At 59.3% G+C, this 56,956-nt stretch carries 51 protein-coding genes, 5 tRNA genes and 1 pseudogene (1 of these 57 running past the window's edge); 22 read left to right on the top strand and 35 right to left on the bottom strand.

The genetic code is table 11. The features are described 5' to 3' along the window. The 6 genes from K5R88_RS00530 to truA all read right to left on the bottom strand — a co-directional run. Positions 1-128, bottom strand: the start of a protein-coding gene (locus K5R88_RS00530) for a CvpA family protein (protein ID WP_008028275.1). It extends 433 nt beyond the left edge of the window; the window shows 128 of its 561 coding nt (coding positions 1-128); the start codon lies at positions 126-128; its stop codon lies off the left edge, out of view. A 99-nt stretch (positions 129-227) separates the two neighbouring features. Further along, positions 228-893: an SPOR domain-containing protein gene (locus K5R88_RS00525; protein WP_008037624.1), complete on the bottom strand. Its 666-nt coding sequence runs from the start codon at positions 891-893 to the stop codon at positions 228-230. Then, entirely contained in the window at positions 877-2,184 is a 1,308-nt protein-coding gene (gene folC, locus K5R88_RS00520; RefSeq protein WP_226298922.1) for a bifunctional tetrahydrofolate synthase/dihydrofolate synthase, read from the bottom strand. Before folC ends, K5R88_RS00525 begins: the two co-directional genes overlap by 17 nt. Next, complete coding sequence (gene accD, locus K5R88_RS00515) at positions 2,181-3,101, bottom strand: acetyl-CoA carboxylase, carboxyltransferase subunit beta (RefSeq protein WP_008028281.1); 921 nt, start codon at positions 3,099-3,101, stop codon at positions 2,181-2,183. The genes folC and accD overlap by 4 nt, the downstream gene beginning before the upstream one ends. Before the next feature lie 209 nt (positions 3,102-3,310). Further along, on the bottom strand, positions 3,311-3,934 hold the full coding sequence (locus tag K5R88_RS00510) for a phosphoribosylanthranilate isomerase (protein ID WP_192226362.1): 624 nt from the start codon (positions 3,932-3,934) through the stop codon (positions 3,311-3,313). Between the two features lie 63 nt (positions 3,935-3,997). After that, positions 3,998-4,822 carry a tRNA pseudouridine(38-40) synthase TruA gene (truA, locus tag K5R88_RS00505; RefSeq protein WP_032828713.1) on the bottom strand — a complete coding sequence of 275 codons (825 nt, stop codon included), beginning with the start codon at positions 4,820-4,822 and terminating at the stop codon, positions 3,998-4,000. A 191-nt stretch (positions 4,823-5,013) separates the two neighbouring features. Between truA and K5R88_RS00500 the strand changes: the two genes are divergently transcribed. After that, entirely contained in the window at positions 5,014-5,673 is a 660-nt protein-coding gene (locus tag K5R88_RS00500) for a M24 family metallopeptidase (protein ID WP_226300298.1), read from the top strand. Positions 5,674-5,835: 162 nt separating this feature from the next. On the opposite strand, the gene K5R88_RS00495 is transcribed toward K5R88_RS00500, so the two are convergent. From K5R88_RS00495 to leuC, 7 genes are all read right to left on the bottom strand, one after another. Next, positions 5,836-8,469 (bottom strand): FimV/HubP family polar landmark protein, encoded by a 2,634-nt coding sequence (locus K5R88_RS00495; protein ID WP_226298921.1) that lies wholly within the window; start codon positions 8,467-8,469, stop codon positions 5,836-5,838. 208 nt (positions 8,470-8,677) lie between these two features. After that, positions 8,678-9,688, bottom strand: a complete 1,011-nt coding sequence (locus K5R88_RS00490; RefSeq protein ID WP_192226356.1) for an aspartate-semialdehyde dehydrogenase — start codon at positions 9,686-9,688, stop codon at positions 8,678-8,680. Positions 9,689-9,933: 245 nt separating this feature from the next. Next, on the bottom strand, positions 9,934-11,046 hold the full coding sequence (gene asd / locus K5R88_RS00485) for an aspartate-semialdehyde dehydrogenase (RefSeq protein WP_008037636.1): 1,113 nt from the start codon (positions 11,044-11,046) through the stop codon (positions 9,934-9,936). A 68-nt stretch (positions 11,047-11,114) separates the two neighbouring features. Then, positions 11,115-12,197 (bottom strand): 3-isopropylmalate dehydrogenase, encoded by a 1,083-nt coding sequence (gene leuB / locus K5R88_RS00480; RefSeq protein WP_192226354.1) that lies wholly within the window; start codon positions 12,195-12,197, stop codon positions 11,115-11,117. A 79-nt stretch (positions 12,198-12,276) separates the two neighbouring features. Further along, complete coding sequence (locus tag K5R88_RS00475) at positions 12,277-13,044, bottom strand: class I SAM-dependent methyltransferase (protein ID WP_192226352.1); 768 nt, start codon at positions 13,042-13,044, stop codon at positions 12,277-12,279. A 137-nt stretch (positions 13,045-13,181) separates the two neighbouring features. Next, complete coding sequence (gene leuD, locus K5R88_RS00470; protein ID WP_008028298.1) at positions 13,182-13,826, bottom strand: 3-isopropylmalate dehydratase small subunit; 645 nt, start codon at positions 13,824-13,826, stop codon at positions 13,182-13,184. Between the two features lie 10 nt (positions 13,827-13,836). Then, positions 13,837-15,255: a 3-isopropylmalate dehydratase large subunit gene (leuC, locus tag K5R88_RS00465; RefSeq protein WP_008028300.1), complete on the bottom strand. Its 1,419-nt coding sequence runs from the start codon at positions 15,253-15,255 to the stop codon at positions 13,837-13,839. A gap of 146 nt (positions 15,256-15,401) precedes the next feature. Between leuC and K5R88_RS00460 the strand changes: the two genes are divergently transcribed. Continuing rightward, positions 15,402-16,292, top strand: a complete 891-nt coding sequence (locus K5R88_RS00460) for a LysR family transcriptional regulator (protein ID WP_008028303.1) — start codon at positions 15,402-15,404, stop codon at positions 16,290-16,292. Between the two features lie 66 nt (positions 16,293-16,358). Beyond that, positions 16,359-19,637 carry a PAS domain S-box protein gene (locus K5R88_RS00455; protein ID WP_008028304.1) on the top strand — a complete coding sequence of 1,093 codons (3,279 nt, stop codon included), beginning with the start codon at positions 16,359-16,361 and terminating at the stop codon, positions 19,635-19,637. Between the two features lie 165 nt (positions 19,638-19,802). On the opposite strand, the gene K5R88_RS00450 is transcribed toward K5R88_RS00455, so the two are convergent. Next, entirely contained in the window at positions 19,803-20,249 is a 447-nt protein-coding gene (locus K5R88_RS00450) for an Hsp20 family protein (RefSeq protein ID WP_008028306.1), read from the bottom strand. A gap of 120 nt (positions 20,250-20,369) precedes the next feature. Continuing rightward, positions 20,370-21,329 carry a tRNA dihydrouridine synthase gene (locus K5R88_RS00445; RefSeq protein WP_192226348.1) on the bottom strand — a complete coding sequence of 320 codons (960 nt, stop codon included), beginning with the start codon at positions 21,327-21,329 and terminating at the stop codon, positions 20,370-20,372. On the opposite strand from K5R88_RS00445, the gene K5R88_RS00440 reads away from it, so the two are divergent. Beyond that, the gene (locus K5R88_RS00440; RefSeq protein WP_226298920.1) at positions 21,328-21,528 is read left to right on the top strand and encodes a hypothetical protein; all 201 of its coding nucleotides are present in this window, start codon (positions 21,328-21,330) and stop codon (positions 21,526-21,528) included. The two genes, K5R88_RS00445 and K5R88_RS00440, sit on opposite strands and share 2 nt — an antisense overlap. On the opposite strand, the gene K5R88_RS00435 is transcribed toward K5R88_RS00440, so the two are convergent. From K5R88_RS00435 to gltX, 8 genes are all read right to left on the bottom strand, one after another. Then, complete coding sequence (locus K5R88_RS00435; RefSeq protein ID WP_008037643.1) at positions 21,525-21,962, bottom strand: acyl-CoA thioesterase; 438 nt, start codon at positions 21,960-21,962, stop codon at positions 21,525-21,527. The two genes, K5R88_RS00440 and K5R88_RS00435, sit on opposite strands and share 4 nt — an antisense overlap. A 48-nt stretch (positions 21,963-22,010) precedes the next feature. Beyond that, on the bottom strand, positions 22,011-22,844 hold the full coding sequence (locus K5R88_RS00430; protein WP_008037646.1) for an alpha/beta fold hydrolase: 834 nt from the start codon (positions 22,842-22,844) through the stop codon (positions 22,011-22,013). A 31-nt stretch (positions 22,845-22,875) separates the two neighbouring features. Then, a complete protein-coding gene (locus K5R88_RS00425) occupies positions 22,876-23,415 on the bottom strand; it encodes a TetR/AcrR family transcriptional regulator (protein ID WP_008037648.1) in 540 nt (179 codons plus the stop codon). A gap of 183 nt (positions 23,416-23,598) precedes the next feature. Continuing rightward, positions 23,599-23,674, bottom strand: a tRNA-Glu gene (locus K5R88_RS00420). Between the two features lie 80 nt (positions 23,675-23,754). Then, positions 23,755-23,830 (bottom strand) — tRNA-Ala (locus K5R88_RS00415). Between the two features lie 53 nt (positions 23,831-23,883). Further along, positions 23,884-23,959 (bottom strand) — tRNA-Glu (locus K5R88_RS00410). Between the two features lie 79 nt (positions 23,960-24,038). Further along, positions 24,039-24,114 (bottom strand) — tRNA-Ala (locus tag K5R88_RS00405). A gap of 240 nt (positions 24,115-24,354) precedes the next feature. After that, complete coding sequence (gltX, locus tag K5R88_RS00400; RefSeq protein WP_008037650.1) at positions 24,355-25,836, bottom strand: glutamate--tRNA ligase; 1,482 nt, start codon at positions 25,834-25,836, stop codon at positions 24,355-24,357. A 220-nt stretch (positions 25,837-26,056) separates the two neighbouring features. Here gltX and K5R88_RS00395 point away from each other — a divergent pair. Beyond that, a pseudogene (locus K5R88_RS00395) lies at positions 26,057-27,105 on the top strand (HlyD family secretion protein). Positions 27,106-27,154: 49 nt separating this feature from the next. Next, on the top strand, positions 27,155-28,645 hold the full coding sequence (locus tag K5R88_RS00390; RefSeq protein WP_192226583.1) for an MDR family MFS transporter: 1,491 nt from the start codon (positions 27,155-27,157) through the stop codon (positions 28,643-28,645). 172 nt (positions 28,646-28,817) lie between these two features. On the opposite strand, the gene uvrB is transcribed toward K5R88_RS00390, so the two are convergent. Beyond that, on the bottom strand, positions 28,818-30,833 hold the full coding sequence (gene uvrB / locus K5R88_RS00385) for an excinuclease ABC subunit UvrB (protein WP_008028321.1): 2,016 nt from the start codon (positions 30,831-30,833) through the stop codon (positions 28,818-28,820). A 338-nt stretch (positions 30,834-31,171) separates the two neighbouring features. Here uvrB and K5R88_RS00380 point away from each other — a divergent pair, with 338 nt between their 5' ends. Both K5R88_RS00380 and K5R88_RS00375 read left to right on the top strand, forming a co-directional pair. Further along, a complete protein-coding gene (locus tag K5R88_RS00380; protein ID WP_008028323.1) occupies positions 31,172-32,368 on the top strand; it encodes an amino acid aminotransferase in 1,197 nt (398 codons plus the stop codon). A 236-nt stretch (positions 32,369-32,604) separates the two neighbouring features. Next, positions 32,605-32,814 (top strand): hypothetical protein, encoded by a 210-nt coding sequence (locus K5R88_RS00375; protein ID WP_008028325.1) that lies wholly within the window; start codon positions 32,605-32,607, stop codon positions 32,812-32,814. Here the strand turns inward: K5R88_RS00375 and K5R88_RS00370 are convergent. Continuing rightward, complete coding sequence (locus K5R88_RS00370; RefSeq protein ID WP_008007186.1) at positions 32,811-33,041, bottom strand: hypothetical protein; 231 nt, start codon at positions 33,039-33,041, stop codon at positions 32,811-32,813. The genes K5R88_RS00375 and K5R88_RS00370 overlap by 4 nt on opposite strands. Positions 33,042-33,268: 227 nt before the next feature. Between K5R88_RS00370 and K5R88_RS00365 the strand changes: the two genes are divergently transcribed. Next, positions 33,269-33,344 (top strand) — tRNA-Asn (locus K5R88_RS00365). A 212-nt stretch (positions 33,345-33,556) separates the two neighbouring features. On the opposite strand, the gene K5R88_RS00360 is transcribed toward K5R88_RS00365, so the two are convergent. Further along, positions 33,557-35,074: a nucleobase:cation symporter-2 family protein gene (locus K5R88_RS00360; RefSeq protein ID WP_008028327.1), complete on the bottom strand. Its 1,518-nt coding sequence runs from the start codon at positions 35,072-35,074 to the stop codon at positions 33,557-33,559. A 256-nt stretch (positions 35,075-35,330) separates the two neighbouring features. Here K5R88_RS00360 and K5R88_RS00355 point away from each other — a divergent pair, with 256 nt between their 5' ends. Together K5R88_RS00355 and K5R88_RS00350 are read left to right on the top strand one after the other, a co-directional pair. Next, positions 35,331-35,612: a BrnT family toxin gene (locus K5R88_RS00355; protein WP_008037659.1), complete on the top strand. Its 282-nt coding sequence runs from the start codon at positions 35,331-35,333 to the stop codon at positions 35,610-35,612. Positions 35,613-35,615: 3 nt separating this feature from the next. Beyond that, on the top strand, positions 35,616-35,948 hold the full coding sequence (locus K5R88_RS00350) for a BrnA antitoxin family protein (RefSeq protein WP_192416865.1): 333 nt from the start codon (positions 35,616-35,618) through the stop codon (positions 35,946-35,948). Between the two features lies 1 nt (position 35,949). Here K5R88_RS00350 and K5R88_RS00345 read toward each other — a convergent pair whose 3' ends face one another. Continuing rightward, complete coding sequence (locus tag K5R88_RS00345; protein WP_223481506.1) at positions 35,950-36,777, bottom strand: arylamine N-acetyltransferase family protein; 828 nt, start codon at positions 36,775-36,777, stop codon at positions 35,950-35,952. A gap of 133 nt (positions 36,778-36,910) precedes the next feature. Between K5R88_RS00345 and K5R88_RS00340 the strand changes: the two genes are divergently transcribed. Beyond that, positions 36,911-37,498, top strand: coding sequence for a GNAT family N-acetyltransferase (locus tag K5R88_RS00340; RefSeq protein ID WP_226298919.1), 588 nt, complete (start codon positions 36,911-36,913; stop codon positions 37,496-37,498). Positions 37,499-37,528: 30 nt separating this feature from the next. On the opposite strand, the gene K5R88_RS00335 is transcribed toward K5R88_RS00340, so the two are convergent. From K5R88_RS00335 to K5R88_RS00325, 3 genes are all read right to left on the bottom strand, one after another. Then, entirely contained in the window at positions 37,529-39,100 is a 1,572-nt protein-coding gene (locus tag K5R88_RS00335) for a sensor domain-containing diguanylate cyclase (protein ID WP_226298918.1), read from the bottom strand. 64 nt (positions 39,101-39,164) lie between these two features. Continuing rightward, on the bottom strand, positions 39,165-39,956 hold the full coding sequence (locus tag K5R88_RS00330; RefSeq protein WP_008028340.1) for an aldolase: 792 nt from the start codon (positions 39,954-39,956) through the stop codon (positions 39,165-39,167). A 16-nt stretch (positions 39,957-39,972) separates the two neighbouring features. Then, positions 39,973-40,677 carry a haloacid dehalogenase type II gene (locus K5R88_RS00325; protein WP_226298917.1) on the bottom strand — a complete coding sequence of 235 codons (705 nt, stop codon included), beginning with the start codon at positions 40,675-40,677 and terminating at the stop codon, positions 39,973-39,975. A 107-nt stretch (positions 40,678-40,784) separates the two neighbouring features. Here K5R88_RS00325 and K5R88_RS00320 point away from each other — a divergent pair, with 107 nt between their 5' ends. Beyond that, on the top strand, positions 40,785-41,627 hold the full coding sequence (locus K5R88_RS00320; protein WP_226298916.1) for a LysR substrate-binding domain-containing protein: 843 nt from the start codon (positions 40,785-40,787) through the stop codon (positions 41,625-41,627). Positions 41,628-41,732: 105 nt separating this feature from the next. Here K5R88_RS00320 and K5R88_RS00315 read toward each other — a convergent pair whose 3' ends face one another. After that, a complete protein-coding gene (locus K5R88_RS00315) occupies positions 41,733-42,524 on the bottom strand; it encodes a lipopolysaccharide biosynthesis protein (RefSeq protein ID WP_223452233.1) in 792 nt (263 codons plus the stop codon). Between the two features lie 194 nt (positions 42,525-42,718). Continuing rightward, entirely contained in the window at positions 42,719-44,464 is a 1,746-nt protein-coding gene (locus tag K5R88_RS00310; RefSeq protein ID WP_226298915.1) for a L,D-transpeptidase family protein, read from the bottom strand. Positions 44,465-44,545: 81 nt separating this feature from the next. On the opposite strand from K5R88_RS00310, the gene K5R88_RS00305 reads away from it, so the two are divergent. From K5R88_RS00305 to K5R88_RS00280, 6 genes are all read left to right on the top strand, one after another. Continuing rightward, complete coding sequence (locus K5R88_RS00305; protein ID WP_223452228.1) at positions 44,546-45,250, top strand: murein L,D-transpeptidase catalytic domain family protein; 705 nt, start codon at positions 44,546-44,548, stop codon at positions 45,248-45,250. A gap of 115 nt (positions 45,251-45,365) precedes the next feature. Further along, positions 45,366-47,057, top strand: coding sequence for a copper resistance system multicopper oxidase (locus K5R88_RS00300; protein WP_226298914.1), 1,692 nt, complete (start codon positions 45,366-45,368; stop codon positions 47,055-47,057). A 10-nt stretch (positions 47,058-47,067) separates the two neighbouring features. Beyond that, the gene (locus K5R88_RS00295) at positions 47,068-47,979 is read left to right on the top strand and encodes a copper resistance protein B (RefSeq protein WP_226298913.1); all 912 of its coding nucleotides are present in this window, start codon (positions 47,068-47,070) and stop codon (positions 47,977-47,979) included. Between the two features lie 54 nt (positions 47,980-48,033). Next, entirely contained in the window at positions 48,034-48,405 is a 372-nt protein-coding gene (gene copC, locus K5R88_RS00290; RefSeq protein WP_008037673.1) for a copper homeostasis periplasmic binding protein CopC, read from the top strand. A gap of 3 nt (positions 48,406-48,408) precedes the next feature. Then, the gene (gene copD, locus K5R88_RS00285) at positions 48,409-49,344 is read left to right on the top strand and encodes a copper homeostasis membrane protein CopD (RefSeq protein WP_226298912.1); all 936 of its coding nucleotides are present in this window, start codon (positions 48,409-48,411) and stop codon (positions 49,342-49,344) included. A gap of 92 nt (positions 49,345-49,436) precedes the next feature. After that, positions 49,437-50,222, top strand: coding sequence for a transporter substrate-binding domain-containing protein (locus K5R88_RS00280; protein WP_226298911.1), 786 nt, complete (start codon positions 49,437-49,439; stop codon positions 50,220-50,222). Positions 50,223-50,282: 60 nt separating this feature from the next. Here the strand turns inward: K5R88_RS00280 and K5R88_RS00275 are convergent, their stop codons facing one another. Beyond that, a complete protein-coding gene (locus K5R88_RS00275) occupies positions 50,283-50,501 on the bottom strand; it encodes a hypothetical protein (RefSeq protein ID WP_008037677.1) in 219 nt (72 codons plus the stop codon). A 248-nt stretch (positions 50,502-50,749) separates the two neighbouring features. Between K5R88_RS00275 and K5R88_RS00270 the strand changes: the two genes are divergently transcribed. Next, positions 50,750-51,850, top strand: a complete 1,101-nt coding sequence (locus tag K5R88_RS00270) for an acyltransferase family protein (protein WP_008037681.1) — start codon at positions 50,750-50,752, stop codon at positions 51,848-51,850. A gap of 118 nt (positions 51,851-51,968) precedes the next feature. Here K5R88_RS00270 and K5R88_RS00265 read toward each other — a convergent pair whose 3' ends face one another. Beyond that, on the bottom strand, positions 51,969-52,280 hold the full coding sequence (locus K5R88_RS00265) for a hypothetical protein (RefSeq protein WP_226298910.1): 312 nt from the start codon (positions 52,278-52,280) through the stop codon (positions 51,969-51,971). Between the two features lie 131 nt (positions 52,281-52,411). Continuing rightward, a complete protein-coding gene (locus K5R88_RS00260) occupies positions 52,412-54,451 on the bottom strand; it encodes an acyltransferase family protein (RefSeq protein WP_226298909.1) in 2,040 nt (679 codons plus the stop codon). Between the two features lie 248 nt (positions 54,452-54,699). Between K5R88_RS00260 and dusA the strand changes: the two genes are divergently transcribed. Both dusA and tal read left to right on the top strand, forming a co-directional pair. Further along, positions 54,700-55,710, top strand: a complete 1,011-nt coding sequence (gene dusA / locus K5R88_RS00255) for a tRNA dihydrouridine(20/20a) synthase DusA (protein WP_226298908.1) — start codon at positions 54,700-54,702, stop codon at positions 55,708-55,710. A 178-nt stretch (positions 55,711-55,888) separates the two neighbouring features. Continuing rightward, positions 55,889-56,815, top strand: coding sequence for a transaldolase (gene tal, locus K5R88_RS00250; protein ID WP_008028427.1), 927 nt, complete (start codon positions 55,889-55,891; stop codon positions 56,813-56,815). The last annotated feature ends 141 nt before the right edge of the window (positions 56,816-56,956 follow it).

Below are 56,956 nucleotides of genomic sequence, written 5' to 3'. Positions count from 1 at the left end.
GCGACGACTCCTGCGATGATCCAGGTCACCAGCGATAATGCTTCTTTGACGAAGCCGCGGCTCAGACTGATCAATGCGGAGATGGCGACGATTGCAACGATCGCCCAGTCAACCCAGGTAAATGGCACAGTGCAGCCTACAGACGGATAAGGCGGCGCATTTTAGCAGAGCCCATGCTTATCGGTAAGCTGCGATTGTCAGTGCATTTCAAATCGGGTCGATAGTTTTCAACCGCGCTCAGGCTGGAAGCGCACCACAAAACCCTTGAGGTTCTGCTGGCGGTTCAATAAGTCGCGCAGACGATCGGCTTCCGCACGCTCGATCAGCGGCCCTACGAACACCCGATTCTTGCCGTCAGCCGTGCGAATGTAGGCGTTGTAGCCTTGGCTGCGCAGGGTTTTCTGCAGGTTTTCTGCGCTGGCACGGCTCGACAGGCTGGCCAGTTGCACCGACCAGCTGACCGACAGGCCATTGGCGTCGACGCGGCTTTGAGTGGTGTCCGGTTTACCCGGTGCGGCGGTAATCGGCTGGCTCGGCGCAGTCGTTGGCTTGTTGACCGGAGCCGGTGCCGGAGGCGGCGTTACCGGTTTTGCGGCAGGCGCAGGTGCGACGGGCGCAGTCGGCGCGATCGGCATTACGGGTTCTTCCTGCTGCGCGATGTCGTCATCACTCGGCACAGGCTCCTGCGGCAAGACTTGCGGCTCAGGCACCGCCACCGGCTCAACCTGCACCTGCGGCACCGAAGGCGCTTGCGGGGCGGCTGGCGCTTCGACCGTCACCTGACGCTGCTCATCCTGACGGGAAAACAGCATCGGCAGGAAAATCACCGCCAGCGCCACCAGCACCAGGGCGCCGACCATGCGCTGTTTGTAAGCCTTATCCAGCAATGCCATTTGCCGCTTCCTCCGTGGAGCGCCGGGCCAGCCATTCAAGGGCCTCGGCAACACAATAAAATGATCCGAACAACAGAATTTCGTCGTCGCTCGTCGCCAGCGCGCACTGCCCTTCCAGGGCGGCGGCCACGCTGTCATAGGACGCGACTGAAGCACCAAGGTTGTGCAACACCCCGTGCAAATCGGCGACCGGTCGCGCCCGCGACGAATCCAGCGGCGCAACAGCCCAGTGCTGGACACTAGCATTCAATTCGCCGACAACACCATCCAGATCCTTGTCCGCCAGCAATCCAAACACCGCCAGACGCTTGCCGGCCGGCGGTCGGCTCGCCAAACGACGGGCCAGGTATTCGGCGGCGTGAGGGTTATGCCCCACATCCAGCAACAGGTTCAGACGCTTGCCCTGCCAGTCGAACTGGCGGCGGTCGAGACGACCAACCACCCGCGTGGCTTTCAGCGCATCAATAATCTGCGCATCGACCCAGGGCAAACCGAGCAACAGGTACGCCTGCAACGCCAGCGCGGCGTTTTCCATCGGCAGATCGAGCAACGGCAGATCATGCAACTCGACTACACGTCCTTGAGCGTCAAGACCGCGCCATTGCCAGTTGTGATCGGTGACACCGAGGTCAAAATCGCGTCCCCGCAGGAAAAACGGGCAAGCCAGCTCGCGCGCCTTGTCCAGCAGAGGTTGAGGAGGATTCAGGTCGCCACAGAGCGCAGGCGCGCCCTGGCGGAAGATACCGGCCTTTTCATAGGCCACTGACTCACGGGTGTCGCCCAGATAATCCGCGTGATCCACGCCGATGCTGGTCACCAGCGCCATGTCGGCATCCACCACGTTGACCGTGTCCAGTCGCCCGCCCAGACCGACTTCCAGCACCACGGCATCCAGCGCTGACCGTTGAAACAGCCAGAACGCCGCCAGGGTGCCCATTTCGAAGTAAGTCAGGGAGGTTTCGCCACGCCCTGCCTCTACCGCAGCAAAGGCTTCGCACAGCTCGGCATCCGTCGCTTCGACGCCGTTGACCTGCACCCGCTCGTTGTAACGCAGCAGGTGCGGAGAATTGTAGACACCAACCTTCAGACCCTGCGCCCGCAGCAATGAAGCCACGAATGCGCAGGTGGAACCCTTGCCGTTGGTGCCGGTGACCGTGATCACCCGAGGCGCCGGCTTGCCCAGCCCCATGCGGGACGCTACCTGTTGCGAGCGCTCAAGGCCCATGTCGATGGCCGAAGGGTGCAACTGCTCAAGGTAGGCGAGCCACTCGCCAAGGGTGCGTTGGGTCATATGTTTGCAGGCACCGGCGGAACGACGATCGGCTCGATTGGCGCGGCGACGAATTTCGGCGTCGGCTTGCCGGTCAGTTGCGCCAGCAGGTTACCCAGGCGCGGACGCAGTTCCTGACGGTGAATGATCATGTCGATCGCACCGTGCTCCAGCAGGAATTCGCTGCGCTGGAAGCCTTCCGGCAGTTTTTCGCGAACGGTTTGCTCGATCACGCGTGGACCGGCGAAGCCGATCAGGGCTTTCGGCTCGCCGACGATCACGTCGCCAAGCATCGCCAGGCTGGCGGAGACGCCGCCGTAGACCGGATCGGTCAGCACGGAGATGAACGGAATGCCTTCTTCACGCAGACGCGCCAGTACCGCAGAGGTCTTGGCCATTTGCATCAGGGAAATCAGGGCTTCCTGCATCCGCGCACCGCCGGAAGCGGCGAAGCAGATCATCGGGCATTTGTTTTCCAGGGCGTAGTTGGCGGCGCGTACGAAGCGCTCACCGACGATCGCACCCATGGAACCGCCCATGAAGGAGAATTCGAAGGCCGAAACCACCACCGGCATGCCCAGCAGGGTGCCGCTCATGGAGATCAGCGCGTCTTTTTCGCCGGTCTGCTTTTGCGCAGCGGTCAGGCGGTCCTTGTACTTCTTGCCGTCGCGAAACTTCAGACGGTCGACTGGCTCCAGGTCCGCACCCAGCTCGCTGCGGCCTTCGGCGTCGAGGAAAATGTCGATACGGGCGCGGGCGCCGATACGCATGTGGTGGTTGCACTTCGGGCAAACATCCAGGGTCTTTTCCAGCTCCGGACGATACAGCACAGCCTCGCAAGACGGGCATTTGTGCCACAGACCTTCAGGCACCGAGCTCTTCTTGACCTCGGAACGCATGATCGAAGGGATCAGTTTGTCTACTAACCAGTTGCTCATGCTTTCTTTCTCCAGTACCGGCGGCCCGAACGCTCTGGTTCGCAGCCCCGCGTATGCCCTTGAGCTAAATTCATGTGTGTGGCGATGATCGGTGGGTAGCCGGGTCAGTGAAGCGTGACCTGCGTACAACCCATCAATCCTCAGCCGTGCCTGCTTTGTGCAGCGCAGTGCATTTTGGGACGGCGGCAGTCTGCCAGCCGTCACATCAACTACTTGCTGCTGCGTACTGCGTTAATGAATGCCTGAATCTTTGCGTGATCCTTGATGCCCTTGCTCGCCTCTACTCCACCACTGACGTCCACGGCGTAAGGCCGAACCCGGGCAATCGCTTCTGCGACGTTGTCCGGCGTCAAACCGCCCGCCAGGATGATCGGCTTGCTCAAGCCTTGCGGTATCAGAGACCAGTCGAACGCTTCGCCGGTTCCGCCAGGTACACCTTCAACGTAGGCGTCGAGCAGAATACCGCTGGCACTTGGAAACGCATTGCATGCCGCCGCAATGTCGTCGCCCGCCTTGACCCGCAGCGCCTTGATGTACGGTCGATGCCAGCCTTCACAGTCGGCAGCGGTTTCGTCGCCATGGAACTGCAACAGGTCCAGCGGCACGGCGTCGAGCAACTCTCCCAACTCGCAACGGCTGGCGTTGACGAACAAACCCACAGTCGTCACGAACGGCGGCAGCGCCTTGATGATGTCGCGCGCTTGCTGGAACGTCACAGCCCGCGGGCTCTTGGCGTAAAACACAAACCCGATGGCATCAGCCCCGGCCTCGACCGCCGCCAACGCATCTTCTATGCGGGTAATCCCGCAAATCTTGCTGCGAACGGCTGACATGTCGATAAAACCTCAGGGTAAATCCGAGAAAGTCCCGGATGGTAACAAATGCGTTCGAGGGCGTCAGCCGTCAAGTTCGGTGAAACCGGTCAGGAAGTGTGGGCCAATGTAACGTTCAGGCAATTCGAACTCGTCGCGGTACTCGACCTGCACCAGATACAGGCCGAATGGATGCGCCGTTACCCCGCCGGAACGGCGAATGCGGCTCTCCAGCACTTCCTTCATCCACTCCACCGGACGCTCGCCGGCGCCGATGGTCATCAATACACCGGCAATGTTACGCACCATGTGGTGCAGGAAGGCGCTGGCGCGGATATCCAGCACGATCATCTTGCCGTGACGCGTGACGCGCAGGTGATGCAGCTCCTTGACCGGCGATTTGGCCTGGCACTGGCCGGCGCGAAAAGCGCTGAAGTCGTGGGTGCCGACCAGGTATTGCGCAGCCTCGGCCATGCGCTCGACGTCGAGCGGACGGTGATTCCAGGTAATTTCTTCGTTCAGGTGCGCCGGGCGGATCTGATCGTTGTAGATCACGTAGCGATAGCGCCGGGCGATGGCCTTGAACCGCGCATGGAAATGCGCCGGCATGACCTTGGCCCAACTGACGCTGACGTCGTGGGGCAAGTTGATGTTGGCGCCCATTACCCAGGCTTTCATCGACCGCTCGACCTGTGTGTCGAAATGCACCACCTGCCCGCACGCATGCACGCCGGCGTCCGTGCGCCCGGCGCACAGCAGCGACACGGGTGAGTCGGCAACTTTGGACAAGGCGTTTTCCAGGGTTTCCTGCACCGTGAGCACGCCGGAGGCCTGACGCTGCCAGCCGCGATAGCGAGAGCCTTTGTATTCAACGCCCAACGCGATGCGGAAAAAGCCGTCGGCCGCCATTTCGGCGGCCGGGTTATCTATATTTGCCAAGGAGTGACAGCCTGCTGATCTACGCAAAGGCGGGCATTATAAGGCCGCCGGACCGGGACGCCAGAGGCGTGTGTCGTTTGTGCCGTTGCAGTGTCCACACAGACTTCGCTATATAGATAAATACACAACGAAAAAAAACAGCACACCACCGAGACCTGATGATGAATGCACCTCTCAAAGAAGCCGTCGGCCTGGCGTACAGCCTGGAAGGCATGCTGCACGCCAAACGCAAAACGTGGGAAGCCATCGACGAAATGGCCCGACGCATCAAACCCGGCATGCGTGAGTCCGAGGCACTGGCCATGAGCCTCGACGTATTGAACGAACTCGGGATGGACCGCATCTGGCACCCGTCAAAAATCCGCTTTGGCGAAAACACCCTGAAAACCTTCAAGCAACGCTCCGAAGGCGATCCGGTACTGGCCGAGAACGACATTTTCTTTATCGACCTCGGCGTGGTCTGGGATCGCCATGAAGGCGACTCCGGCGCTACGTTCGTCGTCGGTGACGATCCCGAGATGAAGGCCTGCGCGACGGCCGCGAAGACCTTGTTCGATCAGGTTCACGAATACTGGCGTACACAGCAGGTGGCCGGTCCCGAGCTGTATCGCTATGCCGACGAACAGGCGACGGCGATGGGCTGGAAGCTGAACCTGGAAATCAAGGGGCATCGGGTCAGTGATTTCCCCCATGCGATTTATCGTGCCGGGGATCTGGGGAATTTCGAGGAATGTCCGAATGTGGGGTTATGGATTCTGGAAATCCAGATCGCCCACCCTACCCGGCCGTTTGGTGCGTTTTATGAGGATTTGCTGGTCTGAACCAAAAAGCTTCGCGGGCAAGCCTCGCTCCTACAGGTTCGGTGAGCCCCGTAGGAGCGAGGCTTGCCCGCGAAGACACCCCGACAAACTCCATCGCACTATTGTTAAAACAAAAACGGCAGCCTCAATGGGCTGCCGTTTTGTTTATGCCTTACCGATCACTCAAGCCAGACGCGAAAGCATTTCCTTGGCTTCGCTCTTCTGACCCGCATCACCTTCGCTGACCACCTCATTGAGGATGTCCCGCGCGCCATCGGCGTCGCCCATGTCGATGTAGGCCTGGGCCAAATCGAGCTTGGTGGCGACTTCGTCGGTGCCGGAGAGGAAATCGAATTCCGGTTCGTCAGCGGCGGAAGCCAATGCGTCTTCGGCAGTGAAGGTCGGCTCGCCAATGCTCTGCGAAAGACGATCCAGCTCGGCGTTGACGTCATCCAGCTCAGCGGCAAATGCATCCGGAGCATCCATTTCATCGGCCAGCGACAGATCGAAATCCGCCGGCAGCTCCAGATCATCCAGCGCGACCTCAGGAGCGGCGGCTGGCACTTCCACGGCAGGCAAGTCCTTGACGTCGTCATCCAGGCTCAACAGGAAATCGTCTTCATCGAGGATCCCTGGCGACGGATCGGCACCGAGGTCCATGTCCAGATCGAAGTCCGACAGGTCGTCGAGGTTTTCCTTGATTTCAGTCTGTTGCTGCAACACCGACTCAAAGCTCAGGTCGTCGTCCAGCGGGAATTCATCCAGTTCGGCCAAAGCCTCTGGTTCTGGCTCAGGCGTCGGCTCAGGCGCAGCCACCACAGGAACGACGTTTTCCAGATCATCCAGACTCAGATCAAACGCGCTGTCGAAGTCGTCATCGGCCAGTGCCGGCGCCGGCTCTTCGGACTCGTCCATCAACAGCTCTTTGACGTATTCGGCGTCCAGCTCGGCGGCAACGGCCGCAGCAGCCAGACCACCCGCCACGACGACCGCCATGGCCGGGAAGCGGCTTTTCAGCTCTTCGACACGGGCGAAGTTTTCGCCGTTGGCCACGAGCTGACGCTCCTGGGCCACGAACGCATCGCGGTCGCCCTGCTGGCCATAGACTTCCATCAGCTTCAGACGCAGGTCACTGCGCTGAGGCTCTTGCTTGATGCCATCTTCCAGCAACGCAGCCGCCTGATTCAGGCGACCGGCGGCCATGTGCGACTGCGCCTTGGCCAGCACGTCGTCATCACGATCAGCAGCAGGCGCGACCAGTGGCGCGGCGATCGGCGGCATGACCACCACTGGCTCAATGACCGGAGCCGGAGCGGGAGCCGGGGTTGGCGCGGGTGCAGGAGCTGGCGCGGTCGCGAGCTTCACGCTTGGCGGCGGCACTTCCAGACCTTCGAAGCTGCTTTCAGGCAAATCCAGATCAGCGGAGAAATCCTGCTCCTCGGACAAGGCACGGGCCATCCGCAGGTGTTTCTCGGCTTCCTGCTGGGCTTTGCGGCGACGGGCCAGCAACAGCAGCAACAGCAGCAGAACCACTGCCCCACCGCCGACCAGACCCAGCAGCACCGGATTGGTCAGCAGATCGTTGAATTTCTGATCGTCAGACGCGGCTGGCGCTGGCTCGACAGGCGTTTCAGTCGGAGCTGGCGCTGCCTCAGGAGCGGCCGCCACCGGGGCTGGCGTTACGGGTGCAGGGCTCGGCGTCAATTCGGCCGAGATCGCCGGGGCCGCCGCAACAGCAGCAGCCGGCGCACCCGCAGCACCTTCGGCCTGCATCTTGGCCAGTTGATTGTTCTTCAGCTCGATCAGGCGTTGCAGCTTGTCCAGCTGACTTTGCAGATCGGTCATGCGGCTTTTCAGTTCAGCATTGTCACGACGGGTCGTGTCGAGGCTTTCCTGGGCCAGGGCCAGTTTGTTGCTCAAGGCCTTCGCATCACCTGCAGCACCTTTGCCACCGGCCTTGCCGGACTCGGCAGACACCAGGCTCAGTTTGTCCTTGGCGGGCTGCACTGGAGCGCCTTCAGCGCGAGGGCGCTTGGTCGCGTCGAGTTGCTGCTGCCCTGCTCCAGGCTTCGCCACATAGCGACGCCCCTGACGCCACGCAGTGTTCTGCGCAGCGACTTCGGCAATGGCTTTGGGTTGCGGCACGCTGGCGACTTGCGTCTGATCCGGCAGGCGCAGCACCTGACCGGTTTTCAGCAAGTTGATGTTGCCGTTGATGAAGGCATCCGGGTTCAGCGCCTGGATGGCCAGCATGGTTTGCTGAACCGAGCCGCCATTGCGCGCCTTCGCAGCGATTTCCCAGAGGGTATCGCGCGGCGTGGTGGTGTATTGGGTCGGCTTGGTAGCGCCGGTCACCGGTGCAGCGACAGTCTGAGTCGGCGCCGGCTGCGCAGCCGCTTCAGCGGTTTGCGGCGAGAATTTGGACGGATCGAGCAGCACGCTGTAATCGCGCAGCAGGCGACCGTTGGGCCACATCACCTGAACCAGGAATTTCACCATCGGTTCGGACAGCGGCTTGCTGGAGGTCACGCGCAAGATGCTTTTGCCACTGGCGTTGAGCACCGGGGTGAAGCTCAGGTCATTGAGGAATGCCTGACGGTCGACACCGGCCTTGGCGAAATCTTCGGGCGACGCCAGGCTCGGCACCAATTCGGCGGCCGTGAGTTCCTTGACGTCGAGCAATTCGATTTCCGCCACCAGCGGCTGGTTCAGCGACGACTTCAGGGTCAATTCCCCGAGCCCGAGCGCATGCGCCATACCGGAGGACAGCGCCGAGGCGGCCGCTATTGCTAACACCAGTTTGCGAACTTGAACCATAGCCTCATCCTTTGTTTGAACATTCCTCGGCCAGCGAGAAGGTGTTGATAGTCGCTGCCGTAAGGCATTGCGCGCGGCGGCGAAGGGTCGTCGCGCGCGATCATTTCTTTCATGCCCCGGAAAGCCTCGCAGGGTGGCTTGCCTTCAGCAATCCGGTCGAGCATGACGCCCGACCAGAATCATTCTGCAAATTGTTGCCAAGTATCTTTTACAGCAGGTCTTTTATCAACAATTCAGCCACCTGCACAGCATTGAGCGCCGCGCCTTTGCGTACGTTATCTGACGTCAGCCACACATTAAGTTCCGACGGGTCGTCGATTCCAGCGCGAACCCGACCGACGTAGACCACATCCTGCCCTACCGCATCGCCGACCGGCGTCGGGTAATCGCCGGCTTCCACCAGCTCGATACCCGGAGCGTCTTCCAGCGCCGCGTTGACTTTTACCAGGTCCACAGCGCTTGCAGACTGCAGGGTCACGTTAAAGCTATCGCCAAAAAACACCGGGGCTTGAATGCAAGTGACGGAAATCTTTAATGAAGGCAAGGCCATGACCTGACGCAGCTCACGCACCAGACGCTTTTCCAGCAGCGTATGGCCGTTTTCATCCGGCTTGCCGACTTGCGCCAGCAGGTTGAAGGCCATCTGCCGATCGAAAAAACTCGGCTCCAGCGGACGCACATTGAGCAGCTCGGCGGTTTGCCGGGCCAGTTCCGTGACGGCTTCGCGGCCCTGGGCAGAAACGGCCAGGCTGGCGGTCACATTGACGCGCTGCAGATCGAGCAGACCGAGCAAGGGTGCGAGCACCACGGCCAAGGTGGTGGCCGACGGGCTCGGGCTGCTGACCTGGAATGGCTTTTTCAGACCGGCCAGAACCTGAGCATTGGCTTCCGGCACCACCTGCGGTGCCTGATCGGCAGGCAAGGCGCCCGACAGATCGATCAGCGAGCAACCGGCCGCCGTGGCGCGCGAGGCGAAACTCAAGGTCACCGCCGGACCTGCGGCGAAGAACACCAGCTGTACTTTGCTGAAGTCGAACTCATCGACTTCCCGCACCCGCACGTTCTTGCCGCGAAACGGCACCGAATGACCGGCGGATTCGCTGCTGGCCAGCAGGTGCAGGTTGCCGACCGGAAAGTCGCGTTCTTCGAGAATCTGCACGAGCGTTTCGCCGACAGTACCGGTGGCGCCGATCACGGCAATATCAAAGGACTGGCTCATGGGTGTACCTCTGGCGAAACGGGGGGAGCGGCACTTTACCGGGTGGAGGGTGTGCAGGCAATTTCTGCCGGGGATTTGCGGTGCCGGTACCGGCCACTTCGCGGGCAAGCCTCGCTCCTACAGGTGCGGCGCGACCCCATGTAGGAGCGAGGCTTGCCCGCGAAGAGGCCCTTTCTGGCGACACAACTTCCATAAAAAAACCCGCGCCCCTTTCAAGGCACGGGTTCTTTCATTGCTTCAATCGATCAACGCTCAAGCAGAATCCGCAGCATGCGACGCAGCGGCTCGGCCGCGCCCCACAGCAACTGGTCGCCAACGGTGAACGCGCCGACGAACTGCGAACCCATGTTCAGCTTGCGCAGACGGCCAACCGGAACATTCAGGGTGCCGGTGACCTTGGTCGGGCTCAGCTCCTGCATGCTGATGTCGCGGTTGTTCGGCACCAGTTTGACCCAAGGGTTGTGCTGGCTGATCAGCCCTTCGATATCGGCGATCGGCACGTCTTTGTTCAGCTTGATGGTCAGTGCCTGGCTGTGGCAGCGCATGGCGCCGACGCGCACGCAGATGCCATCGACCGGGATCGGGCTCTTGAAGCGACCGAGGATCTTGTTGGTCTCGGCCTGGGCCTTCCACTCTTCGCGGCTCTGACCGTTCGGCAGTTCCTTGTCGATCCACGGGATCAGGCTGCCGGCCAGCGGTACGCCGAAGTTCTCGGTCGGGTACGCGTCGCTGCGCATGGCTTCGGCCACACGGCGGTCGATGTCGAGGATGGCGCTGGCCGGGTCGGCCAGTTGATCGGCGACAGCGCCGTGGGTCACGCCCATTTGCTTGATCAGTTCACGCATGTGCTGCGCGCCGCCACCGGAGGCTGCCTGATAAGTCATGGCGCTCATCCACTCGACCAGGCCGGCTTCGAACAGACCGCCCAGGCCCATCAGCATCAGGCTGACGGTGCAGTTGCCGCCGATGTAGTTCTTGGTGCCCGCGTCGAGCTGCTGGTCGATGACCTTGCGGTTGACCGGGTCCAGCACGATGACCGCGTCATCCTGCATGCGCAGGCTGGAAGCGGCGTCGATCCAGTAACCCTGCCAGCCGGCTTCGCGCAGCTTCGGGAAGACTTCGCTGGTGTAGTCGCCACCCTGGCAGGTCAGAATCACGTCGAGGGTTTTCAGCTCTTCAATGCTGTAAGCGTCCTTGAGCGGAGCAATGTCCTTGCCCACGGACGGGCCTTGGCCACCGACATTGGAAGTGGTGAAAAACACCGGCTCGATAAGATCGAAATCCTGCTCTTCCAGCATCCGCTGCATGAGCACGGAACCGACCATACCGCGCCAACCGATCAGACCTACACGTTTCATCGCAACTACACCTTCTTGAAAAGTGGGCCGCTGCTTTCGAAGTGGAAAGTGGCAGCGGGCCCGAGAGATTACAGATTCCGCAGCGCGGCGACTACTGCGTCACCCATTTCCTGCGTACCGACTTTAGTGCAACCGGTCGACCAGATGTCGCCCGTCCGCAGGCCCTGATCCAGCACCAGGCTCACGGCTTTCTCGATGGCATCCGCTGCATCCGACTGGTTGAAGCTGTAACGCAACATCATCGAAACCGACAAAATGGTCGCCAGCGGGTTGGCGATGCCCTTGCCCGCGATGTCCGGAGCCGAACCGTGGCACGGCTCGTACATGCCTTTGTTATGGGTATCCAGCGATGCCGACGGCAGCATGCCGATGGAACCGGTGAGCATCGACGCCTGGTCGGACAGGATATCGCCGAACATGTTGTCGGTGACGATCACGTCGAACTGCTTCGGTGCGCGCACCAGTTGCATGGCCGCGTTGTCGACGTACATGTGGCTCAGTTCGACTTCCGGGTAATCCTTGGCCACTTCTTCGACGATTTCACGCCACAGCTGGCTGGAAGCCAACACGTTGGCCTTGTCCACCGAGCACAGCTTCTTGCCGCGCACCATGGCCATGTCGAAACCGACACGGGCGATGCGGCGGATTTCGCTTTCGCTGTACGGCAGCGTGTCGTAGGACTGACGCTCGCCGTTTTCCAGGGTGCGGGTGCCACGCGGCGCGCCGAAGTAGATGCCGCCGGTCAGCTCGCGAACGATCAGGATGTCCAGGCCGGAAACGATTTCGGCTTTCAGGCTGGAAGCTTCGGCCAGTTGCGGGTACAGGATCGCCGGACGCAGGTTGCCGAACAGGCCCAGTTGCGCACGAATCTTCAGCAGACCACGCTCAGGGCGGATGTCACGCTCGATGGTGTCCCATTTCGGGCCGCCCACGGCGCCCAGCAAAACAGCATCGGCGGCGCGAGCACGCTCCAGGGTTTCGTCAGCCAGAGGCACGCCGTGCTTGTCGATGGCGGCGCCACCAATCACGTCGTGGCTCAGTTCGAAGCCCAGGCTGTACTTGTCGTTGGCCAGTTCCAGCACCTTGACCGCTTCGGCCATGATTTCCGGGCCAATACCGTCACCTGGGAGAATCAGAATCTGCTTGCTCATGCTTTCCTCATGTCATCAGTCGGTGTGCCCTTGGGCACGCCCGGAAAAATTCTATCGCTCGGCGCTTATGTTTCCGAGCTTATCGTTCAGCCATCAGTACCAGTACATCGGTACTGAACGAACCATCGGCCTCAATCTCAAAATATTCGCGTACTTCGTTGCCCATCGACTGCTGCAACTCGAGGATCGCGGCGCGCATCACTTGTGGTGTGCGCATGCGCTCGACCCAACTGGTGTACTCCAGACGCAGGCGCTGACGCGTGGTGCTGCGAGTGTGCAACCCCGCCTCGCTGACCTGACGCAGCCACTCGCCGGCGGAATAATCGCGCACATGGCTGGTGTCGCGCAGCACTTCGACACTTTGCAGGTAAGTGTCGAACAACGGGCTGCCCGGTGACAACACGTCGATGAACGCCGCCACGCCGCCCGGCTTCAACACCCGCCGGACTTCACGCAGGGCCAGGCCGAGATCGCTCCAATGGTGCGCCGAATAACGGCTGAAGACGAAGTCGAATTCGCCATCGGCGAATGGCAACCGCTCAGCGGCACCCAGGACCGTAGACACGTTGCCCAACCCACGATCAGCGGCAGCACCGGCGACCACGTCGAGCATTTGCTGCGACAGATCGTAAGCCACCACTTCCTTGACCAGCGACGCCACGTGAAAACTCACGTGACCGGCGCCGCAACCGAGGTCCAGCACGCGGGCATCGCCCTGCCCGGCCAGCTCAGCCTGTAGCAGCGCAAATTCAGTGCCTTGAGCGTGGACGGCGCTGCTCAGGTAGGCCGAGGCCTGTTCGCCGAATTGCTTTTGGACTACCTGACTGTGCTGAGCGGTGCTGGTCATGTGGACTTCCTTTTTCGGGTGAGTCTTGGGGTGTTTTTTCGGGCCTCTTCGCGGGCAAGCCTCGCTCCTACAAGGACAGCGCAATACCTGTAGGAGCGAGGCTTGCCCGCGAAGGCGTCATCACGCCTTACGCAAAATCAAGCGTCGCGAAACAACCAAGGCTGGCTCGCACGGTGCTTGGCTTCAAACGATGCAATCGCCTCGTGATCCTGCAAAGTCAGCCCGATGTCATCGAGGCCGTTGACCAGGCAATGCTTGCGGAACTCGTCAAGCTCGAAGCTGTAGACCTTGCCGTCCGGCCGGGTCACGGTCTGGGCTTGCAGGTCGATCTTCAACTCGTAGCCAGGATTCGCCTCGACCTGCTGGAACAGCTCATCCACTTCAGCGTCGCTCAAGATGATCGGCAGCAAGCCGTTCTTGAAGCTGTTGTTGTAGAAAATGTCGGCATAGCTCGGCGCAATGATGCTGCGGAAACCGTACTCTTCCAGCGCCCACGGCGCGTGCTCACGACTGGAGCCGCAACCGAAGTTCTCGCGGGCCAACAATACGCTGGCGCCCTGGTAACGCTCGGCGTTGAGGACGAAATCCTTGTTCAGCGGACGCTTGGAGTTGTCCTGATAGGCATAACCCACGTCCAGGTAGCGCCATTCGTCAAACAGGTTCGGGCCAAAACCGGTGCGCTTGATCGACTTCAAGAACTGCTTCGGAATGATCTGGTCGGTGTCGACGTTGGCACGATCCAAAGGCGCGACCAAACCGGTGTGTTGGGTAAAAGCTCTCATGTGCGGTTCCTCAGATCAGTTCGCGAACGTCGATGAAACGACCGTTGACGGCAGCCGCCGCGGCCATGGCCGGGCTGACCAGGTGCGTACGGCCACCGGCACCCTGACGCCCTTCGAAGTTGCGGTTGGAGGTCGATGCGCAATGCTCGCCCGACTCCAAACGGTCCGGGTTCATCGCCAGGCACATCGAGCAACCTGGTTCACGCCACTCGAAACCGGCTTCGAGGAAAATCTTGTCCAGGCCTTCGGCTTCGGCTTGCGCCTTCACCAGGCCCGAGCCCGGCACCACGATGGCTTGCTTGATGGTCGAAGCCACTTTGCGGCCCTTGGCGATCACCGCCGCAGCGCGCAGGTCTTCGATCCGCGAGTTGGTGCAGGAGCCAATGAATACGCGGTCCAGCTGAATGTCGGTGATCGCCTGATTGGCGGTCAAACCCATGTACTTCAGGGCGCGCTCGATGGAACCGCGCTTGACCAGGTCCATTTCCTTCGCCGGGTCCGGCACATTCTGATCGACCGCCAACACCATCTCGGGCGAAGTGCCCCAGCTGACTTGAGGCTTGATCTGAGTGGCGTCCAGCTCGACGACGGTGTCGAACACCGCATCAGCATCGGAAACCAGGTCTTTCCAGGCTTCGACAGCGAGGTCCCATTCCGCGCCTTTCGGGGCAAACGGACGGCCTTTCACGTACGCCACGGTTTTTTCATCCGCCGCCACCAGACCTACGCGAGCGCCAGCCTCGATGGACATGTTGCAGATGGTCATGCGGCCTTCGATAGACAAGTCGCGAATGGCGCTGCCGGCGAACTCGATGGCGTGGCCATTACCGCCGGCGGTGCCGATCTTGCCGATGACCGCGAGCACGATGTCCTTGGCGGTCACGCCGAACGGCAGTTTGCCTTCGACCGACACCAGCATATTCTTCATTTTCTTGGCGACCAGGCACTGCGTGGCGAACACGTGCTCGACCTCGGAAGTGCCGATGCCATGGGCCAGGGCGCCAAACGCGCCGTGAGTCGAGGTGTGCGAGTCGCCGCAGACCACGGTCATGCCCGGCAAGGTTGCGCCCTGCTCCGGACCGATCACGTGAACGATGCCCTGGCGCACGTCATTCATTTTGAATTCGGTGATGCCATATTCATCGCAGTAGTCATCGAGGGTCTGAACCTGCAAACGCGAGACCTGGTCGGTAATCGCTTCGATGCCACCCTTGCGATCCGGAGTGGTCGGTACGTTGTGATCCGGCGTGGCAATGATCGAGTCGACGCGCCAAGGCTTGCGCCCGGCCAGGCGCAGGCCTTCGAAAGCTTGGGGCGAAGTCACTTCATGGATGATGTGGCGGTCGATATAGATCAGCGACGACCCATCGTCGCGCCGTTTCACTTCATGGGAATCCCAAAGCTTGTCGTAAAGCGTTTTGCCGGCCATCAGACGGTCCTCATCAGCGTATTTCTATGCCCTGGGTCTTGAGAGATTCAATAACCCTTTGGCTTGTGAGGTCGATCCTAGGGGGTTACATTAAATAACTCAAATTCATATTTTTTATGCTTTGGATAACCAACTGGAATACAACGATGGACCTGGCCAACCTTAATGCCTTTATTGCCATTGCCGAGACAGGAAGCTTCTCCGGTGCCGGCGAACGGCTGCACCTGACGCAACCGGCGATCAGCAAACGGATCGCCGGGCTGGAGCAGCAATTGAAGGTGCGACTGTTTGATCGACTGGGCCGCGAAGTCGGCCTGACCGAAGCCGGACGCGCCCTGCTGCCACGGGCTTATCAGATTCTGAACGTGCTGGACGACACCCGCCGCGCCCTGACTAACCTGACTGGCGAAGTGACCGGCCGCCTGACGCTGGCCACCAGTCACCACATCGGCCTGCACCGTTTGCCGCCCTTGTTAAGGGAATTCACCCGACGCTACCCACAAGTGGCGCTGGATATTCAGTTCCTTGATTCGGAAGTGGCCTACGAAGAAATCCTCCACGGTCGCGCCGAGCTGGCCGTCATCACCCTCGCACCCGAGCCTCATGCCCTGGTCAAGGCCACGCCGGTGTGGGACGACCCGCTGGATTTCGTGGCCGCGCCGGAGCATTCACTGATCAGCAATGGCGCGGTCAGCCTGGCGGACATCGCCCTGCATCCGGCGGTGTTTCCCGGCGGCAACACCTTTACTCACCATATCGTGCGGCGCCTGTTCGAAGCCCAAGGCTTGACGCCGAACATCGCCATGAGCACGAATTATCTGGAAACCATCAAGATGATGGTGTCGATCGGCCTGGCCTGGAGCGTGTTGCCGCGCACAATGCTTGACGATCAGGTTGCGCGAATACCTTTGCCCGGCATACAACTGACTCGCCAGCTAGGCTATATCTTGCACACCGAACGGACGCTGTCGAACGCAGCACGGGCTTTTATGGCCTTGCTGGATGCACAACTCGATCTGCCAGGGACTCAAGGCTAATTTGTGCTACTCCTATAGAGCCTCAAATACCTGCGCCTAACGCCCCATTCAGCCCAAGGCCTGCCAATGCCGAAATCTGTTGACCGTATTCCACCGATGCCACGTATTCAGGCGCTTGACCCGAAACGATCCGAGCAGAGCTGGGAGAGTGCGCCGCAGCTGCTGGCCGCCCTCAACGGCGCACGTTTGGGCGCCTGGTATTGGGACATCGAGCGCGGGCAGATCAGTTGGTCGCGGGGTACGCAGGCGCTGTTCGGCTTCGACCCCCGGCAACCGTTGCCGGCGGATCTGGAATACCTCGACCTGTTGCCCCCGGAGGATCGAGCGAAAACCCTCCGTGCCTTCCACGCGGTGATCGCCGGCGCGCCGCTGGAACAGGCGATGCATCACCGCATTCGCTGGCCCGACGGCAGCCTGCACTGGCTGGAGATCAACGGCAGCCTGCTGCCGGACAAACACGGGCGACCACGCATGATCGGGGTGATCCGCGAGATCACCCACCAGCGTCAGCGCGAACAGGCGCTGAGCAGCTCGGAAAAACGCTTCGCGACGCTGTTTCACCTGTGCCCGAACATGGTGCTGCTGACTCGCCAGGAAGACGGCCTGATCACCGAAGCCAACCAGTATTTCGAAAGCCTGTTCGGCTGGCCGGTGCAAAACGCGATTGGCCGCACCACGCTGGAACTGGGCCTTTGGGTGCACCCGGAGCAACGGGAGAAACTGGTCAAGGCGACCAAGGCCAAAGGTGAGCTGGTCAGCATGGAGGTGCAGTTCCGCGCCAGTAATGGACAGGTCCACGATGGCATTCTCAGTGCGCAAAAGGTCGAACTCGAGGGCCAGCCCTACCTGCTCAGCACCTTTCTCGACACCACCGAACGCAAGGCTGCCGAACTCGCCTTGAAAGACAGCCAGGAGCGCCTCGATCTGGCGCTGGACTCGGCGCAACTCGGCACCTGGGACTGGCACATTCCCAGCGGCATGTTGTATGGCTCGGCCCGCGCCGCGCAGTTGCACGGACTGGACCCCATACCGTTCCATGAATCCTTCGACGAGTTTTTCGAAGGCGTGCCCGGTGAGGAGCGCGACAGCATGCGCGATGCCTATCGCAGCCTGCGCGAAGGCCCGGCCGGCAACTATCAGTTGACCTACCGCGTGCAGCTGGAGGACGGCACTTCGCGTTACCTGGAAAGCCGCGCCCGCCTCTACCGCGATGAAAACGGCGCACCGCTACGCATGGCGGGGACCTTGCTGGACATTACCGATCAGGTCGAACGCGAACAGAAGCTGGTCGCCTCCGAAGAGAAATTTGCCACCCTGTTCCAGGTCAGTCCGGACCCGATCTGCGTTACCCGCCAGGACACCGGCCAGTTCATCGAGATCAACTCCAGTTTCACTCAGACCTTCGGCTGGAGCACCGCCGAGGTGATTGGTCGCAGCGCCGACGAAATCGGTCTGTGGGACGCCTCGGCGAAAAGCCTGCGCCGGATCGAACAAGTCATCCGCGAACAAGGCCTGAACAACGTCGCCATCATCGTCCAGCACAAGGACGGCCAGTCGCTGACCTGCGTGATTTCCAGCCGCCAGATCAGTGTCGGCGACCAGCCGTGCATCGTTACCACTTTGCGTGATATCACCCAGCAACAACGTTCGGAAGCGGCGCTCAAGGCCAGCGAGGAGAAGTTCGCCAAGGCCTTCCACTCCAGCCCCGACGCCATCACCATCACCGAACGCGACACCGGGCGCTATCTGGAGGTCAACGACGGTTTCTGCCGCCTGACCGGCTACCGCGCCGATGAAGTCGTCGGCCGCACGGTGTACCAGGTCGGCATCTGGGCCGAAGAAAAACAACGCTCGGCGCTGCTGGCCGAGCTGCAGATCAAGGGCCGCGTGCATCATCAGGAAATGCTTGGGCGCAACAAGCATGGCGACTTGCTGACCGTCGAAGTCTCGGTAGAACCGATCACCCTCAATGAAACCGCGTGCCTGCTGCTGACCGCGCGGGACGTCAGCCTGTTGAAAAACGCCGAAGCACAGATCCGCCACCTGGCCTACCACGACCCGCTGACCAACCTGCCCAACCGCGCGCTGTTGATGGATCGCCTGAGCCAGCAGATCGCCCTGCTCAAACGCCACAACCTGCGCGGCGCCCTGATGTTTCTGGACCTCGACCACTTCAAGCACATCAACGATTCGCTCGGCCATCCGGTGGGTGACACGGTGCTGAAGATCATCACTGCGCGCCTCGAAGCCAGCGTGCGCATGGAAGACACCGTGGCACGGTTGGGCGGTGACGAATTCGTGGTGCTGCTCAGCGGCCTGGAAGGTTCGCGCAATGAAGTCAGCGAGCAGGTCCGCGAACTGGCGGACACCTTGCGCGAACTGTTGTCGGAACCGATGTTCCTCGACGGCCAGCGCCTGCAAGTGACACCGAGTATCGGTATCGCGCTGATTCCCGATCATGGCTCGACCCCGACCGACCTGCTCAAACGCGCCGACATCGCACTGTATCGGGCCAAGGATTCGGGGCGCAACACCACCCAGATGTATCACAACACCATGCAGAAGGCCGCCAGTGAACGCCTGCGCATGGAAACCGACCTGCGCCTGGCCCTTTCCCGGGGCGAATTCGACGTGCATTACCAGCCGCAGGTGGACGCCCGCGACAATCGTATCGTCGGCGCCGAAGCGCTGGTGCGCTGGAACCATCCGGAATTGGGCGCGCAATCGCCGACTGAATTCATCAAGGTCCTGGAAGACAGCGGGCTGATTCTGGAAGTCGGCACCTGGATCGTCGACGAAGCCTGCGACGCCTTTAAACAGTTGATCGCCAAGGGTCTGATCGACCCGCTCGACTTCAGCCTGTGCGTGAACATCAGCCCACGACAATTCCGCCAGAACGACTTCGTCGAGCGCATCGAGCTCAGCCTCGCCACCCACGGCCTGCCCTGCTCGCTGCTGAAACTGGAGATCACCGAAGGCATCGTCATCCAGAATCTGGAAGACACCATCAGCAAAATGCGCCGCCTGAAAAAACTCGGCATCAGCTTCGCCATGGACGACTTCGGCACCGGTTATTCCTCGCTGACTTACCTCAAGCGATTGCCGGTCGACACCCTGAAAATCGACCAGTCGTTCATTCGCGATGCGACTACCGACCCGAACGACGCCGAGATCATCCGCGCCATCGTCGCCATGGCCCGCAGCCTGGAGTTGAAAGTGATTGCCGAAGGGGTGGAGACGCCGGAGCAGTTGGAGTTTTTGCAGGGGCTGGGCTGCCATTTTTATCAGGGCTATTTGCACAGCCAGCCGTTGCCGGTGGAGGCATTCCAGAAACTCCTGAAATAACCCGCACCCTGTAGGAGCGAGCCTGCTCGCGATGGACGTCAACGATGACGCGCACTGTCTGGATAAACGCGTCGCCCAGAAGTCCATCGCGAGCAAGCTTGCTCCTACAGGAGAACAGCGGGCACAAAAAAGGGCGCCATTGGCGCCCTTTTTCATTGCCCCGCCTTAGTGCTGCAAAGCGGGTTTTTGCGTCCCGTTGATTGGGATGCGTTTGGCTTTCGCCTCTTCCGGAATGACACGCAGCAGGTCGATGCTCAACAGACCGTTGCTCAGGTCGGCGGCCTTGATCTCGATGTGATCGGCCAGACGGAACGACAGTTTGAACGCGCGCTGGGCGATGCCTTGGTGCAGGAAGGTCACGCCTTCAGTTGCGTCGCGTTTGCCGCCACTGATGGTCAGCACACCTTTCTCGACTTGCAGGTCCAGGTCTTCTTCCTGGAAACCGGCGGCCGCTACAACGATGCGGTATTGATCGTCACCGTGTTTTTCCACGTTGTAAGGTGGATAGGTGCTGCCTGGCTCGTTGCGCAGGGCGGTTTCGAACAAGTCGTTGAAACGGTCGAAGCCTACCGAGGAACGGAACAGTGGGGCCAGGGAAAATGCAGTAGTCATGGTTCAAATCTCCTGAAAACAATCAGCAAGTTTTTTGTCTCCGCGACCCGAATTCGGCATCGCGTAATCCTTAGATAGGGACCGCTGATTGCATTTCAAGAGATTATTTCGAGATTTTTTTCAGGCCGCTTCGGCTACCTGCAACCCCAGTAAACGCGAAACCTGATCCAGTTCGGTTTCACGGCGAAGCAGGGTGAACAGCTCAACCGCCTCGGGATAATTGCGGGTCAGCATCGCCAGCCACTGCTTCAGGCGACCGGGCGATTGGCGTGGCGTCATCTGGGCTTTGGCTTGCAGCCAGAAGTCCTGAATCAGCGGCAGCAGCTCGGCCCAGGTCATTTCGACCACCTCTTCACCGGCACGGGCGGCGGCGATCTGCCGGGCCAGGTCCGGACGCGACACCAGCCCGCGACCGAGCATGATGTCTTCCACGCCGCTGATTTCGCGGCAGCGGCGCCAGTCTTCGACGCTCCAGATATCACCGTTGGCGAATACCGGCACCTTGACCACTTCCTGCACACGAGGGATCCACTCCCAATGCGCCGGCGGCTTGTAGCCGTCCATCTTGGTCCGCGCATGCACCACGATGTGCTCCGCGCCGCCTTCGGCCAGGGCCGTGGCGCAGACCAGCGAACCGTCAGGGCTGTCGAAGCCGAGACGCATTTTCGCGGTGACCGGAATGTGCGCCGGAACGGCGCGACGGACATGCTCGACGATCTGGTTCAGCAGCTCGGGCTCTTTGAGCAATACCGCGCCGCCACGGGATTTATTGACGGTCTTGGCCGGGCAGCCGAAGTTCAGGTCGATGACTTCGGAACCCAGCTCGCAGGCCAGCGCGGCGTTTTCCGCCAGGCACACCGGGTCGGAACCCAACAGCTGCACGCGCAATGGCACGCCGGAAGCGGTGCGCGCATCCGTCAGCAGTTCAGGACCGAACTTGTGGAAATAGGCAGGGGTGAGCAGTTGGTCGTTGATCCGGATGAACTCGGTCACGCACCAATCGATACCGCCCACACGGGTCAGCACGTCCCGCAGGATGTTGTCGACCAATCCCTCCATGGGCGCCAAAGCAATTTGCATGAAAAACACACTCGACGAAAAACGTGCGGCAGTTTACTGGTTTCGGCGGTTAGAAGGTATTTCGTCAGACCGGGCGGTGTTGATTGTGCGGACGCCTTCGCGGGCAAGCCACGCTCCTACAGGTTTTGTGTCGTTCCGCCATTATGCGAACGACACAAAACCTGTAGGAGCGTGGCTTGCCCGCGAAGGGTTCAATTAAATCGCGACTTGCAACGCCGGGCCGTAACCTTCGATGAACTCCGCCGGCATGCGCTTGGGTTTGCCCGTGGACAGCTCAATGCAGACAAACGTGGTTTGCGCGCGCAGTAACGTGGTGTTGTCGCTCGGGCGCTTGAGCTGGAAGTGCCGAGTCATTTTCAGGCGCTGGTCCCAATCGACGATCCAGGTCGCCAATTGCAACTCATCACCTTCATAGGCTGCCGCCAGGTAATCGATTTCGTGCCGCACCACCGCCATCGCCCGATCCAGCCGCCGGTACTCGACCAGATCGAGGCCGAGCCGCTGCGAGTGGCGCCAGGCGCAGCGTTCGAGCCAGGTCACGTACACCGCGTTATTCGCGTGCCCCAACCCGTCGATGTCCTCGGCGTCCACCGCAAGATCAATGATAAATGGCGTTGCCCGATCCCAGCCCATGCCCCACTCCCGGTCAAATGATGTCGACCGGGGCAGTGTAACGGATGCTCAGGCCGATTGGCGCGATTGCAGACTGCGACCGGCCAGCAGTGATAACACGCCATCAATCACCCGCGGGTCGGCAAGCACCCGTTGATGACCGCCCTCCTCCAGCCGCAGCAAGCGACTGTCGAACCAGGCCTCGTGGATCAGTTGGGATTCCTTGACCGGGACGAAGTTGTCGTCTTCGGCATGAACGATCAGGCCAGGCATGTCGAGCTGATAACGCGAGACATCCAATGCAGCCGCGCGCATGCCGACATCTTTTTCGACTTGGCGAATGAACGCCGAACGGGCTTTTGGCGGTAGCCGCACGTAGCGGGCAAATCCTCTCAGAACCCCGAGAATCCGCGCCGGAGCGCCAATGGTCACCAGGGTTTCGGTGCGCAGGCCCAACTGAACGGCGAGCATGGCGCTGGCACCGCCCATCGAGTGACCGATGACCGCTTGCAGCGGCGGCAACTCGGCAGCGGCCTCAAGCATGGCCCGGGCGAACAGCACGACGTTGGCTTCGTTGCCCGGCGAGCGACCGTGAGCCGGACCGTCCAGGGCGACTACGGTATAGCCGGCGTCAACCAGCGCGGTGATCAGGCTGGCAAACTGCGTTGGCCGACCTTCCCAACCGTGCATCAGCAATACCGCCGGGCCTTGCCCCCAGCGCAACGCCGAGAGGCCGAAACGAAGTGTGATGCGCTCGGATTTCGCCAGTAACGGCAATTCCCAATCACGCGGCGGCAGATCCCGCGGCGTCATGAACGCCAGTCGCATTTTGCTCGCGACCAGTTTCGGTGCAAACCAGCCCAAGGTGCCATTAACGCCACGAACCCACTTTAACGTGCTCATCGCTCTCACTCCTCAGGCCATTGCCTTCAGGTCATTGCACCGCCGACTTGGCGGCACGCAGCAATCGATCAGACAACTCTCCCGGCCCCAGCGCCCGCGCCAGAGCCAATCCACCGACCATCAAGGCCATGTCGGCCAGGGCTTTGTCGGTGTCTTCCGGGCTGGCCGCCAACTGCGCGACCATCATTTCCACGTGTTCATTCAACGCCACCCGAAATGCGTCCGGCAGGCGTCCCAGCTCGCCGACGGAGGCCGGGATCGGGCACGCGGATTCAGAGGAATCCCGGTGTTTGCGTGACAGGTAAAACGCCGCCACCAACGCGCGACGCTCTTCGCCGGTCAATTCGGCGTCCATGTCAGCGATCAAGCTACGGCGGTGACCGAGCAGTTGCTTGAACGCTTCCAGCATCATCGCGTCCTTGCTTTCGAAGTGCGCATAGAAGCCGCCAACCGTCAGGCCGGCTGCGCCCATCACTTCGCCCACGCTCGGTTCGGCCGGGCCACGCTGAATCAGCGCTGCGCTGGCGGCCTTGAGAATGCGTTCGCGGGTTTGAGCTTTTTTATCGTTCATCGTTGCCTCCGAATATTACGACTAGAATATTATTCTCATAATAATTTTCCGCAAGTCGTAGATGTGACCGCTGGTCTGAAGAACAGTTTGAGAGAAATGGGGGATTTGGCCAAACGCCAGACAAACAAAAGGGCCATTCAATAATTGAATGACCCTTATAAAATCCCGCAGAGCGGGTAATCGTGGCGTCCCCTAGGGGACTCGAACCCCTGTTACCGCCGTGAAAGGGCGGTGTCCTAGGCCACTAGACGAAGGGGACGCAAAACCTTCTATACAACTGATCAGTGCTGAGAGCTGATCGATTCAAGGCCGGTGTGGCCAGACCTTGAACTGTAAAATTGGTGGAGCTAGACGGGATCGAACCGTCGACCTCTTGCATGCCATGCAAGCGCTCTCCCAGCTGAGCTATAGCCCCGGATTTTTCGCCTCGCGGCGGAGCGGCATCTTTCGACATCGCTTCTGTAAAACTGGCGTCCCCTAGGGGACTCGAACCCCTGTTACCGCCGTGAAAGGGCGGTGTCCTAGGCCACTAGACGAAGGGGACGCAAACCCTTCTATACAACAGATCAACGCTGAGTGTTGATCGCTTCAAGGCCGGTGTGGCCAGACCTTGAAGTGTAAATTGGTGGAGCTAGACGGGATCGAACCGTCGACCTCTTGCATGCCATGCAAGCGCTCTCCCAGCTGAGCTATAGCCCCTCATCGCTGAGGACGGGGCGAATCTTAATGGCGCTTCGGAAACGTGTCAAATTTATTTTTAACAATTTCCAAAGTTTTTTGCCGACATAACAATCACTTACCGCCCTCCCCCCGTAAATCCGGGGGTATACATGGATCCGTAGGAGCCAGGCTTGCCGGCGAACGGGACGCCTGGGTGTATCTGACACACCGCGTCATCGTTCTTCGCGAGCAAGCAACGCTCCTACAGGACCGTGGGAATCAGGCGATGTTGCCCAGGAGTTTTTCCCATTCCTTGTTTTCCTTCTTCGACACGCCACCGAGCAGGTCGATGGCCTGGCGCAGACGGAAACGCGTCAGGTCCGGGCCGAGGATTTCCATCGCATCGAGTACCGACACCGAACTCGCCTGACCAGTGATCGCAGCGAACATCAGCGGCATGGCGTCACGCAGCTTCAATTCCAGGGACTCGACCACCGCTTGAATGGTCGCGGTGATGCTGTCCTTCTCCCACTGACGCAGGCTTTCCAGCTTCCACAGAATCAACTGCATCAACTGACGAACCTGATCACCCGACAATTTCTTCGATTCAAACAGCTTGGCATCCGGGTTCACGCCACCGGCGAAGAAGAAACCGGCCAGCGGTGCGACCTGGCTGAAGGTTTCAACGCGGCCCTGCACGTGCGGCGCGATCTTCATCATGTACTCGGGGTTCAGCGCCCAGGTCTGCAAGCGGCTGGCGAACTCTTCCACCGGCAGGTCACGCAACCACTGGCCGTTGAGCCACGACAGCTTCTCGATGTCGAAAATCGGCCCGCCAAGGGAGACGCGGCTCAGGTCGAAGTTGTCGACCATTTCCTGCAGCGAGAACTTCTCGCGCTCATCCGGCATCGACCAGCCCATGCGCCCCAGGTAGTTGAGCATCGCTTCCGGCATGAAGCCCATGCGCTCATAGAACGTCACCGAGGTCGGGTTCTTGCGCTTGGACAGCTTGCTCTTGTCCGGGTTACGCAGCAGCGGCATGTAGCACAGCTCCGGTTGTTCCCAGCCGAAGTATTCGTACAGAAGAATCAGTTTCGGTGCCGAAGGCAGCCATTCTTCGCCACGCAGCACGTGGGTGATGCCCATCAGGTGGTCATCGACCACGTTGGCCAGGAAGTACGTGGGCAGGCCGTCGGTCTTCATCAGGACTTGCATGTCCATGCGATCCCACGGGATCTCGACGTCGCCACGCAGCATGTCCGGCACCACGCACACGCCTTCGCTCGGCACTTTCATGCGGATCACGTGCGGTTCGCCAGCGGCCAGGCGACGTGCAACTTCTTCCTTGGACAGCAGCAGTGCACGACCGTCGTACCGCGGGGTTTCGCCGCGAGCCATTTGCTCGGCGCGCATCTGGTCCAGCTCTTCAGCGGTGCAGAAGCACGGGAAGGCATGGCCCATCTCGACCAATTGCTGGCAATACTTCTGATAGATATCGCCGCGCTCGCTTTGACGGTAAGGGCCGTGCGGGCCGCCGACGTCCGGGCCTTCGCTCCAGTCGATGCCCAACCAGCGCAGGGCGTCGAAAATCTGCTGTTCGGACTCGCGGGTCGAACGCAGTTGATCGGTGTCTTCGATCCGCAGGATGAACTCACCGCCGTGCTGCTTGGCAAAGCAGTAGTTGAACAAAGCGATGTAAGCGGTACCTACGTGGGGGTCCCCGGTAGGCGATGGCGCGATGCGCGTGCGGACGGTGGTCATGGCAAGTCTCGAAATGAAGATAAAACAAAGGGCGAATGGTAACAGGCGTTGCCCGCCCGGCTCCAGTGAGCAGGGCATTTAAGCCAAGTTTGCGTCTACAACGGGCCTGGGCCGGGATGAATGGCGGATTATCAGCCGATGGCATTTACCCACTATCGACTGTATGCCAAATTCGCCTGCTGATAACTTTCCTTACAATTTCTCGACTACAGTTTGCCCCATGCCTGCCCAACTCAAGCGTCGCCTGTCTATTTTCCTGCTGATCGTCCTGCTGATTGCCGGGGCCTTGTTTGCCCAGTGGTTCTTCAAAGGACGGTTTTATGAAAGCACCGATAACGCCTATGTCCAGGGCGAGATCACCCGTGTGTCGAGCCAGTTGGGCGCACGCATCGATCAGGTGCTGGTGCAGGACAACCAGCACGTCGAAAAGGGCCAGTTGCTGATCAAGCTCGAAGGCGATGACTTCCACCTCGCTGTCGACCGCGCCAACGCCGCCCTCGCCACCCGCCAGGCCGAACGCCTGCAAGCCCAGAGCAAACTGACGCAGCAAGCCAGCCTGATCGCCTCCAGCGAAGCGCAAGTCGCATCCAGCCAGGCAAGCCTCGGTCGCTCGCAGATTGACCTGTCCCGCGCGCAAACCCTGCGCAAACCCGGCTACGTATCGGAAGAGCGCGTGACCACCCTTTCCGCCGATACCCACATCGCCCGCTCGCAGGTGACCAAGGCCCAGGCAGACGCACAAAGTCAGCGCCAGCAAGTCAACTCCCTCAGCGCCGAGATCAAGCGCCTCGACGCGATGATCGCCAACGCCAAGACCGATCTGGCCCAGGCTGAATTGAACCTGACCCGCAGTGAAATCCACGCGCCCATCAGCGGCATGATCGGCCAGCGCGCCGCCCGCGAAGGCCAATACGTGCAGGCCGGCGCTTATTTGCTGTCGATCGTCCCGGATCAGGACATCTGGATTCAGGCCAACTTCAAGGAAACCCAGATCGGCCACATGCAGCCCGGCCAGAAAGCCGAACTGACCTTCGACGCCTACGGCGACACGCCAATCGAAGCACGGGTCGACAGCCTGTTTGCTGCCTCGGGCGCACAGTTCAGCCTGCTGCCGCCGGACAATGCCACGGGCAACTTCACCAAAGTCGTACAACGGATTCCGGTAAAACTGACCTTCGCCGCGGACAACCCGCTGCACGGCAAGATTCGTCCGGGCATGTCGGTCACCGCCAAAGTGAACATCAAAGACACCCTGACGATGGCCGGTGATCAACTGATCCGCCCGGCCGGCGAACCGACCCGGCGGGACTGGATCGCCGTGATGAGCGTGATGCTCGGCGCCTTCATGGCGGTGCTCGATATCCAGATCACCAACTCGTCGCTCAAGGACATTCAGGGCGCGCTGTCGGCGACGCTGGAAGAAGGCTCATGGATTTCCACGTCGTACCTGGTCGCGGAAATCATCATGATTCCGCTGACGGCGTGGCTGGTGCAGCTGCTGTCCGCACGCCGTCTGGCGGTGTGGGTTTCGCTTGGATTTCTTGCCTCGTCCCTGCTCTGCTCGATGGCGTGGAGCCTGGAAAGCATGATCATTTTCCGCGCGCTGCAAGGCTTCACCGGCGGCGCGCTGATCCCGCTGGCGTTCACCCTGACGCTGATCAAGCTTCCCGAACACCATCGCGCCAAAGGCATGGCCATGTTTGCCATGACCGCAACGTTCGCGCCCTCCATCGGCCCGACGCTCGGCGGCTGGCTGACGGAAAACTGGGGCTGGGAATACATCTTCTACATCAACATTCCGCCGGGCCTGATCATGATCGCCGGCCTGATGTATGGCCTGGAGAAAAAAGAAGCGCACTGGGAACTGCTGAAAAGCACCGACTACATGGGGATTCTTACGCTCGGTATCGGCCTCGGTTGTTTGCAGGTTTTTCTGGAGGAAGGCCATCGCAAGGACTGGCTGGAATCAAACCTGATCGTGACCCTGGGCAGCATTGCGCTGATCAGCCTGATCACCTTTGTGATTGTGCAGTTTTCCAAACCCAATCCGCTGATCAACCTCGGGATCCTGGGCAATCGCAACTTCGGCTTATCGAGTATTTCCAGCCTGGGAATGGGGGTCGGGTTGTACGGTTCGATCTTTCTGTTGCCGCTGTACCTGGCGCAGATCCAGAACTACAACGCCCTGCAGATCGGCGAAGTGATCATGTGGATGGGCGTGCCGCAGCTGTTCCTGATTCCGCTGGTGCCGAAGTTGATGAAGGTCATCTCGCCGAAATGGCTGTGCACCCTGGGCTTCGGCTTGTTCGGCCTGGCGAGTTTCTCCTCGGGGGTGCTGAACCCGGATTTCGCCGGGCCGCAGTTCAACCAGATCCAGATCATTCGCGCACTCGGCCAGCCCCTGATCATGGTGACCATCTCGCTGATCGCCACCGCGTATATCCTGCCGCAGGACGCGGGCTCGGCGTCGAGCCTGTTCAACATCCTGCGCAACCTCGGCGGCGCCATTGGCATCGCCCTCCTCGCCACGTTGCTGGACGCGCGAACCAAGACCTACTTTGATTATTTGCGTGAATCGATTGTGCCGAGCAACCCGCAGGTCGCCGAGCGCATGGCGTCGCTGACGGACCGGTTAGGCAGTGAAGCGGCGGCGCTGGGCAAGCTCAGTGAAATTGCCCATCAACAGGCGTCGATCATGGCCTACAACGATGCGTTTCACTTTGTCGGGATTGCGCTGGGGATCAGCATGATTGCTGTGCTGTTGACCAAGCAGTTGCCGGCGGGGTTGAAAGCTGGCGAAGCGCACTGAGTTTTTGTGGTGCTTTTACTGGCCTCTTCGCGGGCAAGTCGGATCGCCGCACCGCTCGCTCCTACAGGTCTTGTGTCGTTCACAAAATTGATAAACGACACAAGACCTGTAGGAGCGAGCGGTGCGGCGATCCGACTTGCCCGCGAAGAGGCCAGCCCAGTCACCACAACACTCAAACCGCGATCAACCGCTCCCGCAGCTTGGCAATCTCGTCGCGCATCTGCGCCGCCGCTTCGAATTCCAGGTCGCGAGCGAGCTGGTACATCTTCTCTTCCAGCGCCTTGATACGCTTGGCGACTTCTCCCGGCGAACGCAATTCCGCTTCGTACCTGGCGTTTTCCTCGGCAGCCTTGGCCATGCCTTTGCGCTTCTTGCTGCGCGAACCCGGCACGGTGGCGCCTTCCATGATGTCGGCAACGTCCTTGAACACACCCTTCGGCGTAATGCCGTTGGCCAGGTTGAAGGCGATCTGCTTGTCGCGACGACGCTCGGTTTCACCGATCGCCCGCTCCATGGAACCGGTGATGCGATCCGCATACAGAATCGCCCGACCATTGAGGTTACGTGCCGCGCGACCGATGGTCTGGATCAGCGAGCGCTCGGAACGCAGGAAGCCTTCCTTGTCCGCATCGAGAATCGCCACCAAGGACACTTCCGGCATGTCCAGGCCTTCACGCAACAGGTTGATCCCCACCAGCACATCGAAGGTGCCGAGGCGCAAATCGCGGATGATTTCCACGCGCTCCACGGTGTCGATGTCCGAGTGCAGATAACGTACGCGCACGCCATGGTCGGCCAGGTAATCGGTCAAATCCTCGGCCATGCGCTTGGTCAGCGTCGTGACCAATACCCGCTCATCCACTGCTGCGCGTTTGGTGATTTCCGAAAGCAGATCGTCGACCTGAGTCAACGCCGGGCGGATTTCAATTTGCGGGTCCACCAGGCCGGTCGGACGCACCACCATATCAATGACACGCCCGGCGTGTTCCGCCTCGTAGTTGCCCGGCGTGGCCGAGACAAAGATCGTTTGCGGGCTGATGCCTTCGAACTCGTCGAAGCGCATTGGCCGGTTGTCCAGCGCCGACGGCAGGCGGAAACCGTATTCCACCAGCGTTTCCTTGCGTGAGCGGTCGCCCTTATACATGGCGCCGACTTGCGGCACGCTGACGTGGGATTCGTCGATCACCAGCAAGGCGTCGGCCGGCAGGTAATCGAACAAGGTCGGTGGCGCTTGACCTGGATCGCGACCCGAGAGGTAGCGGGAATAGTTTTCGATGCCGTTGCAATAACCCAGTTCGAGGATCATCTCCAGGTCGAAACGCGTACGTTGTTCGAGGCGCTGCGCTTCCACCAGTTTGTTGTTGGAGCGCAGGTATTCCAGGCGCTCCTGCAACTCGACCTTGATCCCCTCGATGGCGTCGAGCAGGGTTTCTCGCGGCGTCACGTAGTGGCTTTTCGGGTAGAAGGTGAAACGCGGCAGCTTGCGGATCACCTCCCCCGTCAGCGGATCGAAGGCCGACAGGCTCTCGACTTCGTCGTCGAACAGCTCGATGCGGATCGCTTCAAAATCGGATTCTGCCGGATGGATATCGATCACATCACCGCGCACGCGGAAGGTCGCACGGGCGAAATCCATGTCGTTGCGGGTGTATTGCAGATCGGCGAGACGGCGCAGCAAGGCGCGCTGATCGAGCTTGTCGCCACGATCCACGTGCAACACCATTTTCAAATAGGTTTCCGGACTGCCCAGACCGTAGATGCACGACACCGTGGTGACGATGATCGCGTCCTTGCGCTCCAGCAGCGCTTTGGTCGCCGAGAGTCGCATCTGCTCGATGTGGTCGTTGATCGAGGCGTCTTTCTCGATGAAGGTGTCCGAGGACGGCACATACGCTTCAGGCTGGTAGTAGTCGTAGTAGGAAACGAAATACTCGACAGCGTTGTTCGGGAAAAACGCCTTGAATTCGCCGTACAACTGCGCGGCCAGGGTCTTGTTTGGCGCCAGTACCAGCGTCGGGCGCTGAACCTGAGCGATGACATTGGCGATGCTGAACGTTTTGCCCGAACCGGTCACACCGAGCAGCGTCTGGTGCGCCAGCCCGGCCTCGATGCCCTCGACCATCAGGCGGATGGCTTCCGGCTGGTCGCCGGCGGGCTCGAAGCGGGTGACTAGCTGGAATTCAGACATGAAATACCTCTGGGTTCACCCGTACGCGGTCAAACCGGACAGGAACGAGAAAGACCGCAAACGACCGACGTCGCCCGAGGAAAAAACTGGATTGTGCTCAATGTGGAGTCGATTGCCCTCTCTTTCAAGGCAAACGTCCTACATCCCTTGAAGCCTCTGACGCGATCAATCGACTAACGGTCGAAAAATAATCGGAAAAACTTACGGTAAAAGCCGAATCGACTGTCGCCATCAATCGCGGATGACCTCTATACTAGCTCCCCGTTTGTGCACCGCTCTAGTGCATTCGGCTGGAGCGCGACACGTCCCTCCACACTCCATTCAGAGCCGCCGCAAAAATGAGCCTGTTCTCCGCTGTCGAAATGGCACCACGCGATCCAATCCTGGGCCTCAACGAAGCATTCAACGCCGATACCCGTACCAACAAGGTCAACCTGGGGGTCGGTGTTTACTGCAACGAGGAGGGGCGAATTCCACTCCTGCGCGCCGTTGTCGAAGCCGAGACGATTCGCGTCGCTCAACACGCTTCCCGTGGCTACTTGCCGATCGACGGCATCGCTGCCTACGACCAGGCCGTGCAAAAACTGCTGTTTGGCAATGACTCGCCGCTGATCGCTGCTGGCCGCGTCATCACCACTCAGGCCGTTGGCGGTACTGGCGCGCTGAAAATCGGTGCCGACTTCCTCAAGCAACTGCTGCCGAACGCCGTCGTGGCGATCAGCGACCCGAGCTGGGAAAACCACCGCGCGCTGTTCGAAACCGCTGGTTTCCCGGTGCAGAACTATCGCTACTACGACGCCGCGACCCACGACGTTAACCGTACCGGCCTGCTGGAAGACCTGAACGCCCTGCCGTCCGGCTCGATCGTTGTGCTGCACGCCTGCTGCCACAACCCGACCGGTGTTGACCTGAGCCCGGCGGACTGGAAAAACGTTCTGGAGGTGGTGAAAGCCAAAGGTCACGTGCCGTTCCTCGACATGGCCTACCAGGGCTTTGGCGATGGCATCGACGAAGACGCCGCAGCCGTGCGTCTGTTCGCTGAGTCGGGCCTGACTTTCTTCGTTTCCAGCTCGTTCTCCAAATCGTTCTCGTTGTACGGCGAGCGCGTTGGCGCCCTGTCGATCGTCAGCGAATCGAAAGAAGAAAGCGCGCGCGTGCTGTCGCAGGTCAAGCGCGTGATCCGCACCAACTACTCCAACCCGCCGACCCACGGTGCAAGCATCGTTGCCGCTGTATTGAACAGCCCGGAACTGCGCGCCCAGTGGGAAGAAGAACTGGCCGAAATGCGCCTGCGGATTCGCGGCATGCGCACCCAGATGGTTGACCTGCTGGCGAAACAGGCTCCTCAGCGCGATTTCAGCTTTGTCGGTCGTCAGCGCGGCATGTTCTCCTACTCCGGCCTGACGGTTGAGCAAGTGACCCGTCTGCGCAGCGAGTTCGGCATCTACGCCCTGGACACCGGCCGCATCTGCGTAGCTGCGTTGAACCAGAGCAACATCGACGTGGTGACCAAGGCCATCGTTGCGGTGATCTGAGTCCTCCGGTAATACAGAAAACGGGAAGCCCTTGGGCTTCCCGTTTTTTATTGACCGCAGATTATTCTCAACCCGACAACCAAGCCCTCTAGACTGCACACATCTACCCTGTAGGAGCCGGCTTGCTGGCGATAGCGGTGGGTCAGTCAACTTATTTATTGGCTGGACGGACGCCATCGCCAGCAAGCCGTCTCCTACAGGTTCTGTGTACACCCCGAATGCTTATGAGTACCGATATGAAAAACGATGACCTGCGCGCTGAGCGCGATGACCTGGATGACCTGAATGACTTCATCCCCCGCACCCCGGCCAAACGCGGCAACAACCTGGTGCTGCAAGTGGCTGCGGGGGTCTTTCTTGGCGGCCTGGCGCTGTGGCTGGTTCAACTGGGCGCGACACTGCTGTACGCCAAGCTGATGCTCGCCACCATTACGTTCGGCGGTTAAGCCAGTTCGGTCGCGCGTTGGCTGGCTGCATCGTCATAAGCGACGTACAGCGACTCGGCGACCTGGCTTTTGATGGCCTTGGTGCTTTCCAGGCCCAGGACAAAACCTTCGGCCTTGCCGCCAGCGCGATTCAATTCGTCAGCGGTGCTGGCCTGAGTGATTGCGTCGAACAGTTTTTCGGCGTGCGGACCGACCCCTTTGGGCAGGCTGATCTGAGCGATGCTCATGCGAACACCTCGTTGTGACGAAGTGTGAGGGTTGGGTGATTCATGGCGCGTACCTTTTCGGCGAATGGCCGGCAGCGCGTGTCACCACTTCCGGGCGGCCATGGTAGACCTCTGGTGCGATTCTGGTAACCGCCAATCGCCGATAAACCGCCGTCCGTCCCGACGAATCGCTCAAATTGCCAACAGGTGCTTGACTTCTCTTTTTGAATCAGTAACATACACGCCATTCCGCGATAGCTCAGTTGGTAGAGCAAGTGACTGTTAATCACTGGGTCCCTGGTTCGAGTCCAGGTCGTGGAGCCAGACAGCAAGATCGAAAAGCCCCTGAATCGAAAGGTTCAGGGGCTTTTTTGTGGGCGTTGGAAAAGATGACTTAAGACCTGTAGGAGCCGGCTTGCCGGCGATGAGGGCCTTGAAGAATGCATCGTTCTCAAGGCCGCCATCGCCAGCAAGCCGGCTCCTACAGTACGGGGTCATGTCATGTAAAAAGGCGCCCCTGGGGGCGCCTTTTTTATTCAGACATGTTCACTGCTTTTGACATGCACCGCCTTCGGCTCGCCATGCCCATGATCCGTCTCTATCACCGGGATCTCCTTTCCGTCGCAGTCATGCAACTTGCCTTCGCTGAAATAATCCCCTTCGCGCAACGCGGCCAGATCCTGATAGCGCAGGACTCGCTCAGTACCGGCAGCAAACACCGACTGCTGATCCGAGTTGCCGGCAGTGAGGTGGTTGAAGGCCAGGTTCAGCACGATGGCCATGATTGCCGAGGAGCTGATGCCCGAGTGGAATATCGTCGCGAACCAGCTTGGGAAGTGGTCGTAAAAGTTCGGCGCGGCAATGGGGATCATGCCGAAACCGATGGACGTGGCGACGATGATCAGATTGACGTTGTTGCGGTAGTCGACCTTGGACAGCGTGCGAATTCCGCTGGCCGCCACAGTGCCGAACAGCACGATCCCGGCGCCGCCGAGCACGGAGGTCGGCACCGCTGCGATGACCCGCCCCATGAAGGGCAGAAGGCCGAGGATCACCAGAAACAATCCGCCAGTGGCCACCACGTAACGGCTCTTGATCCCGGTCACCGCCACCAGTCCGACGTTCTGGGCGAACGCACTCTGGGTGAAAGAGCCGAAGATCGGCGCGATCATGCTCGACAGCATGTCGGCGCGCAGACCGTTGCCCAGGCGCTTGGAGTCGACTTTGGTGTCGATGATTTCACCGACCGCGAGGATGTCCGCCGAGGTTTCGACCAGCGTCACCATGACCACGATGCACATCGACAGAATCGCAGCGAAGTGGAAGGTCGGCATGCCGAAGTGGAATGGCGTGGGGAAGCCGAACATCGGGCCCTGGGTGACGGACGAGAAGTCCGCCATGCCAAGGAATACCGCGATGAGCGTGCCGATGACCATGGCCAGCAGAATCGACAACCGGGAGATGGTCGCGCTGCCGATCTTGCTCAGCAACAACACCAGCACCAGCGTTACCGCCGCCAGGCCGATGTTCGCCATGCTGCCGAAATCCGGCGCATGACTGTTGCCACCCATGGCCCAGCGCGCGGCCACCGGCATCAGCGTCAGGCCGATGGTGGTGATCACGATGCCCGTCACCAGCGGCGGGAAGAACTTGGTGATTCGCGAGAACACCGGCGTGATCAGCAAACCGATCAACGACGCGGCAATCACAGCACCCAGAATCGACTGAAACCCGCCCTCCCCGCCACTGCTGACAATCGCCACCATCGTCGCGACGCCCGAGAAGGACACGCCCTGCACCAGCGGCAACTGACAACCGAAAAACGGTAAACCGAGGGTCTGCAGCAATGTTGCCAAGCCCCCCGCAAACAATGAAGCAGCAATCAACAAACCGATGTCCGCCGGCGAGAGCCCGGCCGCCTGTCCGATGATCAAAGGCACCGCGACGATGCCGCCGTACATGGTCAGAACGTGTTGCAGGCCGTAAGCCATATTCGCGCCGACACCGAGGTTTTCGTCCTCAGGCCGTTGGTGTGAAACATGGGGCGTTTTCATGGTTGGGGGGTTCCCTGGTTTTTGTTATGAGCACACTGTATGCAAGACTCAGGACAAATGTCTATAGAGTTGTATACAACTCACCAGTCAGATTATGGACATGTGTCCATGCAGTCCTTCCCCTGCGCTGTTTCCCCCTCCAAAAAAACATTTGAAATACATCCTTCCTGCGCCTTCTCCCCCGCCCGCTAGTCTTTGGCATTCCAAGCGACCGCCGGCACGGACGCCTCTCGCTTATACATATAAAGTATGCATAATGAAGTCATTCGAGATTCAGTTTCACAAGGCAAAGAACGCAGCTAACAAATTAAAGCACCAAGGGATCAGCCTCGCGGAGACCGAGGCGGTGTTTTATGACGAGAGAGCCCTCTCGCTGGAGGACAACCATCACGATGAACAGCGGTGGATCATCATGGGGCTGGATGCCAAAGGTCGATTGTTGGTCGTTGCGTACACCTGGCGCGAGCCGAATTTCGTTCGAATCATTTCCGCGCGCGTCGCTACCAAAAATGAACGGCGCCGATATCTGGAGGCTTGAACCATGAAAGACGAATACGATTTCAGCAACGCCAAACGCGGAGCGGTTGCCTCGAGCAAAGGCAAAACCCGCATCACCATCATGCTCGACGATGTCGTGTTAGACGCGGCGCGCCTCGCCGCCGAGAGCGAAGGTTTCGGTTATCAGACGGTGATCAACAACACCTTGCGCAAGGCCTTGCTCGACGATGGAAGCAAGAGCGCAGCGGCCATCCCGAACACCGCTGTTGTAAATGCCGGACATTTCAAAGAAGGGATAACGGCCGCCGAGCTAAAAAGCCTGGAGAAAAAACTATCGGAGGTGCTCAGTGAAATTCATCGCGTGATGAAGCCTTGAGCTACGCCGCCACGATCAACCGCGCAAGCACTTGTTTGAGCGTTGCGTGCTCCGGCACCCGAATCCCGAACTCGCGCCCCAGCAATCCGACAAGCTCATCCACATCCGTCACCTGCCGACGTTCGCTCTCGCCGCCCATCCGGTGAATCGCAAAACTGCCGTTGTTGAGCGTGCGCCGCCAGCCTTCTCCCGTTCGCGCCACCATCAGCTGCCTGGCAAAAGACGATTCGGGGTGGGTCGAGACGTACCAGTTGCCGACGGCGAAATCGATGTCTTCCTGCCGTTGCAGGTCGAAGATGTACATCGCCCGCCACTCACCGGCAACGTTGGCGCGCAAGGTGTAGCCATCGGCATGTTGCTCGATGCGATAGGGTTCGTGGGGCGTGCGCTGTTCGGCCGGGGTATCGAGCAGCAGCGGTGCCGTAGGCACCATGCCACCGAAGCCGACATCGGTGATGTAGCGCACGTCATCCAGGATGACCAGGCTCAAGCGGTGTGTCCTCGCCGTCCACGCACCCTCGGGTTGGCCCATGACCACTCGGCCGGAGATTCCACGGGCATTGAAGCCCAGCGCCTGAAGCAGCGCCAGAAACAGATTGTTCAGTTCGTAGCAGTAACCACCACGACCATCGTGCAGGACTTTTTGCTCGATGGACGGCAGATCGATGAGCACTGGCTCGCCTGACAGCGTGGTGAGGTTTTCAAACGGGAATGCGCCGGTGTGACGCAGTTGCAGTTGACGCAGGGTGTCCAGGGTCGGCGCCGGTGGCGCATCGAAGCCCAGGCGTTGCAGGTACAACGCAAGATTGCTCAGGCGTGGCTCGCTCATTGCTCGGTCCTTATGCAGTGGCCGCAGGTCTCTGTGCCGATGGCCGCCATGTATAAGGGATAAAACAGTACGACCGACAATTGATTTCGCCAATCGCCACACGACCGAAAAATCAACCGAGAAAACCGACGCCATGGAAACACCGCTGGAAGGCAACAGAATCTGCCTGCGCCCACTGCAATACGCCGATGCCGATGCGCTGGTACACGCCGCCGAAGATGGCGAACTGTGGAACCTGACTGTCACCGTCGTGCCCTCCCCGACCACGGTGCACAGCTACCTGAAAAAAGCCCTCGACGGACGGGATGCAGGCACTGTTCTGCCCTACGTCATCGTGCTCAAGGACACCGGCGAGGTCATCGGTTCGACGCGCTTCTGGAAAATCGACCGGCTCAATCGCAAGCTCGAAATCGGCAGCAGCTGGATCTCGGCCCGCTGGCAAAAAACCTTCGTCAACACCGAAGCCAAATACCTGATGCTGCGCCACGCATTCGACGTGCTGGACTGCGTGCGGGTGCAGTTCACCACCGACGAGAACAATCAGAAGTCGCGCAACGCAATCCTCAGGCTCGGCGCGCAACAGGAAGGTATCGTGCGTCACGAACGGATCATGCCGGACGGACGCAAGCGCAACTCGGTGCGGTTCAGCATCATCGATGATGAATGGCCGACGGTGCGTCAGCGGCTCGAACAAAAACTTGCCGACTACAGCCTTCGCTAATCCGCACAGACCGCTCGCGCCTGAGTCGTCTCAACGATCCGAGCGCATCAACTCCTCGATCCCGCCGTCGATGGACAGCACCGCCGAACGGTTTCGCCCTGAATGCTTGGCCTGATACAAGGCGGCGTCCGCACGCCCGATGAACACTTCGGTGCTGTCCAGCCGCGTGGGCACAAACGAATAGCAGCCAAGGCTGACCGTGACGAAACCGTTGGGCGAACCGCTGTGGCTGATGTTTTTGGCCATGACGGCGCGACGGATATGCTCGGCAATGACCATCGCACCGTGAATATCGGTATCCGGCAGCAACACTGCGAACTCCTCACCACCGTACCGCACCGCCAGATCGGCTTTTCGATGGCAGCAACCCTTCACCGCCCGCGCCACTTGCGCCAGGCAATGGTCCCCCGCCACGTGGCCATAAGCGTCGTTGTAGCGCTTGAAGTAATCGATATCGAGCATGATCAGGCTCAATGAACTCGACTGACGGATGCCACGGCCGAACTCGATGTCCAGCGCTTGCTCGAACAGTCGGCGATTGGCCAGGCCGGTCAAGCTGTCGTGGGTCGCGATGAGCTTCAGCGCCTCCTTGGCCTTGCGCAAATCCGCCTCGACCTGCTCGCCGAGGCGAACCTGGCGCACGAACACCCAGCCGAACAACCCAATGCCCAGCACGACAAGGGCAACGATGACGCTGGATCGAAACGCGGTGTCGTACCACCCCTTGAGAATCGAATCCCTGGACGATGCCGCCGACACCACCAGCGGATAGGCGTCGAGCTGTCGGTAGCCATACAACCGCACGGTGCCGTCGACCACCGAACGGAACGTTGCGTTGCCGGAGGGCGCGCTGGGCAGCAACGTCTGAAAGATCTCGCCATTGGCCAACGACGTGCCGATCTGCGCTTCGATAAACGGCCGGCGCGCCAGCAACGTCCCGTCGGTCAGCCCCAAAAACATCGAGCCATTGTCATCAAGGCTGAAGCTTTTGAAGAACTGGTCGAAGTAGGACATCTTGATGCCGGCCAGCAACACGCCCTGGAAATGGCCGTTTTTATCGTTGATGCGCTTGGAGACCGGAATGATCCACTCGCCATTCTCACGACTGCGAATGGCCGGCCCGATGTGCGCCACGGACGATACGTTCTGTTGGTGATACATAAAGTATTCGCGGTCCGCCACGCCTCGACCACGAGGCAGATCCGCAAAAGAGGTCACGATCCACTGGCCCTTCTGGTCAAACAGCAAGATCCCGTGCAATTGACTCAGCGTCTGCACCCGCTGGGCGAACGTTTTTTGAAGACGTGGGCGCTGCGCCGGACCGAAGCCGTCGGCCTGAATCCAGTCAACCAGACTGGTCAACACCAGGTCGGCTTTCATGAAGGTGTCTTCGGCCTGCTGCGCCATGGCTCGCGTCAGGTTCGATGACGCCACTTCGGCCACGGCCAGATCGTGCCGGCGCGATTGCTCCAGTTGCAGGTAAAGCAAACCGCACAGGCACAGGCACACCACAGCAATGAACAGCATCGCTGCCTTGCGCAGCGGTAACCGTTTCAAAGCAGCGCCAGTGGCGATGTGCGGGTCGTTTTGGAGATTAGGCAAAGCTCATCCTGCAAGGGTAAGGCATGGGCGAAGGCCCAAAACCCTTATTTTTTGCGAGCTTAGTCTACGCCGTAGTGAGGGGCAATCGTCCTTTGGACAGTCTGCGCATCGCACTGTGCAAATGCGCCCGCGCGCTTTCGGCATCCCCCAGGCGCATTTGTTCGTAGGCGCGCCGGGCAATCGGCTCGGGCACAGGCTTGAGATCGCGCTGGGTCGCCATCGCCATCAGTTGCACCTGGGCGGCACGCTCGAGGTAATACAGATCGTCCCACGCCTCGGCAATGGTCGGTCCGGCGACAATCACACCGTGGTTTTTCAGAAACAGAATGTCGGCATTGCCCATGACACTGGCGATCCGGTCGCCTTCGGATTCATCAAGAGCCAGGCCGTTGTAGTCCTCGTCCACCGCCGTGCGACCATAAAACTTCAGAGCCGTCTGCCCCAGCCACAACAGCGGCGGGCCTTGCAGCAAACATAACGCCGTGGCGTGAGGCATGTGCGTATGGAACGCCACTTTCACCCTTGGCAGCTGTTGGTGCAGGCGGGCGTGAATGTAAAACGCGGTCGCTTCAGGCTGCCCTTCGCCGGCCACGACATTGCCGTGAAAGTCGCAGACCAGAAGATTTTCAGCGCTGACTTCTTCGAAGGCATAACCGTAGGGGTTCACAAAAAACAGATCATCCCGGCCCGGCACCATCGCGGAAAAGTGGTTGCAGATCCCCTCCTCCAGACCGTGCAGTGCCGCAAGCTGGAAGCACGCTGCCAGTTCCGTGCGCGCGGTAATGGCCGCCTGCGAATCCAGATTCAGCTCGGTGTAACGGGTGGGACGGGAACCGCCTGCAAGGGTGTGTGCCATGGCAATGACTCCGGTTTTACCAGCCAAGGGATTTGAACAAGGGCACGACTTGATCCAGCGTGTTTACTGTCGCATCGGGCTGATAGTCCGGCAGCAATTGCCGACCGGTGCCGCGATCGACCCACACGCAGCGAAAGTGCATGTCCCGCGCGGCGGTGTGGTCCAGCGTCGGGCTGGCACAAATGTGCACCACCTGATCACGTGTCACGCCCAGCTGCTCGTGAGCGTAGTCGAACAGTCGCGGATCCGGCTTGTAAGCACCGGCCTGCTGCGCCGTGATGACCCGATCGATGTGCCCGCCCAGTTGCGCAACGTTGCCGGCGATGATGTCGTCATCGGTGTTGGACACAATGCACAGCTTGAAGCCCATCGCCTTGAGCCGGGCGAGCGCCTCGATCACTTCCGGAAACGGCGGCATCCGCGGGATCGCCGCGGCCAGGCGCAGGCTGTCTTCGGGGGCACTCGCCAACGCCAGTTCTTCCAGGGCGAGATGCAACCCGCTAGTGCTCAACTCGCGGAACGAGCGATGCGGCGGCATCTGTTCCAGCCGGTGTTCATGCCGGTCGTACACCTCGATCAGACGATCGACATCAACGCTGTGATCCCCCTTGTCGCGCAAGATGTCCGCCACCACGGCTTTCAAGCCCTCATCCCACTGAATCAACGTGCCGTAGCAATCGAAGGTCAGCCACTCGGGGCGCGGGGTGATTGTGAGTGTCATGTTCGTTTCCTCTGAAGGGTGATCTTCAGGTTAAGAGCGATCAGTGATAGTGTGAAATTAAATCAATGACGACATGTCAGTGATAAATCGAATATCAAGAGGCCGCCATGCTCGATCTCGAATTGCTCAAGACCTTCGTTTGCGTGGCGGACGAAGGCAGCTTCACCCGCGCTGCCGAACGCGTGCACCGGACCCAATCCACCGTAAGCCAACAGGTGCGCAAACTTGAAGAACTGGTCGGGCATGCGCTGCTGTTGCGTGACCGAACCGGGCAGAACATCAGCGTGACCGAGCACGGCGAGATGCTGATTCACTACGCACGGCGCTTGCTGGCCCTGTCCTCGGAGGCAGTGGAAGCCTTGGCCAGCGACCTCGACCTGGAAATCCTGCGTATCGGCGTACCGGAAGATTTCGATGCCCGGCGCATGGCCGTGATCCTTGCCGGCTTCAACCGGGCCAGGCCCGAAGCGCGCCTGGAAACCGTCAGCGGCATGAGCACCGATCTCAAGCAGAAACTCGCGGTGGGCACCCTCGATATTGCCTTGGTCAAACGCGAACCGGACAGCGGCCCCTGCTGGGCGGCGTGGCCGGAAACGCTGGTGTGGGTCAAGGGTGTGGGGGTCGACTCCGCCAATGGGGTATTGCCCTTGGCGCTGTTCCCACAGGGCTGCATTTATCGGCAACGGGCAATCCGTCTGCTGGATGTGGCGCAGCGGCCCTGGCGCGTTGCGTTTGGCAGCCACAGCCTGACGGGCATTCAGGCGGCGGTGGCCTCCGGGCTGGGCGTGTCGGTGCTGCCCGCTTCGGCGGTGCTGCCTGAGCACCGCGTGTGCAGCGATCTGCCCGAACTGCCGCCGACCGAGTTGGCGCTGATCAGCCGCGAGGGCGCGTTGACCGGGTTGCAACGTGCCCTGGTGGCGTTTTTGCGGGAGGAGCTAGGCGAGGCATGAACAAGAAGATTGCGTGCAGGTACCGAACGGTTGACGCCAGTTGAAGCTCGCGCAAAAAAAACGGGTGCCTCAAGAGCACCCGCATCCATGAAGCACGGAGAATCCTCAGAGCATCCTGTCGACTTCATCCAACGTCACTCGGGGAATAAGTTCGACAGGAATCCTGGAGGTACCGGACAAGTTGTAAACCTGAAAATCATCGCTCACGACGTACTTCGACAGGATTTTGAACGAGGGCAGAATTCTCGTAAAAAAATGCTGATCGAGCATGCACGGTGATACATCTGCATCGTCTTCTTCGTAGAAACGTCGTACTGACTGATTCAAGTCGACACCCACCAGAAACACCTTGTTAAAGCCTGCGTGGTAGGCAATTTGCAGTGCCAGATAGGCCACGGTGCGCGCATCAAAAAAGCCGCGCTTGAGGTTCTTGCTGAACCCCAGGGTTCTGTTGCGACCGTTTCCAAGCCGGCGACTTCTGACGAGCTCTTTATCGCCCCTGAAGACCAGGTCACTCCAGGAGAGCTTGGGCGCCTTGGTCAATAAGTACAGGTCCCCTTCGGGTGAGTCGGCCGAACGCCGGATGTGTTCCTCCCACACGGCAACCCGCTCACTGAGCTGCATGGCCGCCGACAGCAATTCGGGCTGTTCCCGGTAAAAGGCAATGTCAGTGCAAGCATAAAAGAACGGTTTGATATCGGTACCGATGAACATTGAGATAGCCCCGTTCATCGTGATCATTGGAACGTCGGCGTACTTTTCAAGTGGAAAATCTTTAGCAGATGCCCCAGAGGCAATGATAAACACCGGACCCTTTTGAATGTTGCGGCACTCATCGAGGTCATGCACATGAAGCTGACCTTTGATGGGTACCGTGTTTTCTTGCGCAACATCCATCTTCACTTCCCTATTCCTTTGGGTCGATTTCTCGTTGGTTTATTACATTGTGATAGCTTTCAACGGGAGCGCCAACCACCTGCATGTATCGGCGCTGCAAACTGCGACCCAGTGCAAAGGTTGACCTAGAGCATTTGCTTCGCCAGAAAAAAGATGACTTACCCCTTTTCCTGACGACCCGACAACGGTCTATTTTAGTCACTTACACTTTTTTGTCCGGCCGCGAGCGCAGGCAGTCCGGCTTGCTGCCATTGCGGAGCAGGCAGTTCCGAACGCAGATTCAATCCCCGCAGAACCGCAGAGTCGTACCCGTATACATCGGGCTTGAACATCACGCGACCATCATTACTCAGGTCCACCGTCCAGTAAGCCAACAGCACTGGCACCTTGACGGGAAGCCGGATGTTTTCAGTCTTGCCGTTGGCCAACTGCGCCTGGATCCCGGCACTGTTCCAATGCACCGGATCGTTGAACAACAGCTCCACCAACTGCAGCGGGTTCTCGACCCGGATGCAGCCTGAACTGGTGGCGCGGCGAGATTGAGCAAACAACTCGCGATGCGGCGTGTCGTGCAGATAAATCGCGTATTCATTGGGAAACCGGATCACGACCTGGCCCAGCGAGTTGTCCGGCCCGGCATCCTGTCGCAGCGTAACGCCGCGCGGGTTGGACCAATCGACCGTCGATGGGTCGAGCAAGTTCCCTTCACGGTCAATGGGCTTGATTCGGTTGGCGGCAAGGTAGCCGGGATTTTTCTGAATCTTGGGCAGCATGTCCTTGACCAGAATGGTCGGGGGCACGGTCCAGGTAGGGTTGAACGTGACGTAAGTAATCTCTGACTGGAACACCGGCGTACTGCGAAACGGTTTGCCGACTTGCACCCGAGAACGCCAAATCGGCTTGCCGTCGCGGTAGAGCGCAACTTTGTAACCAGCTATGTCAACGATGACAAAAGTGCCCTGAAGTTTGTACAGCAACCAACGCGCACGCTCCATGTTCACCCGAACCTGGTCGATCCGCGCCTCAACCGACACATTCAACGCCGCAAGCGTCGCCGCCCCGGCGACACCGTCCGCGCCCAGGTATTGTTCGGCTTGATACTTTTTGACCGCCGCCGTGACAACAGCGTCGTAGTCGCTACGTGGTTTCAACTGTGGGGCCAGATAACCACCGGCCGCCAAACGGGCTCGCAGCTGCGCGACCGCAGGTTCGTCCATACCAGGCTTGAGCGACTTGTCTTCGGCAACCTTCGGCCAGCCACCCGCATCCCGGACTTTGCGCAGTTGCGCCAAACCCATGCGCAAGCTGCCATAAACCGCTTCTTGCGGTGGCGCTTGAGCGAATGCCCGGGCGACATCATGGCTGTCGAGGGCGGCGAAGAAGGTGTTCACGTCTTCACGCGGATCGACGCCGACCGGGTCGAAATTCCAATGCATGTCCAGGCGCGAAGGGTCGACTTTGCCGCGCCGCAATTGCAGAAGCGCGGTGATGAACGTCCGGGTGGCGACGACATCGAAACTCGCCCGCTGCGCCGGGGTTTGCATCGACGCTCGTGCCTTGGCCAATTCATCAATATGAAAATCTGCCGGCTCCAGACCATCCGCTTGCGTGTTGCCCAGGCTTTTCAGCAACTGGGTGACATCACTGTCTTGTGTCCACGCTGCGCGATAGCTGCGATGCATATAGAAATCCATGACCACACGGTTGACGTCTACCCGTTGATGCCTGGGGGATGTGAGCAGCGGCGGAAACGCCGAGGCCAACGGCGCCAGCATGCTTTGAATCGCCTGACCGACGATGTCATCCGCTGCAGCCTCACTGGCGTTGATAGGTGGAGATGACTGCTCGATCGGCGAAGTTTGCGCAATCGCTGCACCGCTGATCAGAAAGCCCATAAAAAATACACGGCTTATGACGAATAACCTTGTTAACTGCCCCATGGATAATCCTTAATCTCCCGCATTCACCGGCTAGTCGCGCTCGCGCTGCTAGACTCGAAACAATCATGATGAGACACACATATGGCGCTAGACCGCTTCGGCTTCCTAATTACGGCCCTGCTGCTGAGTTCAACGTCAGTCACGGCAGCCTACGCCGACTCACTTGAAGCCGCTTTGGTCAAAGCCGCTCCAAACGCTAACGCCAAGGTGATTGCACTGGCCGTCCGTGCCTCTCAATGCAGCTTGGCCCAAGGTACCGCGCCTGTCCAAAGACTTGCCGTCATTGATTACTCCCTGCCCTCCACCGAACAACGCCTTTGGGTGTTTGACCTTAAACAGCGCAAATTACTGTTTCACGAATTGGTTGCCCACGGTCGCAACAGCGGCGAGAACATGGCGGTCAAGTTTTCCAATCAAAACGAAAGCTTCGCCACCAGCCTGGGCTTGTATCGCACGCAGTCAAGTTACGTCGGGCAGAACGGTTATTCGTTGCGCATGGAAGGACTCGAACCGGGCTTCAACGACAACGCCTTCGACCGGGCGATCGTCATTCATGGCGCGCCTTATGTCAGCCCGGTGCTTGCGCGGGCGAACGGGCGGATTGGCCGCAGCCTCGGTTGCCCGGCGGTACGGCCGGCGATTGCGCACAAGCTGATTGACTCGATGAAAGACGGCCAACTGTTGTTTTCGTACTACCCGGATCAGCGCTGGCTGAAAAAGTCTTCGTATATCAATTGCGGTAGCAGGACGGTGGCGTCGACCGCCAAGCCTTCCACCAACCGTTGAACACCACGTTGAAACTGTCAAAACTGTAATCCCCGCTTCAGTCTGCTGAAAGGCATCGCCCGTTAGCCTCATCGTCAAGTTGTCTCCCAACTGACGGACCGGGAATAAAAACGGCATGCACTCCAACACTTCAAGACGCACCTTCGTAAAGGGGCTGGCCGCGGGCGGATTGCTCGGCGGCCTCGGGTTATGGCGCACGCCTGTGTGGGCGCTCACCCGCTCTGGCGAACCGCAGATGCTCACGGGCAGCGATTTCGAGCTGTTCATCGGCGAAACCCCGGTCAACATCACCGGCAATCCGCGCACCGCGATGACCATCAACGGCGGCATTCCCGGCCCGCTGCTGCGCTGGCGTGAAGGCGACACGGTCACGCTGCGGGTGAAGAACCGGCTCAAGGAAACCACCTCCATTCACTGGCACGGCATTTTGCTGCCGGCCAACATGGACGGCGTGCCGGGCCTGAGTTTTCACGGCATCGAACCGGGCGGCGTGTACGTCTATCAATTTCAGGTCCGGCAGAACGGCACTTACTGGTATCACAGCCATTCGGGCCTTCAGGAGCAGTCCGGCGTTTACGGCCCGCTGGTGATCGACGCCAAGGAGCCGGAGCCCTTTGAGTACGACCGCGATCACGTGGTGATGCTGACCGACTGGACCGACGAAGACGCGGCCAGCCTGATGAACACCCTGAAAAAACAATCCGACTACTACAACTACAACAAGCGCACCGTGGGCGATTTCATCGACGACGTCAGCAAAAACGGTTGGGCTTCCACGGTCGCCGATCGAAAGATGTGGGCCGAAATGAAGATGAATCCCACAGACCTCGCCGACGTCAGCGGCGCCACTTACACCTATTTAATGAACGGCCAGGCGCCGGACTCGAACTGGACGGGCGTGTTCCGGCCAGGTGAAAAACTGCGACTGCGGTTTATCAACGGTTCGGCCATGACCTACTTCGACGTGCGCATTCCCGGCCTGAAAATGACGGTGGTCGCGGCGGACGGGCTGCATGTCAAACCGGTGAGCGTCGATGAATTCCGCATTGCGGTGGCGGAGACGTTTGATGTGATTGTCGAGCCGACACAGGACGCTTACACCGTGTTCGCCCAGTCGATGGATCGCACCGGTTATGCGCGCGGCACGCTGGCGATGAAGGCGGGTTTGTCCGTGCCTGTGCCTGTACTCGATCCGCGACCATTGGTGACCATGGAGGACATGGGCATGGGCGGCATGGATCACGGCAGCATGGCCGGCATGGACCACAGCGCGATGGGTGGCATGCAAGCGCATCCCGCGACGGAAAACGACAACCCGCTGGTGGACATGCAAGCCATGAGCACCTCGCCGAAACTCGACGATCCTGGCCTTGGCTTGCGCAACAACGGCCGCCGCGTCCTGACCTATTCCGACCTGCGCAGCACCTTCGAAGACCCGGACGGCCGCGATCCGGGCCGCACCCTCGAACTGCACCTCACCGGCCACATGGAAAAGTTCGCGTGGTCGTTCAACGGCGTGAAATTCTCCGATGCCGAACCGCTGCGCCTCAAGTACGGCGAGCGCGTGCGCATCGTGCTGGTCAACGACACGATGATGACCCACCCCATCCACCTGCACGGCATGTGGAGCGACCTCGAAGACGAGAACGGCGAGTTCATGGTGCGCAAACACACCATCGACATGCCCCCCGGCTCCCGACGCAGTTACCGGGTGACCGCCGACGCACTCGGCCGCTGGGCCTATCACTGCCACCTCCTGTACCACATGGAAATGGGCATGTTCCGTGAAGTTCGCGTGGAAGAATGAGGCGCTACCCATGACCAGACTTACATCGATTTTTCTCGCCGTTTGCACAACGGGCCTGACGCTTTCTTCGGCGAGCGCCACCACCGGCGACATGCAGAACATGGATCACAGCCAGATGCCGGGCATGGATCATGGCCAGATGCAGGGCATGGACCATAGCCAGATGCAAAGCATGGACGACGGCCAGATGCAGCCCGCCGCGCCCACTGAAAGCCGCACGCCGATCCCGCCGCTGACCGATGCCGACCGCGCCGCCGTGTTCGTCAGCCCCGGCGGCCATAATGTGCATGACTCTGCACTCAATCACTACTTCCTCGCCGACAAACTCGAATGGCAGGACGCCGACGACGGCAGCGCGCTGGCCTGGGATTTATCGGGCTGGATCGGCGGTGACATCGATCGCCTGTGGCTGCGATCCGAAGGCGAGCGCAGCAACGGCAAAACCGAAGACGCTGAAGTCCAGGCGCTATGGGGCCACGCAATCTCGCCGTGGTGGGATGTGGTGAGCGGCGTGCGCCAGGACTTCAAACCCGGCGCCCCGCAAACCTGGGCCGCATTCGGCGTGCAAGGTATGGCGCTGTACAACTTCGAAGCCGAAGCCACGGCCTTCATCGGCGAAGGCGGCCAGAGCGCGGCGCGGCTGGAAGGTGACTACGACATCCTGCTGACCAACCGGCTCATTTTGCAGCCGACCGCCGAGCTGAATGTCTACGGCAAAAACGATCCGCAGCGAGGCATTGGTTCCGGGCTCTCCAACACCGAAGCCGGGCTGCGGTTGCGCTATGAAATTCGCCGGGAAATCGCCCCGTACATCGGCGTGACCTGGAACCGCACCTACGGCAAAACCGCCGATTTCGCCAAAGACGATGGCGAGGATCGCAGTGAAGCACACGTCGTTCTCGGCGTTCGGCTGTGGTTCTGATCGCACTCACATCACCATCAAAAAAAACCGCTTCGAGCGGTAAAGAGGCCTTGCATGCGCACAATGAAAACCACCGCTGTTGTCATCGGCTTGCTCATGAGCACACTGGCTCAGGCGCACCCGAAACTGCTCTCCTCCACCCCGGCCGAAGGCGCGGATGGCGCGGCACCGAGCACGATCGAACTGCACTTTTCCGAAAGCCTCATGACCCAGTTTTCCGGCGCGAAACTGGTCATGACCGAAATGCCAGGCATGGCACATTCCCCGATGCCGATGAAAGCCAAAGTCACCGGCGGCAGCGACCCGAAAACCATGCTCATCACCCCGCTCTCACCGTTGCCCGCCGGCAGCTACAAAGTCGAATGGCGCGCGGTGTCTTCGGATACTCACCCGATCACCGGCAACGTTACGTTCAAAGTGAAGTGATTGATGAGCGACTGGGTCAGCATTGCACTGCGGTTTGGGTTGTATGTGGATTTGATGGTGCTGTTTGGGCTGGGTTTGTTCGGGCTCTACAGCCTTGCGGGCCGGGAACGGGTGTCCGGGGCGGTGCTGCCGTTTCGGCCGATCCTTCAGGTGACGGCCGCGTTCGGAGTGCTGTTGTCCGTGGCGGGCATGCTGACGATGGTGAGTGCGATGAGCGGAGAATCGGACTTCACCGAGTTGCGACCGCATGTCCAGATGATGGTGTTCGAGACGGATTTCGGGTTGGCCTGGGCAGCGCGCATCACCGTGCTGGTTATCGCCGGTTTGGCGGTTACGCTCAATGACCGTGCGCCGGGACTCAGCCTGCTGATTGCGTCTTTTGCCGGCGCTATCGCCTTGGCCAGCCTGGCCTGGAGCGGTCATGGCGCGATGGACGAAGGCAGCCGTCGTTATTGGCATTTTGCGATGGATATTCTGCATCTGTTGGCGGCAGGCGCGTGGCTGGGTGCGCTGGTAGCGTTTGCGTTGATGGCGAAAATCAACGCGCTGCAAACCGCAGAACGCATCAGGTTACTGGCTCGGGCTGTCGCTCGATTTGAATGGGTGGGCGCGGTGATCGTGGTCGTCATCACGGTCACGGGCGTCGTGAATTACCTATTCATCGTCGGGCCGAAGCTTGATGACTTGTTGCTAAGTACCTATGGGATTTTGCTGTTTATCAAAGTGGGGTTGTTTGCCGGGATGCTGGTGCTCGCCGCGCTGAACCGGTTTCACCTTGGGCCGTTTCTGGAGCGGTCGTTGCGGGAGGGGAAATACGAAGTTGCCGCCAACGCGTTGCGACGCAGCATGGTTGTTGAGTTGACGCTCGCGGTGTTGATTGTGGGGCTGGTGGCCTGGTTGGGAACGCTGAGTCCGGAAATGGAGGCCGCTGCGCAATAGCCAATCGGGCAGCAGAATCCAAAGTACTTATAACCATCGGCAGGAAAAATTAAGTACTCTCAGCCCCAATCCATCACGGAAGTCGGGTACACATGAAAACCAATAAATGCACAGTAATGCTCGGTAGCCTGCTCGCACTATCGTTTGGCGCCCAGGCCGAACAATCGCACCTGGACAGCGTCATCCAGCAAGGCCAGCTACGCGTGTGCACCACGGGCGATTACAAGCCCTACACGTTCAAAGCCGAGAACGGCGAATACTCGGGCATCGACATCGCCATGGCCCGCTCGCTGGCCGACAGCCTTGGCGTCAAGGTCGATTGGGTACCGACCACCTGGAAAACCCTGATGCCCGACATGCTGGCGGGTAAATGCGACATCGGCATGGGCGGGATCTCGGTCACCCTGGAACGTCAGAAAAAAGCCTTCTTCAGCACCACGCTGGACGTCGACGGCAAAATCCCGCTGGTGCGCTGCGAAGATCAGGCGAAGTATCAGACCGTCGAGCAAATCAACCAGCCTTCGGTTCGCTTGGTCGAACCGGCCGGCGGCACCAACGAAGCGTTCGTTCACGCCTTCCTGCCCAAGGCGCAATTGAGCCTTCACGACAACGTAACCATCTTCCAGGAGCTGCTGGACAAGAAGGCGGACGTGATGATCACCGATGCGTCGGAGGCGTTGTATCAGCAAAAACTCAAACCCGGTTTGTGCGCGGTGAATCCAGGCCAGTACATGCAGTACGGTGAGAAAGCTTATTTATTGCCGCGAGACGACATGACGTGGAAGTTGTACGTCGATCAATGGCTGCACCTGGCCAAAGTGACGGGCAACTACCAGAAAGTTTTAGGCCAGTGGATCGCCACGCCCGAGACTAAATAGGCTTATTTCAGGTAACAGCTGGGCGAACAGGCAACGGCAGGATTACCGCGCCGTTGCCGGTCAGTCGTCGTGCAACAGTCCCGAACCGTATTCACCGAAGCTGCTGCCCAATGCACTGCCATGGAAGTTCAGCTGACTGTGGCTATTGGTCGGGCCAGGACCGAAGCCGGCGGACGGCTCGAGGTCTTCTGAATAATCGTTATGGGTGCTGACGCCCGAACAGGCGCTCAACAGCAGCGCACCACCGATCAGCAAGACTTTGAAGAAGTTCGAGATCATTTTTCAGGTTCCCTGTGGCCGGAGGTGGGGTGATGCAATCTTCAGTGTCCATCCTAGGCTGCGAACCCGGCAGCATCGTGAAACTTCACGCAGCGACAGCATTTGTTCAGGTATTCCGATTTCCCGAGTCCTCCAAAAAGCTGTGGACGGTGGTGTTCGCAAGTTTGACAGGCTGCTGCAGCTGCTAAGCTCTGCGTTCAGTGCCCGCACAAAAAACAACATCCGCCGCGAGAGAAAGGAAGCATTGAATGAGTGGAATCACCGTTGATGACAAACATCGTCTTGCCCTGGTTGACGCATTGCGCTGTTTTGCATGCTTCTGGGTGGTTCTGTTTCATTTATCCGAAGGAAATCACATCCCAACCCTGCTGGCAGCCATTCCAGGCTGGTTGAAATACATGGTCTTTGACGCAGGCCATTTGGGAGTGCCTATATTTTTCGTACTAAGCGGCATTGTCATGGCGACCACGACATCCCGGGTGCCAATGAATAACGTGAACGCCACAAACTTTGTGGCACGTCGCCTGGTACGCCTCGCCCCTCCCTACTACGCCGCCATTGCACTGGGCGTGGCCGTGATCGCCGTAAAACACATGCTTGGGCAACCCGGAATCGAAATCCCCGGCGTGACGGCCATACTCGCCCACGTGCTGTTTCTCCAAGATTTCCTTGGCATCAGAAACATCATCACGGTGTTCTGGACCCTGTGTATCGAGGTGCAGTTCTACATCTTTTTTGCGGTGCTGCTGTGGTTAGCCGATCGTGCTGGAGAGGGTGTAACACCCAAGCGTCGCAACCTCTGGATTTGGGGCAGCGCATTGCTGGCGCTGCTGTGGCCCGCCGGGATAATTCATGCGATAGGCTGGAAAGGCGGATTTATTGCGTTCTGGTTCAGCTTCATGGCCGGGGTGCTGTGCGCTCAAACCCTGAGCGGCACTAAACAAAGCCATTACATCGCCATTGGTTACTGTGCATTGGCGCTTGTTATCGGTCTTGCAACTAAAAACTCATTCACCATTGCTGCCGGGTTGACGGGCTTACTGTTCTGCTTCCTGGTTAATCGCTCCACCACGCTGGGTTTTATATCCAGCTACCCCGTGCAGAAAATTGCCCTGATTTCCTACAGCCTGTACTTGTTCCATTCTCCTGTGACCGGTTTCTTCATGCGCGTTTACCGGGCTTTCATGCCAACCGGCCTTTTCTCGGATGCACTGGCCGCCGTCCTGATCATTGCAACGTGCATCGCATTCTCGGCCATGGCCTATCTATTGTTCGAACGTCCCGCCATCGCGTGGAGCAGACGCATCAAGTTCAAGCGCCCTGATGCCGTCGTTCTGAATCGTACGTAAAGTCAGGCCAACCTGAGTCGCCCGCTCGCGGTCACAGACAGGGCTTGTCGGTGGTAGTGAACTCCAGAAATGAAAAAACCTCGCTTTGGCGAGGTTTTTTACATAACAAGGATCGACGTCAGAAAGCCTCGACAGGCTTCTTGGCCTGCTGAGCCATTTTGTGCTCATCGAGTTTCGGGAAAGAAAATTTGATGATGATCATGGACTCATCGCCCTCACCAGAAACAATCAAATCAGCCCCTCGAATGTTGTCAGGCGCTGATACCACCACGCTATGAGCGCTAGAAGCACCACTGGCCGAGGTAATTCCTTCAAAAAAGGTGTAGGTCAAATCGTTGGCGGCCAAAGCAACACTCTCGTAATTCGAGAGCTTGGCGGCGTATTCATCTTTGTTTTTTACTTTGCCTGCGAGATCAACAAGGTCCAACACCGATTTCCCATCCTTGCGGAGCGCTCTTTTTCATTACGACCTGATCGATTGACTACCGCGCCCATCCGAGCAGCACTCACAGGGCGACGCATTGACGTACTCACCCAGCAATAGGGATGGCTGCCTGCCGTCTACCTCATCGTTTCATCGATGAAGTCCGCTTTCTGGCTCACATACTTTGGTCTGAGGTGATCCCCATCTTTGTACATAGGTTCATCATCAGCATCAACTCCTGAGCAATCTGGATTACACAGATAGTCCATCGGTTTTATAACCATAGCCCCAGCGGTTGTAGCCACTTGAGCCAAATCAGCCTGGATCTGCCCGAAAGCCTTTTCCAGATCATCGCGCGGGATCCCGTTGCTTTTGAAAGACATTAATTTCGGAAACGCCTTAAAATCGCGCTGGACCATGTACCGGGGATCAAGTTGGTAACCTCCCGGGATGTTAAGCACAAGATACACCCTCTTATCCAATGCTCGAAGTTCCTTGATGTACGCGCCCAACTTGTTCAACGCATCAACATACTCCGGGCTTCCAGCTCCGAATTTACTGGCCATGAATACGCCGGACTTAAGATAAGCGTTCCAGAGTGAACCAATGACCACGGTATCGACTTCGGGATTCTCTTTGGTCAATCTCAGAGCGTCCTGCATTAATGTTGCACAATACTGGTGCTTTAAATCGTAGAGCATACCGGGAATGGCAAGGCACCCCGAGCCTGTCTTGAAGATGACCCCATTGGTCTCTTTGGCATTACGGGAGATCAACGCTTCAGCGCGGGGAAAATACTGCTCGATATTTGAATCGCCCACAAACAGTGTGACCGACGGCTTCTCCGATCGCAGGAAGTAATACTGGATCCCCTCAAATTTTTCCTTCGAAAGTGTTCCGGGGTAACCCCATTCATTGGACGCCTGAGTGACTTTGGCAAACTCCTCCGCCCTGGACGATACTCCGCCGCTTAGAAATGCGTGGAACCCAACCAGCCCGACAATGGCCATTATTACGCTCAGAGCAGCGGTCTTGATCCAGGTTTTCTTTCCGAGCCGGATGGGCTTTTCGATCAGGCGATAGGTCAACCAGGCCAACACAACACTGAGCAGCACCGCCCCCAATCGAGCCCAAGGCGAAACCTCGAAGGCGAGAATTCGCAAAAACGAGAGAATCGGCCAGTGCCACAGGTAAAGCGGATAGCTGATGATCCCAACGAACACCATCACCCGGTTAGCCAGCAAGACTCGATTCACCCATCCATCAGGCCCGGCGAGAATCAGCAGGAACGTTCCCGAAACCGGCAACATTGCCCACCAGCCGGGAAACGGCATTTTCTTGTCGATCAAACAAAAACCCGCAACAAGAAGAAGCAGTCCAACAATCGATAACAGGTTGTTGAGTATCGCGTTACGTTGAGCCAACAGCGGCGGGTGACGGAACAGAACCGGATGAAACACCCAGCGCTGCATCCACCCGGTAAACTTCGCTTGCCTGAACAGTTGCAAGTACGCCAGAACTGCCCCCGCCAGCAGTTCCCAGAAACGGGTTTGCGGCAGAAAGAACGTCGCGGTGGGATCGTGGGTCACTCTCGCGACATTCAACACCAGCGAGACCAGTCCCAAAATCAGAACGACCGTCAGGACGTTGAAACCCTTGCGCCACGCCAGAAGGATTAGTACCGGATAAATCAGGTAGAACTGCTCTTCAATGGCCAGTGACCATAGATGCAGAAGCGGTTTCAATTCGGCGAAGGTATCGAAGTACCCGTCCTCTTGTAACAGGACAAAGTTCTGCACGAAGCCGGCGCCAGCCGCCATGTGCTTGCCCAACTGTTTGAACTCGTAGGGCAACAACACAAACCAGCCAAATACGTAACAGGCCACCAACACAACAATTAAAGCGGGGTAAATGCGCTTGATACGATGGGCATAAAACTCAGTGAAACTGAAATCACCGCGATGCATTCCTCTGAAGATGATGCTGGAGATCAGAAACCCGGAGATGACGAAGAAAATATCGACACCAATGAACCCGCCCTGCAACATTGACGGGAACGCATGAAATATAACCACGGACAGAATGGCCACGGCTCGTAAACCGTCGATGTCTGCACGATAGGCTGGTTTGGATTTAACGCTGCGCGATACAGATTTCGGATTGCTCAAGCTGTCCATGCTGTACTTCTAGAGTAAAAAGTCGCGCAGTGTACCTTCCCCTTCGCCTTCTTTCCAAACAGCTTTCGTCAACTTTGTTATTTAAACCTTACTCCTGCCTCCCCGCACTCATTACAGTCGCCGTACTTGTCTGACACTCCTACAGATCCGGTCTCTGGTCTTGCGCTCGACCGCCTGACTTTCCTGATAAACTGGCACACCCTTTTGCGTAAAACACTGGCAACTGGCAGTGAATGAGAAGTCGACGAATGCAGAGCACATTGGCAGAAAACCTGGCCCTCCCGGCAAATTCGGTCTCCAGGAGATTTTCTGTTGCCCCCATGATGGATTGGACAGACCGCCACTGCCGTTTCTTCCTGCGCCTGCTCTCCAGGCACGCTCTCCTCTACACGGAAATGGTCACCACCGGCGCGCTGCTCAATGGTGATCACGACCGTTTCCTGCGTCACAACGAAGCCGAACACCCGCTTGCCCTGCAACTTGGCGGCAGTGTTCCGCTGGACCTGGCCGCGTGCGCGCGCATGGCGCAGGAGCACGGTTACGACGAGGTGAATCTCAACGTCGGCTGCCCGAGTGATCGGGTGCAGAACAATATGATCGGCGCGGTGCTGATGGGGCATCCGCAGTTGGTGGCGGATTGCGTGAAGGCGATGCGCGATGCGGTGTCGATTCCGGTGACGGTGAAGCACCGGATCGGGATTAACGGGCGGGACAGTTACGAAGAGCTGTGTGATTTCGTCGGCACGGTGCGCGATGCCGGGTGCACGAGTTTTACGGTGCATGCGCGGATCGCGATTCTGGAGGGGTTGTCGCCGAAGGAGAACCGCGACATTCCGCCCCTGCGTTATGACGTGGCGGCGCGGTTGAAGGCGGATTTTCCGGAGCTGGAGATTATTCTCAACGGCGGGATCAAGACACTGGAGGCCTGCCACGAGCATTTGCAGACCTTTGACGGTGTGATGCTCGGTCGTGAGGCGTATCACAATCCTTATGTGATGGCTGAGGTGGATCAGCAACTGTTCGGCAGCACGGCGCCGGTGATCACTCGGGCGCAAGCGCTGGCGCAGTTGCGGCCTTATATCGCGGCGCATATTGATGCAGGCGGTTCGATGCACCACATCACCCGGCATGTGCTGGGGCTGGGCACCGGGTTTCCGGGGGCGCGCAAGTTTCGGCAGTTGTTGTCGGTGGATATTCATAAGGCCAAGGAGCCTTTGGCATTGCTGGATCAGGCGGCGGAGCTGCTTGAAGGGCGCTAACGGTCACCCGCGTTGAACCTGCGCACGGATTTGGCATCGTATTTACGGACACCGCGCCCCGCCTTTCAAACATCCGTTTTCCAGATGTTGCCGCCGGGGCCTTCGATACGTACATGTGCCCTTGAGTGGCTGTCAGCGCTCGGGTAATGTCATTAGACCCATAGGACAGAGCACGCCCATGACTTCCAAGCTGGAACAACTCAAACAGATGACCACCGTGGTTGCCGACACCGGCGACTTCGAAGCGATCGCTCGCGTTAAACCGGTGGACGCTACCACCAACCCTTCCCTGCTGCTCAAAGCCGCGGCCATTCCCGGCTATGCCGAGTTGTTGAACGCTTGCGTCAGCGACTGCAAGGGTGATGTGGGCCTGGCCAGCGACCGTTTTGGCGTCGCGGTAGGGCAAGAGATCCTGAAAGTGATTCCGGGCCGTATTTCCACTGAAGTGGACGCGCGCCTGTCGTTCGACACTGACGCCGTATTGAAGCGTGCGCACCGTCTGATCGAGTTGTATGAAAAGGCCGGCATCGGCCGCGACCGCGTGCTGATCAAGATCGCTTCCACCTGGGAAGGTATCCGCGCTGCCGAAATCCTGGAAAAAGAAGGCATCCAGACCAACCTGACATTGCTGTTCTCGTTCGCCCAGGCGGCGGCGTGCGCCGATGCGGGTGTGTTCCTGATTTCGCCGTTCGTGGGCCGTATCTACGACTGGTACAAGAAGGCCAACGGCAACGACTACACCGGCGCGGATGATCCGGGCGTGCAGTCGGTGACGCGTATCTACAACTACTACAAGGCCAATGACTACAAGACCGTGGTCATGGGCGCGAGCTTCCGTAACCTGAATCAGATCGAGCAACTGGCCGGTTGCGACCGCCTGACCATCAGCCCGGACTTGATCGATAAACTGGCGGCGGACACTGGCAAGCTGGAGCGTAAATTGGCGCCGGGTCATACCGGTGAAGCGCGCTTGAGCTTGAATGAAGCGCAGTTCCGTTGGTTGTCCAACGAAGATGCGATGGCGACCGAGAAACTGGCGGAAGGGATTCGTCAGTTTGCCCGGGACCAGGAGAAGCTTGAGGCGCTGTTGCAGGCCAAGCTGTGATCTAGTTCAGCGCAATGCAAAAAGGGCGAACCTTGATGGGTTCGCCCTTTTTTGTGTGCGTTTGTTTGATGCGGGTTTTGTGCTTGGGAATTTGGGGGATTTCAGGCCGCCATCGCCGGCAAGCCGGCTCCTACACAGATG

The organism is Pseudomonas sp. MM213 (assembly GCF_020423045.1).
Classification (GTDB): Bacteria; Pseudomonadota; Gammaproteobacteria; order Pseudomonadales; family Pseudomonadaceae; genus Aquipseudomonas; species Aquipseudomonas migulae.
The sequence above is the reverse complement of the archived record's forward strand: the minus strand, read 5'-3'. Positions and strand labels throughout refer to the sequence as shown.

Bases quoted from the DNA above. Each gene is read 5' to 3' on its own strand.
- K5R88_RS00525 (WP_008037624.1), bottom strand. From the start codon at position 893: ATGGCATTGCTGGATAAGGCTTACAAACAGCGCATGGTCGGCGCCCTG.
- folC (WP_226298922.1), bottom strand. From the start codon at position 2,184: ATGACCCAACGCACCCTTGGCGAGTGGCTCGCCTACCTTGAGCAGTTG.
- accD (WP_008028281.1), bottom strand. From the start codon at position 3,101: ATGAGCAACTGGTTAGTAGACAAACTGATCCCTTCGATCATGCGTTCC.
- K5R88_RS00510 (WP_192226362.1), bottom strand. From the start codon at position 3,934: ATGTCAGCCGTTCGCAGCAAGATTTGCGGGATTACCCGCATAGAAGAT.
- truA (WP_032828713.1), bottom strand. From the start codon at position 4,822: ATGGCGGCCGACGGCTTTTTCCGCATCGCGTTGGGCGTTGAATACAAA.
- K5R88_RS00500 (WP_226300298.1), top strand. From the start codon at position 5,014: ATGAATGCACCTCTCAAAGAAGCCGTCGGCCTGGCGTACAGCCTGGAA.
- K5R88_RS00495 (WP_226298921.1), bottom strand. From the start codon at position 8,469: ATGGTTCAAGTTCGCAAACTGGTGTTAGCAATAGCGGCCGCCTCGGCG.
- K5R88_RS00490 (WP_192226356.1), bottom strand. From the start codon at position 9,688: ATGAGCCAGTCCTTTGATATTGCCGTGATCGGCGCCACCGGTACTGTC.
- asd (WP_008037636.1), bottom strand. From the start codon at position 11,046: ATGAAACGTGTAGGTCTGATCGGTTGGCGCGGTATGGTCGGTTCCGTG.
- leuB (WP_192226354.1), bottom strand. From the start codon at position 12,197: ATGAGCAAGCAGATTCTGATTCTCCCAGGTGACGGTATTGGCCCGGAA.
- K5R88_RS00475 (WP_192226352.1), bottom strand. From the start codon at position 13,044: ATGACCAGCACCGCTCAGCACAGTCAGGTAGTCCAAAAGCAATTCGGC.
- leuD (WP_008028298.1), bottom strand. From the start codon at position 13,826: ATGAGAGCTTTTACCCAACACACCGGTTTGGTCGCGCCTTTGGATCGT.
- leuC (WP_008028300.1), bottom strand. From the start codon at position 15,255: ATGGCCGGCAAAACGCTTTACGACAAGCTTTGGGATTCCCATGAAGTG.
- K5R88_RS00460 (WP_008028303.1), top strand. From the start codon at position 15,402: ATGGACCTGGCCAACCTTAATGCCTTTATTGCCATTGCCGAGACAGGA.
- K5R88_RS00455 (WP_008028304.1), top strand. From the start codon at position 16,359: ATGCCGAAATCTGTTGACCGTATTCCACCGATGCCACGTATTCAGGCG.
- K5R88_RS00450 (WP_008028306.1), bottom strand. From the start codon at position 20,249: ATGACTACTGCATTTTCCCTGGCCCCACTGTTCCGTTCCTCGGTAGGC.
- K5R88_RS00440 (WP_226298920.1), top strand. From the start codon at position 21,328: ATGAAAAACACACTCGACGAAAAACGTGCGGCAGTTTACTGGTTTCGG.
- K5R88_RS00445 (WP_192226348.1), bottom strand. From the start codon at position 21,329: ATGCAAATTGCTTTGGCGCCCATGGAGGGATTGGTCGACAACATCCTG.
- K5R88_RS00435 (WP_008037643.1), bottom strand. From the start codon at position 21,962: ATGGGCTGGGATCGGGCAACGCCATTTATCATTGATCTTGCGGTGGAC.
- K5R88_RS00430 (WP_008037646.1), bottom strand. From the start codon at position 22,844: ATGAGCACGTTAAAGTGGGTTCGTGGCGTTAATGGCACCTTGGGCTGG.
- K5R88_RS00425 (WP_008037648.1), bottom strand. From the start codon at position 23,415: ATGAACGATAAAAAAGCTCAAACCCGCGAACGCATTCTCAAGGCCGCC.
- gltX (WP_008037650.1), bottom strand. From the start codon at position 25,836: ATGACCACCGTCCGCACGCGCATCGCGCCATCGCCTACCGGGGACCCC.
- uvrB (WP_008028321.1), bottom strand. From the start codon at position 30,833: ATGTCTGAATTCCAGCTAGTCACCCGCTTCGAGCCCGCCGGCGACCAG.
- K5R88_RS00380 (WP_008028323.1), top strand. From the start codon at position 31,172: ATGAGCCTGTTCTCCGCTGTCGAAATGGCACCACGCGATCCAATCCTG.
- K5R88_RS00375 (WP_008028325.1), top strand. From the start codon at position 32,605: ATGAAAAACGATGACCTGCGCGCTGAGCGCGATGACCTGGATGACCTG.
- K5R88_RS00370 (WP_008007186.1), bottom strand. From the start codon at position 33,041: ATGAGCATCGCTCAGATCAGCCTGCCCAAAGGGGTCGGTCCGCACGCC.
- K5R88_RS00360 (WP_008028327.1), bottom strand. From the start codon at position 35,074: ATGAAAACGCCCCATGTTTCACACCAACGGCCTGAGGACGAAAACCTC.
- K5R88_RS00355 (WP_008037659.1), top strand. From the start codon at position 35,331: ATGAAGTCATTCGAGATTCAGTTTCACAAGGCAAAGAACGCAGCTAAC.
- K5R88_RS00350 (WP_192416865.1), top strand. From the start codon at position 35,616: ATGAAAGACGAATACGATTTCAGCAACGCCAAACGCGGAGCGGTTGCC.
- K5R88_RS00345 (WP_223481506.1), bottom strand. From the start codon at position 36,777: ATGAGCGAGCCACGCCTGAGCAATCTTGCGTTGTACCTGCAACGCCTG.
- K5R88_RS00340 (WP_226298919.1), top strand. From the start codon at position 36,911: ATGGAAACACCGCTGGAAGGCAACAGAATCTGCCTGCGCCCACTGCAA.
- K5R88_RS00330 (WP_008028340.1), bottom strand. From the start codon at position 39,956: ATGGCACACACCCTTGCAGGCGGTTCCCGTCCCACCCGTTACACCGAG.
- K5R88_RS00325 (WP_226298917.1), bottom strand. From the start codon at position 40,677: ATGACACTCACAATCACCCCGCGCCCCGAGTGGCTGACCTTCGATTGC.
- K5R88_RS00320 (WP_226298916.1), top strand. From the start codon at position 40,785: ATGCTCGATCTCGAATTGCTCAAGACCTTCGTTTGCGTGGCGGACGAA.
- K5R88_RS00315 (WP_223452233.1), bottom strand. From the start codon at position 42,524: ATGGATGTTGCGCAAGAAAACACGGTACCCATCAAAGGTCAGCTTCAT.
- K5R88_RS00310 (WP_226298915.1), bottom strand. From the start codon at position 44,464: ATGGGGCAGTTAACAAGGTTATTCGTCATAAGCCGTGTATTTTTTATG.
- K5R88_RS00305 (WP_223452228.1), top strand. From the start codon at position 44,546: ATGGCGCTAGACCGCTTCGGCTTCCTAATTACGGCCCTGCTGCTGAGT.
- K5R88_RS00300 (WP_226298914.1), top strand. From the start codon at position 45,366: ATGCACTCCAACACTTCAAGACGCACCTTCGTAAAGGGGCTGGCCGCG.
- K5R88_RS00295 (WP_226298913.1), top strand. From the start codon at position 47,068: ATGACCAGACTTACATCGATTTTTCTCGCCGTTTGCACAACGGGCCTG.
- copC (WP_008037673.1), top strand. From the start codon at position 48,034: ATGCGCACAATGAAAACCACCGCTGTTGTCATCGGCTTGCTCATGAGC.
- copD (WP_226298912.1), top strand. From the start codon at position 48,409: ATGAGCGACTGGGTCAGCATTGCACTGCGGTTTGGGTTGTATGTGGAT.
- K5R88_RS00280 (WP_226298911.1), top strand. From the start codon at position 49,437: ATGAAAACCAATAAATGCACAGTAATGCTCGGTAGCCTGCTCGCACTA.
- K5R88_RS00275 (WP_008037677.1), bottom strand. From the start codon at position 50,501: ATGATCTCGAACTTCTTCAAAGTCTTGCTGATCGGTGGTGCGCTGCTG.
- K5R88_RS00270 (WP_008037681.1), top strand. From the start codon at position 50,750: ATGAGTGGAATCACCGTTGATGACAAACATCGTCTTGCCCTGGTTGAC.
- K5R88_RS00260 (WP_226298909.1), bottom strand. From the start codon at position 54,451: ATGGACAGCTTGAGCAATCCGAAATCTGTATCGCGCAGCGTTAAATCC.
- dusA (WP_226298908.1), top strand. From the start codon at position 54,700: ATGCAGAGCACATTGGCAGAAAACCTGGCCCTCCCGGCAAATTCGGTC.
- tal (WP_008028427.1), top strand. From the start codon at position 55,889: ATGACTTCCAAGCTGGAACAACTCAAACAGATGACCACCGTGGTTGCC.